The organism is Bacteroides sp. FSHCM14E1, from assembly GCF_019633785.1.
In the GTDB taxonomy this organism is placed as follows: domain Bacteria; phylum Bacteroidota; class Bacteroidia; order Bacteroidales; family Bacteroidaceae; genus Bacteroides; species Bacteroides hominis.
Map to the genome: position 1 here is coordinate 1 of NZ_JADKYL010000014.1, position 57,671 is coordinate 57,671.

Genomic DNA, 57,671 nt, shown 5'->3' on the forward strand with positions numbered 1-57,671 from the left:
TGTAATGAATTATATTACACACAGACAAAAGGAGCAGGAAATATTGAAAAATACAGGGAAGGGACTACATATTTAGGAAATAATACAACCCTAATAAGATGTTATACTTATTGAGCGTCCGCCCTGGCCTTAATACTTCAATCCATAGAAGCACATATTGTTTTCACCTATCTTATCTCCTCCCGTATAAGGCAATAAAACCAATGAATCCGTAAAAGCCAGATCCGGATAAATTTTTGAACCGGCAGGAATCACGTACTCTGCACTATTCATCAGGTCAGTAGATATACACATGATAGAAAAAGGCTTGCCTGCTACTCCATGCCCATCCAATGGTCCCTGCTGAACTCGCCAGAATACGTCATGGTACGCATCATAGCACAATGGGAAATAATAACCGGTTTTCAGACATCCGAAACCGGGTTCCTCTTCGTTCATATCCGGTAAACGGAAAAAAGAATCTGTAAAGGTAGAAGGGAAATCATATTCTTTACTCTTCTTTGCCGACAAATCGTAAACATAAACTTTGGAAGATGCCGGAAAATTATAAATCAGCCAGTCTCCGTGAGGAAGTACATTGATGCAACTCAATAATTGCATGTCTCCCTCCTTCTTTATGATATCAGGACAATCTATTTCCACTTCATTCCGTATAGTCCAATCATCACACGAAATGACCAATACTTTCTTAGGATATTCTCCTGTAGCATCTTTCTCATAAGAATAAAGAGGTAATGCCACTACCCCCTTACTGGCATCAAATCCAAAGAAACTATACACACTAAAATAAATAGAAAGACCGGGTACGGCTATGCCATATCCATCTTCCTTAACCTGAGGCAAATCATTCAGCAGTTTCTTAGACAATACTTTCCCGTCCTGACCAACGCGATACAAACCATTGGTAGTAAATATAATAAATGAATCCTTATAATAGCCAATCCCTTTGGGAGTAAGGATCTGGTCCGGCCCCTCCTTAGCCAAAATTACTTGCCGCAAAGGCTGACAATCGGTCAGATTCAAAATATCAACAGAGTGAAGTTTACCATTATAGACTACTAAACACTGTTTACCATCAATACGGGCTGATGTGGAATAACAAAAACTACCGGCGTAGCTCTGTAGATAATCGTCATTTACATCAAAAGCAAAAGCTTCCACCCTCTCAAGCGCGGACTTTACGGTTATTTTTTTCTCTCCACAAGCAGTGAAGCAAAGGATCAGCCCTAAAGTTAACACACTGATAAAAAAGTCTTTCTGCATCATATCGTTCGTTTTAGTCGTTATTATTTTAAAGTCGTTATGGATATCACCGGATTATCTCCCATACGTAATTGATTGACCAATGAATCCAATTCTTGCCTGCGGGATGGTAATAAAGCTTCCGGATAGCGTTCTGCCTTTTTTGCATAGGAAACAGCATGAGCGTTTATCAACTGATTACCAAAACCTATACCGGAGAAGATAAAATCAAAACCTCCGGATAAGTCATCCTTTACAATTACATTCGAAAACGTCCTTTGATCTTTATCATACAAACCTGTGAAATTATTATTCCTTAAAATATAGGAAACGAATAAGTAGTGATCCGATTCAAACACTTGCTGAACAGAAATAGCCTGATAACGATTCTTTGGATCAGCTTCATTGACAGAAACATTGATCTCATAACCTGAACAATCAAACTGCCAGGCAACCGTCTTTTCTCCCTGTCCATCTATCCTATAAATAAGATTCTCAAATGCAGGTTTAAAATAAACAGCTCCCTGATAATTGTACATCAAATCGCGAGTAGACATCAGAGCTTTATAAGACTTATATTTCTCAACATATCCTTGCCACACTTTTAACTCCTTACCGGTTTCGTCTGTCAGAAAGAGTTGTAACGGATTATCCCGGTCTATGTAAAACCGGCTATCACTATAAAGGATATGCCCTTTATCAAATACCGCACAGGCATCGCCATTAAGATGCGGAACCGGTATACGTTTTATAAATTTTCCATCCAGATCATAGCAGACCAGTGTTCTTATATCATGTACATATACTCTTTTCTCCGAATAATCATAAGAGAACGACAGTCCCACAAGATAATTCTCCGTCTTTTGACCATACTCACCAATCCGGTTGAGTAACTTCCCGTTCTTATCGAAACGAAAATAATTTCTCATCTGCCGGTCATATACCAGAATATCATCTCCAGTATAGATGATGCGATATTCATCGCACAAGAAAAAGTCATCCGTTGTTTCCAAAGAAATAAAGTGAATATCGGAAGCTATTTCGCTAAGCATTATTACCTTGGGTTCATGGGTAATGGCTTCCGAAAGATTCAGTACTACAGTGTCGGTCTGCTGGGCAAAGCCCGGCAATAATCCCCAAAGCGTCAAGAAAAGACATATATACTTTTTCATAATCCTGCCTGTTTATTAAATATAAGGTTCGGAATCGGTTCTTCAAAAATAGGGAATATATTTGAAAGGGACAAACTTTCGTACTAAAAAACACATGCATATATATTTGTTTATCAGGAATATACGAAACAATCGTAGCAAATTAGCTAATAATCAGACAAATGCCATAATATAGACAATATAAAAGCCAAATGCAGTGCAATGTGCAAAAATGCGCTGCATTAATTTCCATACGGATTTATACGCTTTATATTAAAACATACAATACTGACGGACATATCACCTGAAACTGCTTCTTTTTCATTATTTTTGCCCGTACAAAAACAATGAGAAGGATGGAACACCCACTTAACCAATTCAAATACTGTCCGAAATGTGGTTCAGCCCATTTTGAGATTCACAACGAGAAGTCTAAACAATGTACCGATTGCGGGTTCGTTTATTATTTCAACCCGTCATCGGCTACAGTGGCACTGATTCTGAATGAGCAAGACGAACTGTTGGTATGTCGTCGTGCCAAAGAACCGGCTAAAGACACACTGGACCTTCCGGGCGGTTTCATCGACATGAACGAAACGGGTGAAGAAGGAGTGGCTCGGGAAGTAGAAGAGGAAACCGGACTGAAAGTGAAAAAGGCAACCTACCTGTTTTCACTTCCGAACATTTATATCTATTCCGGGTTTCCTGTACATACGCTCGACATGTTTTTCCTTTGCCAAGTGGAAAACACAAGTCACTTTGAGGCAATGGATGATGTAGCAGACTCGTTTTTCGTCCCATTGAACCAAATTAATCCCGAAGAGTTCGGACTCGGCTCTATCAAAAAAGGGTTAAAAAGATTCCTGAAAGAGAGGTAAAATACATAAAAACAAGTACTTTTGTCAAAACTCTGAATTATGAAAAAAAAGATATCACGATTGATATGTGCCGTGGCATGTTGTGTGCCTGTCGCTCTGCAGGCACAAACCAGCGAGAAAATAACGTCTCCCGTAAATCTGTATAAAGAAGGGAAAGAGCTGTTTCTGCAAAAGAACTATGCAGCCGCTATGCCTCCCCTACGCACATTCGTCCGCCAGAAAGCGGATGTGAACCTGAAAGAAGAGGCTGAATACATGTTGGTATGCTCGGCATATGAATTGAAAGACCGCAATGCCATCGCACAACTGCGCAGCTATCTGGATACCTATCCGGACACTCCTCACGCCAACCGGATTTATGCACTGATAGCTTCCGCTTATTTTTACCAAGGGAACTATGACGAAGCACTTGCCCTGTTCAACTCTTCACGTCTCGACCTGCTGGGCAATGAAGAACGGGACGACATGACCTACCGGTTGGCTACCTGCTACCTGAAAGTAGGCAATGTCAAAGAAGCGGCCATCTGGTTCGAAACCCTGAAAGCAAGCAGTCCCAAGTATGCGAATGACTGCTCATACTATATCTCATACATCCGATACACGCAGAAACGGTACGATGAAGCACTGAAAGGCTTTCTCCCATTACAGGATGACGCTAAATACAAAGCCCTGGTACCCTATTACATTGCTGAAATCTATGCCATCAAGAAGAACTATGACAAGGCTCAGATCGTGGCCCAGAATTACCTGTCTGCCTATCCGCAAAACGAACACGCCGCTGAAATGTACCGGATTCTGGGAGATGCATATTATCATTTCGGAGATTATCACAAGGCGGTCACTTCTTTCCGAAATTATCTGGAAAAAGAAAATGCACCCCGAAGAGATGCACTCTATATGCTGGGCCTGTCTTATTTCCAGACCGGTGTTTTCTCTAAAGCTGCCGAAACACTTGGAGAAGTCACTACCGAAAACGACGCGTTGACACAGAATGCTTACTTGCACATGGGACTTGCCTATCTGCATCTGGCTGAAAAGAACAAAGCACGCATGGCATTCGAACAGGCTGCCGCTTCGAACGCAAATCCGAAGATTAAAGAACAAGCTGCCTACAATTATGCGTTATGTATCCACGAAACATCTTATTCGGCTTTCGGAGAATCGGTGACTGTCTTTGAAAAATTCCTCAATGAATTCCCCACCTCCGAATATGCCGAGATGGTAAGCAGCTATCTGGTAGAGGTATATATGAATACGCGGAGCTATGAAGCGGCACTGAAGTCAATCGACCGTATCGCCCACCCCGGCAAACGTATTCTGGAAGCCAAACAGCGTATCTTATTCCAACTGGGTACACAAGCGTTTGCCAACACGCAATTCGAACAGTCCATCGGCTACTTCGACCGCTCACTCGGACTCGGACAATACAACCGGCAGACCAAAGCAGACGCCCTCTACTGGAGGGGCGAAGCATACTATCGACTGAACCGGATGGAAGAAGCCAAACGCAACTTCACCGATTATCTGCAACTGACTCAACAGACCAATAACGAAATGTATGCCCTGGCACATTATAACTTAGGCTATATCGCATTTCATCAAAAAGATTATGTACAAGCACAAAACTGGTTCCGAAAATACATCAGCCTGGAGAAAGGAGAAAATAAAACGGCACTGGCCGATGCCTACAACCGCATCGGTGACTGCTACCTGGATGTGCGTAACTTCGATGAAGCCAAACACTATTATTCACAGGCAGAAGCAATGAATACTCCCTCGGGAGATTATTCATTCTACCAACTCGCACTGGTATCGGGACTGCAAAAAGACTATTCAGGCAAAATCACCTGGCTGAACCGCCTGGCAGGTAAATATCCCGCTTCACCCTATGCCATCAGTGCTCTGTACGAAAAAGGACGTTCTTATGTCCTGATGGATAATAACCAACAGGCCATCACCTCTTTCAAGGAGTTATTGGCCAAATACCCCGAAAGCCCCGTCAGCCGCAAGGCAGCAGCGGAAATCGGTTTGCTCTACTACCAGAATGAAGATTATAACCAGGCCATTGACGCTTATAAACAGGTAGTACAGAAATATCCGGGAAGCGACGAAGCCCGCCTGGCCATGCGCGACCTGAAGTCGATCTATGTAGACATGAACCGCATCGACGAATTTGCCGCACTGGCTTCGGCCATGCCGGGCAACATCCGCTTCGATGCCAGCGAACAGGATTCACTGACCTACATGGCAGCTGAGAAGATTTATATGCGCGGACGGGTGGAACAGGCTAAAGAAAGCTTCGGAAAGTATCTGCAGACTTTCCCGGACGGAGCATTCGGACTGAATGCCCACTATTATCTCTGCCTGATAGGTAAGGAACAGAAAAATTATGATATGATTCTGGAACACTCGGGCAAGTTGCTTGAATATCCGGACAATCCGTTCTCGGAAGAAGCACTGATTATGCGTGCGGAAGTTCAGTTCAACAAAGTGCAGTTTGCCGATGCATTGGCAAGTTACAAAATGCTGAAAGAGAAAGCAACCACTGCCGAACGAAGATTGCTGGCTGAAACGGGTATGCTCCGTGCAGCTTATTTGCTGAAAGACGATACGGAAACCATCCATGCGGCAACGGCCTTGCTATCTGAAGCCAAACTGAGTCCTGAACTCAAGAATGAAGCTTTGTATTATCGGGCAAAGGCTTACCTGAACCAGAAAGGAGATAAGGCAGCCATGGCAGATTTAAAAGAGTTGGCAAAAGATACACGCAACCTGTATGGCGCGGAAGCAAAATTCCTGGTTGCACAAGAGCTGTACAACACGCAGAATTATGCAGCCGCAGAGAAAGAGTTGCTGAACTTCATCGACCAAAGCACACCACATGCCTACTGGCTGGCACGCGGGTTCATCCTCCTGTCGGATGTATACGTAGCTATGGATAAAAAACTGGATGCCCGTCAGTACTTGCTGAGCCTGCAGCAGAATTACCATGCTGACGATGATATCGAGAATATGATTGAAAGCAGACTGAACAACCTTAATAAGTAACAGAGTATGAAATATAACAATTATATCCTTTTAGGAATTGCTTTTACCGCGCTGCCTGTTTCGATACTGGCTCAGACGCAACCCAAAGATACGACTGTAAACCGCACCGTAGTGGTAGAGCAGCAATATAACCCGGACATAATGGATGCTTCCAAAGTAAATGTCCTCCCTAAAGTAGAAGAGCCTACTGTCAGTAAAAAAGAGGTGGAATATGCTACATTCACTACGCCCGCCACTTCAATTCCGATAGGGGCAATAGGAGCTTACACCGGCAAGGAAATACAACCGGGCTTCATTCCGGGATACGTCCGTCTGGGATACGGTAATTATGGCAATCTGGATATTTTGGGCAATTACCTGTTCCGGCTCTCGGATCAGGACAAACTGAACGTAAACTTCAAGATGGACGGAATGGACGGAAAGTTAGATATGCCTTTCGGTGATACCCGAAAATGGAATGCCTTCTATTACCGCACAAGGGCAAACGTAGATTATGTTCATCAATTTGCCAAACTGGATTTGAACGTAGCCGGTAATTTCGGCCTGAGCAACTTCAATTACGAACCCTACGGATTCAAGAAGCAGAAGTTTACTTCCGGTGATGTGCACTTCGGAGTGAAATCGACTGACGAGACCCTACCGCTGCAATACCGGGCGGAGACCAACCTGATGTTATACGGACGCCAACAATGTCAGCTCTTCGGAGGAGTAAACGAAACGCTGATACGCACCTTGGCAACCGTAAGCGGTTCAATCAGCGACGAGCAGACAGTAGCTATCGGATTTGCCATGAACAATCTGATCTACGGGAACGAACTGAAAGAAAATAAAGACCGGATAAAGAATATTTTCAAGAGCCGTACAACGCTTGATCTGAATCCCTACTACGAATTGAATGATGACAGTTGGAGAGTACATGTCGGAGCCAACGTAGACCTCTCTTTCGGAAATGGAAAAGCAGTACGTGTCTCTCCGGACGTAAAAGCTCAATATGTGTTCTCCGACAGTTACGTACTATACGCCAAAGCAACCGGAGGCAGACAGTTGAATGATTTCCGCCGATTGGAGACCTACAATCCATACCTCGATCCGGGACAGGAAGTCAGAGACACTTATGAGCAACTGAATGCCGGATTAGGATTCAAAGCCAGTCCGACACCGGGCCTCTGGTTCGATATATTCGGCGGATACCAGAATCTGAAAGATGATTTGTACCAATCGGCAGACCAATGGATTGGTGGAAGCGGAGCAAATTATATCGCTTTGGGACAAACCAATACGGATAACTTTTACGCAGGCATCAAAGCCAGCTACGAATACAAGGACCTATTCGCCCTATCGGCAGGAGGAACCTATTATCACTGGAATACGGACAACAAAGGAACCGATTCGAAAGCGCTCAGCTACGATGAAGCATTGTTGATGAAACCGGAGTTTGATTTCGGTATTCATGCAGAAGTTCATCCGATACCCGCACTCTGGCTAAACGCAGGCTACCAATATACCCGCAGAGCCGAACGATACAGCGTAGCTTACGGGAAAAGTATTCCTGCCGTCAGCAATCTAAGCTTGGGAGCTACATATAAAATTTTCAAGGGAATCTCGGCATATGTAAAGGCTGACAATTTGCTGAATAAGAAATATCAGTACTACTTGTATTATCCGGTTGAGGGAATCAATTTTGTAGGAGGACTTAGCTTCCAGTTTTAAAAGATTCTTATAAAAAAGGTCTTTTTTTGCAAAAAATATCAGATTCTCTCTATATTATAAGGTAAAGAAAACGTTTTTTTCTACTTTTGCGGGCAATTTATATGTTTTAATATCACAGATATGCAGAAAAACCTTGTCATTGTCGAATCTCCAGCAAAAGCAAAAACGATTGAAAAGTTTCTTGGGAAAGATTTTAAAGTTCTCTCAAGTTACGGACATATTCGCGACCTGAAGAAAAAAGAATTTTCTATCGATATAGAAAAGAATTTCAAACCCAAATATGAAATACCGGAAGAGAAACAAGAGCTGGTCGATAAACTGAAAGAGGAAGCAAGCAAAGCGGAAACCGTATGGCTCGCATCCGATGAGGACCGTGAGGGAGAAGCTATTTCATGGCACCTTTACGAGGTACTGAAACTAAAACCTGAAAATACGAAGCGTATCGTTTTTCACGAAATCACCAAAACAGCCATACTGAAGGCTATCGAACAGCCGCGCGACATTGACATAAACCTGGTGAATGCTCAGCAGGCCCGCCGCATCTTAGACCGCATCGTAGGTTTCGAACTTTCACCTGTGCTGTGGAAGAAAGTGAAACCGGCGCTCTCTGCAGGCCGGGTACAATCGGTAGCAGTACGACTGATTGTAGAACGCGAACGCGAGATACAGGCTTTCAAAAGTGAAGCCTCATACCGTGTCACTGCGGTTTTCCTGGTACCGGATGCCGATGGTAAACAGGTAGAGATGAAAGCGGAACTGGCTCGTCGCCTGAAGACGAAAAAGGAAGCCCAAAAGTTCCTCGAGTCATGCAAAGCTGCCACATTCTCCATTGAAGATATCGTAACCCGCCCGGTAAAGAAAAGTCCGGCGGCTCCCTTCACGACTTCTACCTTGCAACAGGAAGCAGCCCGCAAACTCGGGTTCACTGTAGCACAGACCATGATGGTTGCCCAGAAACTTTATGAATCGGGATTGATCACTTATATGCGTACCGACTCGGTCAACCTGTCGGAATACGCCACAGAAGGCAGCAAGGCTGCCATCGCACAGATGATGGGTGAACAGTATGTGCATCCCCGCCACTTTGCTACAAAAACCAAGGGTGCCCAGGAAGCGCACGAAGCCATTCGTCCGACTTATATGGAAAACCAGACTGTCGAAGGATCGGCGCAGGAAAGAAAGCTATACGACCTGATCTGGAAGCGTACCATAGCCTCACAAATGGCAGACGCCGAATTGGAGAAAACAACGGCAACCATTGGTATCAGTAGCGGAAGCGACAAATTCACCGCTACCGGAGAAGTTATTAAATTCGATGGTTTTCTGCGCGTATACAAAGAGTCGTATGACGATGATAACGAACAGGAAGACGAGAGCCACCTGCTGCCTCCCCTGAAAAAAGGACAGATACTGGAACATCAGGGCATTGTAGCTACCGAACGCTTCACACAACGCCCCTCGCGTTACACTGAAGCCAGCCTGGTGCGCAAACTGGAAGAATTGGGAATCGGACGTCCGTCAACTTACGCACCGACTATCTCCACCATCCAACAACGCGAATATGTAGAGAAGGGCGATAAAACCGGAGAAGAACGTTCATTCGACATACTGACTCTGAAGGATGATCAAATTACAGATGTCAAACACACGGAAGTTGTCGGGGCGGAGAAATCGAAACTGTTGCCGACCGACATCGGTACTGTAGTAAATGACTTTCTTACCGAATATTTCCCCAACATCCTGGATTATAACTTCACAGCTAACGTAGAAAAGCAATTCGACGAAATAGCCGAAGGTGATAAAAAATGGACAAGCATCATGAAGGACTTCTACAAGGAGTTCCATCCGTCAGTGGAAACGACACTGGCTACTAAAACCGAACATAAGGTAGGCGAACGTATCTTGGGAGAAGAACCTAAAACCGGAAAAACCGTATCGGTAAAAATCGGACGCTTCGGTCCCGTTGTACAGATCGGCACAGCCGACGATACGGACAAACCCCGCTTCGCACAGATGAAGAAAGGGCAGTCCATGGAGACCATCACACTGGAAGAAGCACTGGATTTATTCAAATTGCCGCGCAAAGTAGGAGAATTTGAAGAAAAAACCGTAACCATCGGTACAGGACGTTTCGGACCTTATGTATACCATGACTCTAAATATGTGTCTTTGCCCAAAACCTACGATCCGCTGGAAGTTACACTGGACGAAGCTATCGAACTGATTCTGGCCAAGCGCGAAGCAGAAGCGAAAAAGCACATCAAAAAATTCGATGAAGATCCGGAAATGGAAATCCTTAACGGCAGGTATGGCCCATACATTACTTATAAAGGAAGTAACTATAAAATCCCGAAAGATGTAGTACCGGCCGACCTGAATTACAAGACTTGTCTGGAAATCATCAAACTGCAAAGCGAAAAGGCAGAAAGCGCTCCGAAACGCGGACGCTATGCCAAGAAGAAATAGCCATACTCAAGGCTCCCCGATTAAAAAGCACGGATGATACAGAATCTGCCAACTTCCCCGAGAAGTGTGCAGCATCTGTATCATTTGTGTTTTTTTTATTTTCCCAACTATTATTCAGCAAGTTATCACTTTTATTGCATATCTTTGCCGGACAAACAAAACAAACAATCTATGAAGAAAGTCATTTTAGCAGTTGCCTCTATTGCATTGTGGGCTTCCTGCATCGAAGACGAGAAAGATTATTCTCAGATTATTGAAACACGTGTGGCAAACTGCGAAACCTCTCAGGATTTCGACGTGCCTATCAAAGAAGGGTATACGACCTTTGTGACTTACGGAGAAGACACCATAGCCGTAGCCAATGAACCCATCACCATCCGTATACCTAAAAATACGGCAGTTTCGACCCGTGCGGGAGATGGGATCAACATTAGTTATGATGTTCTAAAAGAAGGTGCCGAGACCACTTACGCCAAGACCTGGCAGGCAGTCATGTTTGAAGATACGCAAAACGGTGATTATGATTATAATGACTTAATCATTCACGTACAAAACACTGCAAGCAATCACGCTTACCAACACCCTGACGAAACCTGGCAAAGCATAAAAATCCAACCGATTGCTTTAGGAAGTATTAAAACGATAAAATTGGGATGCATCTTGTCCGATGGTTCCGAACATATTATCAGTAATGACGTAAGGACTGATTTGTTTTCAGGAAAACAGGGATTCATCAATACGGTTGACGACAATACTCCCATACGTTATAGGCTCTCCTCAACCAATATACAAAACTATGCTTTCGCCAAAACAGAACAAAAAGCAGCATGGGTAGCCTGGTTTATCGAAGTAGACGGAAAACGGATGTACGCTGCCAGTTCAGATATCGATTACAAAGTATACGATATGGTAAATAAGGAGAATATGCCTTACGGCCTTGCCGTAGCGAGTGGTAACGGTACGTTCAGTTATCCGCAGGAAAAGAACAGTCTTTTTGAGACTTACCTCGGTTTTAGCGACTGGATAAACGGAAAAGCAAGTTCCATCGGCAGCTTCGAAAAGGAACTTGTTTACAAATATTGTTCCGGTGGCATCATAAGTGAAGATGGCAAGTCACATAAAATCTGGGACTATCAGGATCTGCAATAATTTCTCCGGAACTTATGAGGCAAATACGACTACGGGATTCCTTTAGCAGTTGTTCTGACTAAAGAAATCCCGTAGTTTCTATTTTTATTCAAAGAATATCTTACATTCTGTCCGGTACTTCAATGCCCAGCAATCCCATTCCCAAACGGACAACCTTGGCAATATTGGCAGACAGAGCGACACGGAACAGTTTCACGTCTTCATTCTCTTCACGCAGGATGCTGAAGTCATGATAGAACTGATTGTATTCTTTCACCAAATCGTAAACGTAGTTGGCGATACCTGACGGGCTATAGTCTTCACCGGCCTGACGCACTACTGCGGCAAAGTCGGCAACCATCTGAATCAATCCCTCCTCTTTCTCACTCAGCTCGATATTGGCCGGAAGCACTTGCGGAATCACAATGCCTGCTTCGGCTGCTTTACGCAGAACGGACTGGATACGTGCATAAGTATACTGGATAAAAGGACCTGTATTACCGTTAAAGTCAATAGATTCCTTCGGGTTGAAGGTCATGTTCTTACGGGCATCCACTTTAAGGATAAAGTATTTCAGTGCTCCCAGTCCGACGATACGTGCAATGTCGTCTGCCTCTTCCTGTGTCAGCCCGTCCAACTTGCCCAATTCCTGAGAAGTTTCCTTGGCTGTCGCAATCATTTCCGCCATCAGGTCGTCAGCATCTACCACCGTACCCTCACGCGACTTCATCTTGCCTTCAGGCAGTTCCACCATACCATAAGAGAAATGTACCAGGCTCTTGCCCCACTCAAATCCGAGCTTATCAAGCAAGATGGACAATACCTGAAAGTGATAGTTCTGTTCGTTTCCTACCACATAGATCATCTTATTAATAGGATAGTCGGCAAAACGCAATTTGGCCGTACCAATGTCCTGAGTCATGTATACTGAGGTTCCGTCTCCACGAAGCAGCAGTTTATGATCCAATCCTTCCGCCGTCAGGTCAGCCCAGACCGAGCCATCTTCTTTCTTAAAGAAGAAACCCTTTTCAAGACCTTCCATCACTTTCTCTTTGCCTTCCAGGTATGTATTGGATTCATAATAGATTTTATCGAAGCCCACTCCCATCTTACGGTAGGTTTCATCAAAGCCTTCGTATACCCAGTTATTCATCATCTGCCAGAGTGCACGCACTTCTGGATCACCCGCCTCCCATTTCACCAACATCTCACGCGCTTCATTCATCAGCGGAGAGGCTGCCTCGGCTTCTTCCTTGGTCATACCTTTCTCCATCAACTCCGCTACCTCAGCTTTATAGTGCTTGTCGAAAGCGACGTAATAATCGCCTACCAGATGGTCGCCTTTTTTACCCGACGACTCGGGTGTTTCACCATTGCCATACTTCTGCCATGCCAGCATCGACTTGCAGATATGGATACCACGGTCGTTGACGATATTGGTTTTGACTACCTTATTTCCGTTCGCCATGACGATATTGGCCAGTGCATTACCCAACAGGTTATTGCGCACATGGCCCAGATGAAGAGGTTTATTGGTATTGGGTGACGAATATTCAATCATTACCAGCGGAGCATTTTCATCCGCTGAGACAATGCCGTATTGTGCATCGGCATGAATCTCATTCAACAGTTCGATCCAGGCAGCCGACGCGATGGTCAGATTCAGGAAGCCCTTGATCACATTGAAAGCTGCTACAGCCGGTTCATTGGCTTTCAGATACTCACCGATTTCCTGTGCGGTTTGCTCCGGGCCCTTCTTCGACATTCTCAGGAAAGGGAATACCACAAGGGTGAGGTGTCCTTCAAACTCTTTCTTTGTCTTTTGCAACTGCACTTGCGCGGCAGGCACATCCTGTCCGTAAAGCGCTTTGAGTCCGCTGATTACGGACGCCACAAGTTTATCTTCTATCTTCATATCCAAGTTATTATTCTGCGCGCAAAGATACAAAAAAAGGAGACGCATCAGCGTCTCCTCTCTTAATTTCTTTTCAACTATAAATGCTTATTTTATAGCATCTGCCAGCTCAGCACCTGGCTTGAATTTAGCAACTTTCTTTGCGGGAATAATAATCGCTTTCTTTGTAGAAGGATTGATACCTGATCTTTCGGCTCTTTCAGCTACAGAAAATGTACCGAAACCAACCAAAGAGATTTTGTCACCAGCTGACAAAGCTTTTGTAACCGAAGAAAAGAAAGCTTCAAGTGCTTTCTTAGAATCCACTTTACTTAAACCGGATTCTGCTGCCATTGCATTAATAAGTTCAGCCTTATTCATAATACGTAAATGATTAATTAATATATGTTACACAAAAGATATCCTTAAAATCCTCACAAATATAGAGTAACAAAACAACATATCAAATAAAAACATCAAAAAAACACATCAAATTGTTGAAAAAGAACTAATAGTAGATTATTTTTCTGCTGTAGAACAGAATTTATTCGTATTTTTGCGTCTATTATCATGTGTAAAGGAGCTAATGCACACATTATCACATTAATTACATTAACAAATTAGAAGAATGCCAACTGTAACAAAAAACCTGATAATTATCAATGTTCTCCTATTCCTCGGTCAACTTGTAGCGCAAAGCTACGGGATTAACTTATCCGATTATCTGGGTCTCCACTTTTTCCTCGCCGACAACTTCAATCCGGCACAGCTATTCACTTATATGTTTATGCACGGAGGATTCAGCCACATCTTTTTCAATATGTTCGCAGTATGGATGTTCGGCCGGATTCTTGAACAAGTATGGGGACCGAAACGTTTTTTATTCTATTATATCCTCTGCGGCGTGGGCGCAGGCCTGCTTCAGGAGGTGGTGCAATACATACAATACGTGACCGAACTGTCGCAATATACCAGTGTAAACATCGGTACGGGCATTATCCCCATGAGTGAATACCTGAACATGATGACCACAGTGGGAGCTTCGGGATCCGTATATGCCATCTTGCTGGCTTTCGGAATGTTGTTCCCCAACCAGCAGTTGTTCATCTTCCCGCTGCCCTTCCCCATCAAGGCAAAGTTCTTCGTCATCGGATATGCCCTGATAGAGTTGTACGCAGGCTTTGCCAACAATCCGGGTGATAACGTGGCACACTTTGCACACCTCGGAGGAATGATATTCGGATTTATCCTGATCATGTACTGGAGAAAAAAGAACAGAAACAATGGGACATATTATAACTGACCTGAAAGAAGCGTTTCGCAGAGGAAACGTCTATATCCAACTGATATTCATCAACGTCGGTGTATTCGTTGTTACGACGCTGATCGGTATCCTGTTGCAGTTGTTCAACCGGAGCGCGGCAGGGATCTTTGAATTATTAGCTTTGCCGGCATCCTTCACACGGTTTGTGTGGCAACCATGGTCCATCTTTACTTATATGTTTATGCATGCAGGATTCCTGCACATCCTGTTCAACATGCTCTGGCTTTATTGGTTCGGTTCGCTGTTCCTGTATTTCTTCTCGGGCAAACACCTGAGAGGTCTTTATATTGTAGGCGGAATCTGTGGCGGGCTGCTGTATATGATCTCTTATAATGTCTTTCCGTATTTTCGCCCAATGACCGCCTACTCCACCATGGTAGGCGCATCGGCTTCGGTGCTGGCCATCGTAGTGGCAACCGCCTATCGGGAGCCCAATTATCCTGTACGCCTTCTCTTTTTCGGCAATGTGCGTCTGAAGTATCTGGCCCTGATCGTTGTGCTGACCGATTTGTTTTTTATCACCTCAAGCAATGCAGGCGGGCACATCGCCCACCTGGGCGGGGCACTGGCAGGACTCTGGTTTGCGGCCAGCCTGAACAAAGGGAAAGACATCACTTCATGGGTTAACAAAGCGCTCGACGCAATCGCCGCCCTGTTCAGCGCCAAAACCTGGAAACGGAAACCCAAAATGAAGGTGCATTACGGAAACAATACCCGTCAGAACGATTACGACTACAATGCCCGTAAAAAGGCACAGTCGGACGAGATAGACCGCATTCTCGACAAACTGAAGAAATCGGGTTACGAGAGCCTGACTACGGAAGAAAAAAAGAGCTTGTTCGACGCAAGCAAAAGATAACGCATGAAGCATATAGGCAGATTAGCCCTATTCCTGTTCCTGGCCGTCAACGCATTCTTCATCGGAATGTTGCTGCTGACGGCTTACAGTCCGTACATCAACCCTGAAGTACACCCGGTGCAGTCGTGTCTGGGACTGACATTCCCCATCTTTCTCGTCATCAATTTCTGCTTTCTGGTCTTTTGGCTTATCGTGCGCTACCGTCTCGCGTTGGTACCTCTTTTAGGATTCCTGCTTTGTTATCCGCAGATCAGGACGTATATGCCCTTCAACATGGGGCCGTCCGGACAGCCGGAGAACAGCATTAAACTCCTTTCGTACAACATCATGTCCTTCGGCAACATGAAGAAAGAGAATGGACAGAACCCTATTCTGAACTATATAAAGAACAGCAAAGCCGACATTGTCTGCATGCAGGAGTATGCGGGTTCCGAAACAGCCAAGATACACCTCAACAATAAAGAGATCAGGCAAGCCTTAAAAGACTACCCGTATCGTCACATCAAACAGGTGGGAAAGACGGGAGCCGGCAGCCAGATAGCCTGTTACTCCAAGTTCCCCATTCTTTCCGCCCGTATGCTCGACTATCAGAGCAACTACAACGGCAGCATGGTTTACGATATAAAAATAGGAAAAGACACCGTCTTGCTGATAAACAATCATCTTGAATCGAACAAGCTTACCCGCGAAGATAAAGTAGTATACGAAGACATGCTGAAAGACCCGAAAGCAGGAAAAGTGAAAAGCGGTATCCGGCAACTCGTCAATAAACTGGCTGAAGCTTCGGCTATCCGCTCGGCACAGGCACGCGCCATTGCTCAGGAAATAGCCCGTTCTCCCTACCCCTCGGTCATCGTTTGCGGCGACTTTAACGACTCTCCCATATCGTATGCCCACCGGGTTATTTCGCAAGATCTGGATGACGCATTCACCGAATCGGGACGGGGACTGGGTATCTCGTACAACCAGAATAAATTCTACTTCCGGATCGACAATATCCTGATCAGCAAGAATCTGAAAGCATCGGGATGTACGGTAGACAATTCGATCAAAGACTCAGACCATTACCCCATCTGGTGCTACATCACGCTCCCCGATTAATCGTAGGAAACAGTTCGTTCCTACAGCATCCACACAGCCCCGTACGCATCGGTACTGCCTTGGGGACACAACAAGCGGAATGTGCGCTTTTGTTTCCCGCCGATCCGATTCAGTAACAAAAAGACAGTAAAAAGCGCTATTCGCTAACCATACCCGGTGAAAAAAGTCTCAAACCAGGAGCCGGACAGAAGAAAAAACGGTGAATTGGAACCGGAAAGCCGGGGTTTACATCGACATGAGCCGGGGTTTAGGGCAAAAAGACCCTTTCTTTTCGGGAAAAGAAGTAAGCATTTACCCCAAAAGAAGTAAGCATTTTCCGAAAATGCTTACTTCTTTTCCCCCATATCTCTATATGTTATTCAAATTACATCTATTGTCCCGAAAAATAACACTTATCCGGACCTTATAATCTTCTAACAGCCTTCTCTCAACAGTCCTTATCGAAACATCAAAAAGACAGATTATCCTCCCCGGAAGACGTATCGGATACATTTACGTCCACACAGCTTTCTTTCTGAAAGAAAATGAAAGATAAAACCGAAAATGCGATAAACTCCGAAACGAAATAGAGCCGGTTTTCCGGGGCAACCTGTGCCAAGAAGCCGAAAAAATGAAATCTGAGAGCCTTCATTTGACATATTGCCAAAATGACAAACGATACTTCCAACAATATCCGCCAAAGCGTCTCAAAAATCCCCTTCACATTCAAATATTTGCCTCCTAATTACTTCTGAATGTGAAAAAAAAACTATATTTGCAGCCTTGTATGCGACAGAAATCAATTAAAATGTAATCATAATAAATTAAAAGTAAAATGCAAAACAAAGGATTTGTAAAGGTTTTTGCGGTATTACTCACGCTGGTATGCGTGTTCTACCTCTCTTTCTCCTTCGTGACTCGCCATTATACCAATAAGGCAAAAGAGTTTGCGAAAGGCGATGTGAAAGTAGAGCAGGACTACCTCGACTCTCTCTCCAACGAGAAAGTATGGTTGGGTAACTATACGCTGAAACAGTGTCGTGAAATGGAAATCAGTTTAGGTCTGGACCTTAAGGGAGGTATGAACGTTATCCTCGAAGTGTCTGTACCCGATGTTATCAAAGCATTGGCTGACAACAAGCCCGACGAAGCTTTCAACAAAGCACTGTCCGAAGCTGCCAAACAAGCTACTACCAGCCAGGACGACGTGATCACGCTGTTTATTAAAGAGTATCACAAGACTGCCCCGGGTGCCAAGCTTTCTGAACTCTTCGCAACACAACAGCTCAAAGACAAAGTAAACCAGAAATCATCTGACGCCGAAGTTGAAAAGGTGTTGAGAGAAGAAGTAAAAGCTGCCGTAACCAACTCCTACAACGTGCTTCGTACACGTATCGACCGCTTTGGTGTGGTTCAGCCCAACATCCAGAGCCTCGAGGACAAAATGGGACGTATCATGGTGGAACTTCCGGGTATCAAAGAACCCGAACGTGTAAGAAAGTTGCTCCAGGGATCGGCTAACCTTGAATTCTGGGAAACATACAACGCCAAAGAAGTAGCTCCTTACTTGCAGGCTGCCGACTCTAAACTCCGCGCAGTCCTGGCACACGAAACTACCGCCAACGATACTGTTGCCGCAGTAGATTCGACAGCCTTGGCTGCAACAGAAGCTACTCCCGATAAAGCAATCAGCGCCGCCGACAGCCTTGCTGCCGCACTGAAAGGTGGAGAAAAGAAACAGCAGGCTTCTTCTGCCGATCTGGAACAATTGAAAAAAGAACATCCGCTACTGGCCATCCTGAGTGTAAACCCCAACGGAGGTCCCGTAGTAGGTTACGCCAACTACAAAGATACAGCTACTGTCAATTCATACCTCGCTATGAAGGAAATAGCTGCCGAATTGCCGAAAGATCTCCGTTTAAAATGGGGTGTTTCTCCGTTCGAATACGATCCGAAAGGCCAGACTTTCGAATTGTATGCTATCAAATCGACCGAACGTAATGGCAAAGCACCGCTGGAAGGTGACGTTGTAACCGATGCCAAAGACGACTACGACCAATATGGCAAACCGTCTGTAAGCATGTCGATGAACTCTGACGGTGCACGCCGTTGGGCATTGCTGACCAAACAGAACATCAATAAGTCCATCGCCATCGTATTGGATAACTATGTATATTCCGCACCGAACGTAAGTAACGAAATCACAGGCGGTAACTCACAGATCACCGGCCACTTTACTCCGGAACAGGCAAAGGACTTGGCTAACGTATTGAAGTCCGGTAAGATGCCGGCTCCTGCACACATCGTTCAGGAAGACATCGTTGGTCCGTCATTAGGTCAGGAATCCATTAACGCAGGTATCTTCTCATTCGTTGTCGCTCTGATCCTGTTGATGATCTATATGTGCTCTATGTACGGATTCATCCCGGGTATGATTGCCAACGGCGCTTTGGTGCTGAACTTCTTCTTCACGCTGGGTATCCTTTCATCTTTCCAGGCCGCACTGACTATGTCAGGTATTGCCGGTATGGTGCTGTCACTCGGTATGGCGGTGGATGCGAACGTGTTGATCTACGAACGTACCAAAGAAGAGCTTCGTAGCGGTAAGGGCGTGAAGAAAGCATTGGCGGACGGTTATTCAAATGCCTTCTCTGCTATCTTCGACTCCAACTTGACTTCTATCATCACCGGTATCATCCTGTTCTACTTCGGTACAGGTCCGATCCGTGGTTTCGCCACAACCCTGATCATCGGTATCCTCTGTTCATTCTTCACAGCCGTGTTCATGACCCGTCTGGTTTACGAACACTTCATGAACAAAGACAAACTGCTGAATCTGACATTTACTTCACCTATCTCAAAGAAGATGCTGGTAAATACCCACTTCGACTTTATGGGTGGCAACAAGAAATGGTTGACTATCACAGGCGTGATCCTGCTGATCTGCATCGGTTCATTGGTAACCCGCGGTTTAAGCCAGAGTATCGACTTCACCGGTGGACGTAACTTCAAGGTTCAGTTCGAAAATCCGATTGAACCGGAACAGGTACGTGAGCTGATTTCTAACAAGTTCGGTGATGCCAACGTAAGTGTCATCTCTATCGGTACCGACAAGAAGACTGTACGTATCAGTACCAACTACCGCATTCAGGACGAAGGTAACAACGTGGACTCGGAAATCGAATCTTACCTGTACGAAGCATTGAAACCCATGCTGACTCAGAACATCACCCTGGCTACATTCATCGACCGTGACAACCACACAGGCGGCAGTATTATCAGTTCACAGAAAGTAGGTCCGAGTATCGCCGACGATATCAAGACTTCAGCTATCTGGTCGGTTGTATTCGCCCTGATCGCCATTGGTCTGTACATCCTGATCCGCTTCCGTAACATCGCTTATAGTGCGGGTTCCGTTGTAGCTCTGACCAGTGATACACTGATGATCTTAGGTGCATACTCCCTGTGCTGGGGCTGGATGCCGTTCTCTCTGGAAATTGACCAGACCTTCATCGGTGCCATCTTGACCGCTATCGGTTACTCAATCAACGATAAAGTGGTAATCTTCGACCGTGTTCGTGAGTTCTTCGGTCTGTATCCGAAACGCAATGTGAAACAGTTGTTCGACGACTCTCTGAACACAACTCTGGCACGTACCATCAATACCTCATTGAGTACGTTGATCGTATTGCTGTGTATCTTCATCCTGGGTGGTGATTCTATCCGCAGCTTTGCCTTCGCAATGATTCTGGGTGTTGTTATCGGTACACTGTCATCACTGTTCGTAGCTTCTCCGATTGCTTATATGATGCTGAAAAACAAAAAAGGTTCGGCACCGGCAACTACTACAGAAGAATAAAGCCTGATATATTATAAGGTAATAAAAAAGCCTCCTTCGCGATTATGCGAAGGAGGCTTTTTGTTTTATGGTAGCCCCGAGGAGAATCGAACCCCTATCTAAAGTTTAGGAAACTTCTATTCTATCCGTTGAACTACAGGGCCATGATAGATATCGACTGCAAAGATAACGCATTCTCCCGATTTGGCAAACCCCGAAGAATAGATTTATACAAGAAGAATATGCAAATACCTCCTATATCAATAAAGAATAGACGAGCGATCACAAGAATGAACTCAAAACACAAAAAACGAAAGAAAATTCAATTAAAATACAATCATATATCTACCTATCAAGCCGATTGAAGAGCAATTCGTCAGAAGAAGGGTGAAGAAGCAATATCAATCTGCTTGTCAGAATGCCTATATTCGGACAAAATGCAGACATTTTACTTACTCCGGAGAACAAAATAGCAGCAAAACGGGTATCTTTTAATAAAGCCCTACAGATAAATCAGAAAAGATTTTGTTAAGTCACTTAACTTTGCGAACTTTGCCTGCCACATATACAAGGAAGTGACAAACAAAAAAGACACGCTGGTGGTTAATATTCTAAGAACACACTAACACCGGTTAATGTTAATCCTAAATTTAAATATATAAATAGAATTATGGCAGACGAAATGATGGTTAAAGAATTGGAGGAAGTGGTTGTTCGCTTCTCCGGCGATTCCGGCGACGGTATGCAGTTGGCCGGCAACATCTTCTCGAACGTGTCGGCTACGGTTGGAAATGACATCTGTACATTTCCCGATTATCCGGCAGATATCCGTGCTCCGCAAGGGTCGCTGACAGGTGTGTCAGGTTTTCAGGTACACGTTGGCGCAAGTAAAATATTCACCCCCGGTGATCATTGCCACGTATTGGTAGCCATGAATCCCGCCGCACTGAAAACTCAAATTAAATTCTGTAAACCGCAGGGACTGGTCCTCACTGACTCCGACTCCTTCGGAGAAAAAGATCTGGAAAAAGCACAGTTTAAAACAGGCAACCCTTTTGAAGAGCTGGGAATCAAACAACAAGTGCTCGAAGTGCCCATCTCATCGATGTGCAAGGAGAGCCTCAAAGACTCCGGACTGGACAACAAAGCCATGCTGCGTTGCAAAAATATGTTCGCCCTCGGATTAGTATGCTGGTTGTTCAACCGTAACCTGTCCGCCGCAGAGAAAATGCTGAACGAGAAGTTCGCCAAGAAACCGGAAATTGCCGCTGCCAACATCAAAGTGCTGAACGACGGTTACAATTATGGAGCCAATACGCACGCTTCTACTTCCACTTACAAAATTGAAAGTAAAACTCCGAAAGCCGCAGGACTCTATACCGATATCAATGGTAACAAAGCTACATCGTACGGCCTGATCGCCGCTGCGGAAAAAGCCGGGTTGGAACTCTATTTAGGATCATATCCTATTACTCCCGCTACCGACATCCTGCACGAGCTTGCAAAACATAAATCAATGGGGGTGAAAACCGTTCAGTGTGAAGACGAAATTGCCGGATGTGCTTCGGCCGTTGGTGCGGCTTTTGCAGGCGATCTGGCTGTAACAACGACTTCGGGACCGGGTGTCTGCCTGAAAAGCGAAGCCATGAACCTGGCTGTTATTGCCGAACTGCCATTGGTCGTAATTAATGTACAGCGCGGGGGACCTTCTACCGGTATGCCAACCAAATCGGAACAAACCGACCTGTTGCAAGCCCTCTACGGACGCAATGGCGAAAGCCCGATGCCCGTCATTGCAGCCACTTCGCCCACTAACTGCTTTGATGCCGCCTATATGGCTGCCAAAATAGCTCTTGAGCACATGACTCCGGTAGTACTGCTGACCGATGCCTTCATCGCCAACGGTTCTGCGGCCTGGAAACTTCCTGACCTGGACGAATATCCGGCTATCAAACCGCCGTATGTGACACCGGAGATGGCCGAAACATGGACTCCGTTCCAACGTAACGAAAAGAGCGGCGCACGCTATTGGGCCGTTCCCGGAACAGAAGGATTCATGCACCGCATCGGCGGACTTGAAAAGAGTAATGAAACAGGTGTGATCTCTACAGAACCTGAGAACCACCAGAAAATGACGCTTCTACGCCAGGCTAAAATAGAAAAGATAGCCGACAGCATCCCCGAACTTGAAGTACAGGGCGATACTGATGCCGACCTGTTGGTAGTTGGCTGGGGCGGTACTTATGGACATCTCTATTCAGCTGTGGAACATATGCGCAAAAACGGAAAGAAAGTGGGACTTGCCCATTTCCAATATATCAATCCGCTGCCTAAGAACACCGCTGAAGTACTGAAGAAATACAAAAAGATCGTGGTGGCCGAACAGAACCTGGGACAGTTTGCAGGATATCTGCGCATGAAAGTGCCCGGATTGAATATCAGCCAGTTCAACCAAGTAAAGGGCCAGCCGTTCGTAACGAGAGAACTTGTAGAAGCATTTACTAAATTATTGGAGGAATAAGAGATGAGCGAAACAGTATATACAGCAAAAGATTATAAATCAGGCCAGCCTCGTTGGTGCCCGGGATGTGGTGACCACGCTTTCCTGAACTCTCTGCACAAGGCCATGGCCGAACTGGGAGTAGCTCCACACAACATTGCCGTAATCTCCGGTATCGGTTGTTCTTCCCGTTTGCCTTATTACGTCAACACTTACGGTTTCCATACCATTCATGGACGTGCAGCTGCTGTCGCAACAGGCGCCAAAGTAGCTAATCCGAATTTAACCATCTGGCAGATTTCCGGTGACGGTGACGGGCTGGCCATTGGCGGCAATCACTTCATCCATGCGGTACGTCGCAATATCGACCTGAATATGATTTTGTTGAACAACCGTATCTACGGTCTGACTAAAGGTCAATATTCTCCGACTTCCGACCGTGGTTTCGTCAGCAAATCGTCTCCTTACGGAACCGTAGAAGACCCGTTCCATCCGGCAGAGCTCTGCTTCGGAGCGCGCGGACGTTTCTTTGCGCGTTGTGTAGCAGTAGACGGACCGGCATCTGTCGAAGTCCTGAAAGCTGCCGCCAACCATAAAGGGGCATCAGTCGTAGAAGTTTTGCAAAACTGTGTCATCTTCAACGACGGCACACACGAATCGGTAGCAACCAAAGAGGGACGTTCTAAGAATGCAATCTATCTGGAGCATGGCAAACCGATGCTCTTCGGTGAGAACAAAGAATTCGGACTGATGCAGGAAGGTTTCGGACTGAAAGTGGTGAAAGTAGGCGAAAACGGCATTACGGAAAAAGACATCCTGGTTCACGATGCCCACAGCCAAGACAACACTTTGCAACTGAAGTTAGCACTGATGGAAGGACCGGATTTCCCGATTGCACTCGGTGTGATTCGTGACGTGGAAGCTCCAACCTATAACGATGCAATCGTTGAACAGATCGACGAAGTGAAAGGCAAAAAGAAGTATCACAACTTCAAGGAGTTACTGATGACCAATGAAACATGGGAAGTAAAATAAAACACCCTTCCCGTTAATTCATATGATCTAAAAATAAGGGGTATCGTTGAACGATACCCCTTATTTTTAGATCATATCTGTCCCCGCATCGTTTCACTCCTTCCATGTATGCTCTGGTCTGTATTTCTTCACAAACAATTCCGGTCTGTCCGTAGCCAACACATCCACTCCAAGTTCAATAGCTTTCCGGTCGGACTCTTCCACATTGTCGGTGCCCAATGCTAACGCAAGCACTCTCAACCCTTTTTTATGGCAACGCTCCACCAAATGCTCATCCAATGAATCGATCCGGATAACTGCAATATTAGGGTTTATTTCCGCTATAACCTTATCAAGTTCGGCACCACCTCCCACATACGCTTGCAAAGTCCGTACTTCAGGAGCCGCCTCACGAAATGCTTTTGCTTGTTTGTCCGACCAAAAAGTGAATGTACAATTTTCCAGCATTCCTTCTCTGCGCACCAGACTGAGCAATTGCCCGAAGTCCCCCGAACGATAATCGAGGGTCAGTTTTAATCCGTTCTGTTTGGCCTTGCGCAACAAAACCTCCAACCGGGGTACGCGCTGCCCCTTGAACTCTTCTCCGAACCACGAACCTGCGTCCAGCGTATCAATATCCGCCGAAAGCCATCCGGCAATCGGTCCTGTTCCATTCGTCGTACGGTCTAAAGTAGAGTCGTGTAACAAATAAAACACACTGTCCTTGCTGATACAGACATCACACTCCATAAAGTCAATCTTATACTTTATACAAGAATCCGCTGAAGCCAACGTATTTTCCGGCGCGATGCAATCGGCTCCCCGGTGCCCGCTCAGTTCCGGCAGCCGGACGGGATCACTCTTACAAGCCCCGACCGATAAAGCAAAAGACGTATAAACAGCTATTGAGAATATTTTAGAAAATTTATTTTTCACTTTAATTATATCTTTCCACGTTTCATTATAGTGGTGACAAAGATACATAAATCTCTTCTTTCTTGCTTGCCATCAGAAACCATTTTATAAAAAAACAGCCTGCCTTCTTCTCCCCGATCCATAATCAGAGAGCAAGAAGGCAGGCTGTCCGGTCATCACCTTTTCTATCTTTTTTACTCTTTCTCACCGAAAGCAAGATCGCCCGCATCGCCCAAACCGGGAACAATATACGAATGCTCATTAATCTCAGGATCGATAGCGGCACACCAGATCGTAGTTTTATCTTCTGGCAGAATAGAGGCTATATGGTCTACAGCCCTCTGGCTGGCAATAATCGAAGCGACATGAATCTCAGAAGGATGCCCCTTGGTCAGCATAGCCTGATAACTCAGCTCCATACTGCCACCTGTGGCAAGCATCGGGTCTGTAATGATAAGAGTTTTTCCGTCAATACGCGGTGAAGCGATATATTCAATATGTATGTCAAATTTCAGCGTATCTTTGTACTTGCGATAAGCTGAAACGAACGCATTCTCAGCATAATCGAAGTAACTCAGGAAACCCTGGTGGAAAGGCAGGCCGGCACGAAGTATCGTACTGATAACTAACTGATTGTCCGGTGTACTGACAGGTGCTATTCCCAACGGGGTCTGTATCTCCTTTACCGAATAAGCGAACGTCTTGCTCATTTCATAAGCCATTACCTCGCCGATACGTTCAATATTACGGCGAAAACGCAAGCGGTCGTTTTGAACCTCAACGTTCCTTATCTCTGATACATACTGATTCAATATTGAGTTTGTCTCACTTAAATTAATAATCTTCATCTTTTCAACTGCGTTTTAATATTCAGATTTTATACGGTGCAAAGTAAGTGATAATCTTTCAATTTGCAACGTTCAGTTTGCAGATATTGTTACGTAAATATAAAACGGTTTCTATTAAAGAAAAATTTCTCTAATATATTCTTTGTTTCCAAAGAAAGCATTACTTTTGTAGTCGATTTACAAGGGTATGTTTAAAAACATTCCTCTCCAAATGCCAGAAAGAGATAATAAACAATATACCAATTTTAATTAATTCAAAAGAAAATGGCAAATTTAGATTTAAGCAAGTACGGTATTACAGGTGTTACTGAAATTGTGCACAACCCGTCTTACGATGTATTGTTCGCTGAAGAAACCAAACCGGGTTTGGAAGGTTTTGAAAAAGGTCAAGTAACAAACATGGGCGCTGTAAACGTTATGACTGGCGTTTATACAGGACGTTCTCCTAAAGATAAATTCTTCGTTAAAGATGCTACCAGCGAAAACACAGTATGGTGGACTTCTGAAGAATACAAAAACGACAACAAACCGGTAGACCAGAAATGCTGGAACGCCGTTAAAGATTTGGCAACTAAAGAACTTTCTAACAAAAGACTGTACGTTGTTGACGCATTCTGTGGTGCTAACGAAAATACTCGCCTGAAACTGCGCTTCATCATGGAAGTAGCTTGGCAGGCTCACTTCGTAACAAACATGTTCATCCGTCCGACAGCTGAAGAACTGGCTAACTTCGGTGAACCTGATTTCGTTATCATGAACGCTTCTAAAGCTAAAGTTGAAAACTACAAAGAATTGGGTCTGAACTCAGAAACTGCTGTTGTATTCAACTTGACTGAGAAGATCCAGGTTATCCTGAACACTTGGTATGGTGGTGAAATGAAGAAAGGTATGTTCTCTTACATGAACTACTTACTGCCATTGAAAGGCATGGCTTCTATGCACTGCTCTGCTAACACAGATAAAGAAGGTAAGAGCTCAGCTATTTTCTTCGGTCTGTCCGGTACAGGTAAAACAACTTTGTCTACTGACCCGAAACGTCTGTTGATTGGTGACGACGAACACGGATGGGACGATGAAGGTGTATTCAACTTCGAAGGTGGTTGCTATGCTAAGGTTATCAACCTTGACAAAGAAAGCGAACCGGATATCTGGAACGCTATCAAACGCGACGCTCTGTTGGAGAACTGTACTGTAAACGCTGAAGGTGAAATCAACTTCGCTGACAAATCAGTAACAGAAAACACTCGTGTTTCTTATCCTATCTACCACATCGAAAACATCGTTAAACCGGTGTCTAAAGGTCCTCACGCAAAACAAGTTATCTTCTTGTCAGCTGACGCATTCGGTGTATTGCCTCCGGTATCTATCCTGAATCCGGAACAGACTCAGTACTACTTCCTGTCTGGATTTACAGCTAAATTGGCTGGTACAGAACGTGGTATCACTGAACCGACTCCGACATTCTCTGCTTGCTTCGGTGCTGCTTTCTTGTCACTGCACCCGACTAAATACGGAGAAGAACTGGTTAAGAAGATGCAGAAGACCGGTGCAAAAGCATATTTGGTTAACACAGGCTGGAACGGTACCGGCAAACGTATCTCTATCAAAGATACTCGTGGTATCATTGACGCTATCCTTGACGGTTCTATCGACAAAGCTCCTACTAAGGTTATCCCTTACTTCGACTTTGTTGTTCCGACAGAACTTCCGGGTGTTGATCCGAAGATCCTTGATCCTCGCGATACTTATGCTGATCCTGCACAGTGGGACGAAAAAGCAAAAGATCTTGCAGGTCGTTTCATCAAGAACTTTGCTAAGTTCACTGGAAACGAAGCTGGTAAGAAGTTGGTTGCTGCTGGTCCGAAACTCTAATCAGACAAAGTTAACAACTTTAAATAACCGAAAGGCGACTCCGCAAGGAGCCGCCTTTCTTTTTATCCTATATTGCATAAACCCCATCGATCCCCCCCTCTCAATCAAACCTTGTTTATGTCATTTTCATATTATTCTTCCTCTATATATAAAAAACGACAATCGCCAGAAGCATTAATAAACACACTCACCACGCAATTAAATTCCCAATCCCGGGAGCCTTCGGACAAAACTCATCCCATCCTTCAGAAAAACCATCTTCTTCACACAATCTTTTTCATCTTAGGGGCTAAGATGTACATCTTCAGTGCCACGATGTTCATCTTAGCCGCCAAGATACACATCGTGCCTGTGAAGATGAACTTAAAATGCCTTCCCTTACAGGTTTTCTATTGATGCTTTAACAGTTTAGAACGGATAAAATCTTATTTAAGAATTTGCTCCTTTGTATTCTCCTGACTTTCCTATAACAATCGAGCCCTTTGGAAAACAAGTGGAAAACAAGTGAAGAAAATTGAAACAGTTGCTTAGAATAACAGAATAATCACATGCACAGAACAACAACACATAGGAAGAAACTATTTAATGACCTCAAATATGGAACTTCGGACGTAATAACAAAATGGATAACTTAATAAACGAGAAAATAAAAATAGAAGAGTAGAAATCTTAAAAGAAATACTAAGTTCTTTCAGTACTTAGAAATCACACTAACAAACAACAAATAGCCCTTAAATCCAGTTAACCATTGCATTTGCAATTATTAGTATTTATTATGGGCTCAAAGATAATAAGAAGTTAATACTCTTGCAACTTTTTACTATATTTTTTATCGAAACACAATTTATGTAATATATACTTAATAAAACTAAGGACCTTACCCTATTCAGATACTATTTAAATAACACAAGTATGTTATAAATAGTGTTTATAATACGTTCTGAAAACATTAGTCATTTGTATTTCAATCATTTAAATACATTATCAGTAGAATATTGGTATTATGCATAACCCACATACATATCAAAATGCCTAATAAAGTTCATTTATTTCTTTCGATCAGTCTACTATAAACCTTATAATAAATTAATTACATGTGTATAAAGTACTGAAAGAACCTATCTTAATTTAGCTCTGTTTTTCAGCCAACAATCAGCATAGTTCAGCAAAGTTACCGAACAGACTTAATATTATAAACCAAATGCTAATGCCTATGAGAACCTAAAAGAATCTTTTCGCACTGATATATATTAGACAATCTAATCTATATCTCCCCAAATCACATTTTTATGTTTAACCGAATAATTTAATGTATGACAAAAAGAACTAACCTGTTTCCGAAGCTCACATGCCCTCGAGAAATGCACTTTTTGAAAATAGCAGGCATCAGTCTCCTGTTATTCTGCACGACATCACAAGTTGCCGTAGCAGACACTTATGAAACATATGCTGTCACAGCCACACAGCAGAGTAAAACGGAGAAACTCACAGGTAAAATAGTCGATGAAAACGGAGAAGCCATTATCGGTGCCTCTGTAAAAGTACAAGGAAGCACTATCGGCACCATTACCAACCTGGAAGGAGAATTCACTCTGTCCAATGCCCCTCGCAAGGCCGTACTTGAAATCAGCTACATCGGATACAAACCGTTGGAAATCGCTATTGGAAAGTCCAGAGATTTGCGTATCACCATGGAAGAAGACACCAAGACACTGGATGAAGTCATCGTGGTAGGTTATGGCACGACTTCCAAACGTAAAACCACTGCTGCCATTGCCAGTGTCAACACCGAAGACATCGTTAAAGCGCCAACGGCAAACATCACCCAAAGCCTGGCAGGACGTGCACCGGGTCTGTTGGTTACAACCAGCGGTGGCGGTCTGAACAATTTCTCCAGTATCTCTATCCGTGGTGGCGGTACTCCTCTTTATGTAATCGACGATGTTATCTCGGAAGAGCGCGATTTCCGCAACCTGAATGCTGAAGATATCGAACAAATCACGATTTTGAAAGATGCTGCCTCTACTGCTGTTTACGGTGCACGTGCCGCCGACGGTATTGTTATGGTAGTCACCAAACAAGGTAAAGCAGGAAAAATGAGTATCAACTACAACTTCAACTATAACTGGAGTCAGCCTGCCAATATGCCCAATAAGCTGGATGCTCACGATGCAGCCTTCTACAAGAACATGAGTATGACCAATGACGGATTGGCACCGGCTTATACGGATGCCGAACTGGAGTTGTTCCGCAACGGGTCAGATCCACGTAAATATCCCAATACCGACTGGCAGAAACTCTGCTTGAAGAACTTCGCACCAGAAATGCAGCATACCCTGACCGTTACCGGTGGTAGTGAAAAGATAAAAGCATACACTTCACTGGGATTCTACGATCAGAAGTCACTCTATAAGTTCGACGTAAACAGCTTCAAACGCTATAACTTCCGCACAAACATTGTAGCGGACTTCAAAGAAATAGGCTTGAAAGTCACTTCCAGCATCGAAGCTTATAAGACGGACTTAAGATCGCCCAATGCCAAATCAGGAGACAGCTATTATCACACCTGGGGACATATCCAGAATAAAGCTCCCTGGGAAATAGCTTATAACCCGAACGGACAGATATTCAATACGCCGGACAACCCATTGATGGAAATCTCCCCCGAAGCCGGATACACTAAGAACGAAAACCTCAGTGCCATAGCCAACCTCGCACTGGAATGGAGCGTACCTTATGTACCGGGCCTTCGATTGAAAGCACTGGGTAACTACCGCATTAACAATGACAAGTCAAAGAGCTGGAAAAAATCACCTTTAGCATATGACTGGGACGGCAATCCCAACGATCCGGGCAAACCTTCACTGAGTAAGTCTTACTCAAACTGGTCATCGTACACCGTACAAGGCTTCGCCAATTACGATCGCACATTTAATAAGGTACATACCATCAGCGCCACTGCCGGTATCGAAGCTTACAAGCTCTTCACTGACGACTCATCATTATCCCGCGAAGAGTATTTGCTGGATGTAGACCAAATTAACGCAGGCCCTGTATCCACCGCTAAAAACAGTTCATCGGAAAGTGAACAAGCACGTGCCGGTGTAGTAGCCCGACTGAAATACGACTATGCCAGCAAATATGTGGCCGAAGTTAGCCTCCGTTATGATGGTAGCGACAGATTCCCACGCGGCAAACGCTGGGGAACATTCTATGCTGGCTCTCTTGCATGGGTCATCTCGGAAGAAAGTTTCTGGAAAACAATAAAGGACCGGCATATCTTCGACCAGTTCAAGGTGAGAACTTCTTATGGAGAGATCGGTTCAGACGCCATCGGACGCTATGCCTACCTGCAATCATATACTCCGAACGATCGTGGTTATCTGCTGAACGGAAGCTGGTATCCGGGATTTTCCGAAGGCGCTCTGGTCAGCAAAGATATTACGTGGTACACCACCCGTGACTTCAATATCGGTTTCGACTTCGGATCGCTCAACAACCGTCTTTCTGGTTCTGTAGACTATTTCCGCAAAAGTACCAAAGGTTATTTGACCTCTCCGTCAGCAGTAGCTTATACCGACCCGTTGGGTATCGCATTACCCAAAGTAAAGTCAAACGGTGAATTCATCCGCCAGGGTGCTGAGTTTATTCTGCAATGGAAAGAGAAGAGAGGTGATTTCGAATACACTCTTTCGGGTAACTTTACTTACTTCGATCAATACTGGAATATCAATCCGAATGAAGCGGAGACAGATACCAAAAACCCATACAAACGCACGACTCAAGCCAAAGGATATTGGGGTATCGGATACGACTGTCTGGGCTATTACCAGAATCAGGAAGATATAATGAACTCACCTAAAAGACAGAGTTCCACCAACCTGGGTGCAGGAGACCTGAAATACAATGACTTCAACGGTGACGGTATCATTGATGGCTCCGACCAACACCGTATCGGTAAAAACAGTATGCCTCGCGGTCAATATGGTTTCAGTGCCGACTTAAACTATAAGGGTTGGTTCATGAACATGCTGTGGCAGGGAGCCACTCCCGCCGATCTCTACATGGGTGGTATGATCCAGGGAAGCCAAAGCGGCAGCGGCTATCCCCCTGTTATCTATGACTTCCAGACCGATGTATGGACTCCGAATAATACGGGAGCCCGCTATCCACGTTTGAGAAGTACGGCAAGCTACAATGGCAGTAACAACTACGGCAGTTCGGACTTCTGGCTGATCAACACAGGGTATCTTCGTCTGAAGACACTATCCATCGGTTACGATTTCAAACATAAATTACTGAAAAGAGTAGCATGGATGAATAAATGCAACGTTTCTCTGAATGGTTATAACTTATTGACTTTCAGCAAAGCGAATAAGTTCGATATCGACCCGGAAATCGGTGACGGAAACCTTTATACCTATCCGGTTTCAAGAGTATACTCCATCAGTGTCAATGTAGGATTCTAATAATATGAACTTAAAAAGAAGACAATATATGAAATTCATAAAATACATCACTCCCGCGCTCTTTTGCGCAGCACTGACACTCCAGAGCTGTGAACACTTCCTGGATACGAAGCCTATGGAATCTTATTCGGAAGACCTTGTCTGGAGTCTGAAATCAACAGCGGACGCTTTTGTATTGCAAACTTACAACAACGTCCTGCCATTCTACCACGATATCCGTACCGAAGAGCAATGGACTCTAAACTCGGTCATGCGGCAAAATTGCCCGAATGAAGCCAGAGACCTTATGAACCGCGACTGGGGATGGGGATTCAACCAGTTCGGTACCATCCGCCGATGTAATCTGATCATCGAAAAATCGCAAGCGTCTACAGGCCTGTCCGATGCTGATAAAAAAGCACTGGTAGCCGAAGGAAAAATGCTGCGTGCCATGACCTATTATTACATTGCCAAACATTGCGGACGCGTAATCTGGGTTGACCATGTACTGGCAGAAACCGATGAATTCAATCTGCCTCTTACAGAATCTATCGACAAAACATACGATTTGATTCTGAAAGATATAGACGATGCCATCGCAGGATTGCCCGAATCATCCTTGCAGGGACGTATCAATGCCAATGCCGCACGTGCGTTGAAATCAGAAGTCTGTTTAACGGCTGCTGCCTACAGCACAGACGACACACGTAAAAAGTCACTCTTTGAGCAAACTGTAGCTGCTGTAGACGGTATACAAGGATACACACTGGACAGCAATTATGGCAGCATGTTCAATCAGGATGGCGCCAAAACTTCTCCCGAAATCATCCTGGCACGATATTATAGCAAAGATAACACAAATGGTGCAGGAACACTTATGCAGGAGATGCTGCCTAACCAAAGCAACAAGCGCTTGGAGGACTACGGAGGACGTCCGTTCTTTAATCAGGATCTGGTGTTTGAATGCTGGCTGGAACACTCGCCTTCTCAAAACCTGGTAGACGATTATTTAGTGATTGACCAGACCACCAACCAAGGTGTGAAATGGAACAAGTCGACACAGTTTCTAAACAATACAACCACGTTATCCAATGCCGATGTAGCCGACATGGCCGTAGATTCCAAAGAACTGGACGCCAGCAGTCTGGCATACAGGACAAACAGCAGTGATCCCAATGTACAGATCAACGATTTTATCTACAAAAATCGTGACCAACGCTTCTACCACTCCATCCAGTATGATTCATGTATGTTCTACAATGAACTGATCACCCTTCACAAGGGAGGAAACCTACACAGAACAGCTGTAGACGGTAAAACACCGGGTAACGGATATATCCCTATAACAAACTACATCTGGCGCAAATATATCTATATCAATGCCGAACGTATTTTCTGGAACAATCCGACCGACTTCCATTATGTAATCTTCCGTTATGGCCGCGCGTTGCTGAATAAAGCCGAAGCGTTGCTCGGACTGGCCAAATACGATGCATCGAAAGTGAGCAGTGCGGTAGCCACATTCAACCAGACACGCACCACCCATGGCAACCTTCCTCCTTCTATTGCCACTTCACTGGCTGACGCATGGAACGATTACAAGATTGAACGTCATGTAGACTTAGCTTTGGAGGGTGATTATTACTGGAGCTTGTTGCGTTGGGGCATGTACGGAGGAGAGGCCAACCACGGAAAACCTGCAGGAGACATCATTCCGGAACTGAGTTCACCGGCAACTTTTATTGAAATCAGCCAGGACAGACACCGCATGTTTGTAGGTACCGTAGGTTACACCAACGCCGACCGTACATTCTCTAAGAAGCGTTACCTGTTCCCGATTACACAAAGCATTATCAATGCCAACTCTGCCATCAATGACAGTGACCAGAACCCGGGATGGTAAACGTAGTATTTCATTAATAAACTAAAGAAAAGTAATATGAAGAGAATCAAATTATCTGATACGAAATGGCTCATGTTGCTGTTGATGTGTATGCCACTCATCGCTTCATGCAGTAAAGAAGACCTGCCCGCCTACGAAGAGGCGGAAATAACCAAAGTAGGCGCTTACCACCGCTTCTACTCCGGTGATAAGGATGCCCTCACCGGAGAAAACATTGTGGCTGAAAAGGAATTGGACCGTACAAACGACATTGACTCCGACAACGGAATTGCTACAGCCGTATTTACAATTCCTGCCGCAGGAGGCAAATTTACAGAGGCTGAACGCTCCAAGGTATCATTGAATAACCTCGTGGTTTACGTCAATATATCTACTGCTGCACGTGTCACCCCATTGGACGGTTCACCTAAATTCGGTGTACCTGCCGATTGGACCCAAGAGCATAAATATAGCGTAATGGCTGCTGACGGTACAAAAAAAATCTGGACCATAAAAGTTAGTCTTAATAAATAGCCCGCATGATTATGGCTTATAAAAGTCACAGATTTCAATAGGTAAGTATTGCTTAATTATTAAATGTTTTTTAAAGCCGTTGGTGAACGCATTTATGAGAATAAATCGTGATCCAACGGCTTTTTCAATAAGAAAAACATAATTTACATATGAAAATAGGAATCATCTACATTGTCACAGGCCCCTACATTAAATTCTGGAATGAATTTTATTCATCCAGCCAACTTTATTTTTGTGTAGAGGCAGAAAAAAACTATGAGGTATTTACCGATTCTTCGGAATTAGCCTCACAACGACTTCCTAATGTCCATATGCACCTAATTGAAGACAAAGGCTGGATTGTCAACGTATCTTCTAAATCAAAATTCATCTGCGAGATACGAAATCAATTGACTTCTTATGACTACATATTCTATCTAAATGGCAATTTCAAATTCATATCTCCCATTTATTGTGATGAAATACTACCACAAGCTGAACACAACTATCTGACAGCACTCTCATTCAGCCATTATTTAACTATCCATCCCGATCATTATCCCTATGACCGAAATAAAAACTGTAATGCATTCATACCTTACGGGCAAGGAAAATATTACTTTCAGGGAGGTTTCTACGGTGGACGTACCCAAGAAGTACTGTCCTTATCAGAATGGTGTCGTGATGCCATAGAAGCAGATTTTAACAAGAAAGTCATCGCCCGCTTCCATGACGAGTCATATATCAATCGCTATCTACTAACCCAGCATCCCAAAGTCCTAAATGACAAATATGCCTTTCAAGACATATGGCCATATGAAGGTGAATATAAAGCTATTGTGTTAAATAAAGAAGAAGTACCGGAAGACAATAACCTACAGGAAATGAAACAGAACTATATAGATCCGTCTCTTTCATTTTTATTGAATGACGAATTAAAGTTCATCCCCATCAGTATTGTACAACTCTACGGTGGATTAGGAAATCAAATGTTCGGATATGCCTTTTATCTTTATATCCGCCATATATCAACACAAGAACGAAAGCTGTTGATAGATCCTGCCCCATGCAAACGTTACGGAAATCACAATGGATATGAACTGCCTTCCATTTTCAGCAAGATATGCCAAGACATACACATCTCGGACGAGACGAAGAATAACATCCGAAAACTACGTAAAGGAACAAGTCTTTCCATAGAGGAGGTACGTGCCTCAATGCCCCAATCTTTCAAAGAAAAGAAACAGCCAATCATCTTTTATTCAGGTTGCTGGCAATGTGTAACCTATGTAGAGACCGTTAAAGACGAAATTAAAAAGGATTTCATTTTTGATGAATCAAAACTTAATGAGCCTTCTGCCCAAATGCTCCGTATCATACGTCGCAGTAATTCAGTCAGTGTCCACATTCGTCGCAATGATTACCTTATTGGGAATAATGAATTCCTGTATGGAGGTATCTGTACAAAATCTTATTACGAGAAAGCCATCAGCCAGATGTATACATTACTTAAAGATGAGCCTATCTTTATTTATTTCACGGACGATCCTGAATGGGTAAGGAGTAATTTTGCTTTGGACAAAAGCTATTTAGTGGATTGGAATAAAAACAAAGATAATTGGCAGGATATGTATCTGATGTCAGCCTGTCGTCATCACATCATAGCTAATAGCAGTTTCAGTTGGTGGGCCGCCTGGTTGGGAGGCTTTCCTGAGAAGAAAGTAATAGTTCCCTCCACTTGGCTAAACGGTATGCAAACTCCGGATATCCTCCCGACAGAATGGATAAAAATACCCATAACTCCGGATAAGAAGATATTGGACCGAATTTGTAATCATTTGATACTACATAGCAGTTATATGAAACAGCTGGGACTGAATTCCGGCAAAATGGGCGTCGTAATATTCTTCTTTCATTATGCACGATATACCCAGAACCCTCTTTACGAAAATTATGCGGGAGACCTGTTTGATGAACTGTATGAAGAAATTCACAAAGGAATATCTTTCAGCTTTTTGGACGGCCTTTGCGGTATTGCCTGGGCAGTGGAATATTTGGTACACGAACAATTTATTGAAGGTAACACAGACGATTCATTAGCAGAAATAGACTTTAAGGTTATGCAAATTGACCCCCGACGGTTTACTGATTATAGCTTTGAAACCGGACTGGAAGGAATCGCATGCTATGTACTGAGTCGCTTGCTCTCTCCCCGAGTTTGCAGTTCATCACTTACTTTAGACTCCGTCTATCTGAAGGACTTAACAGAGGCATGCCGGAAAGTTCCGGTTGATAAGGCAAACTATACACGTCTATTTTTGAACTATATAGAGTCGAAAGAAGTGGGTTATTCCTTCAAGGATGTGCTAATGCAAGTTCTAAACCATTCGGAGAAAGCATTCGGATCAGATGGTCTGACGTGGCAAACCGGACTAACAATGATTATGCGATGAGACATATTTATATTTTCAACAATGCAACACGTGCTGCCGAATATGGTATAGGTACGTACATTAATCAAATGCTTTGTGCCCTCAGAGAAGTGCCCCAGCTGTATATCACCTTGATTAACCTGAATACTGAGAAAACAGAATTAACAGTAGAACAAGAAAGCATAAGAATCATCCAAATCCCAGTCATAAAATACCCAAGTACAGATGCCAACTACTACAGATATTACAGAAATCTGCTATATGCATTAATTCCTCATATACGTATCGAAGATGAAAACATATTCCATCTGAACTATTTACATAATCGTCCTATCGCATCATTGCTGAAACAACAATACCCCGATTGCCGGATATTACTCACTATACACTATATGGACTGGTGTTTTACCCTGAAAGGTAATACTTCGCTCTTCAAACGGATACTGGCTAAAACAGAAGGTACCAAGAATAATCAAGAGGAAGAGATATATCAAGACTTCCAGAATGACAGCAGGCTTTTTAAAGAAGTCGACCGGATTATATGCCTATCGAAGTACACCAGCCAATTGCTCTACACTACATATAATATTCCGATAGAGAAAATAACATTGATTTATAATGGTTTGGAAGACAAAGCTATTTTCTTGACCAAGGCCGAGAAAAAGCAGAAGAAACAATCGCTACTGTTCGATAAAGAAGATAAAATAATACTTTTTGTAGGACGACTGGATGAAATCAAAGGGCTGGACGTTTTGATAAAAGCCTTTCGAGAGGTGTTGCACAAAGAACCGAAAGCCCGACTATTAATAGTAGGTGATGGAAATTTCAAAACTTATATGGAAGAAGCCACTGATTTAGCTGGCAGGATAACATATACGGGAAAAGTAAACAAAGAACAACTATATGAATATTATCAAATAGCAACAGTAGGCGTAATGCCTTCTTTTCACGAGCAATGTAGCTATGTTGGAATAGAGATGATGATGCACGGCATCCCACTTATAGGAACCGACTCTACCGGATTAAGTGAAATGGTCGAAGAAGAATGCCGGCTACACATTGATGAAAACAATAAATCATTGATTGTCCTGGAAGAGCTAAGCGGTTTATTGTCAACCATATTAAGTAACTCCCCCAATAACGACCTGAGAACAAAATATCGAAAACGATACGAAAATAATTATTCATTATCCGCCATGAAAACAAAGTTCCTGCATCTGCTGAATACTTGAGATAATCACAAATTATTAATCACTTAAAAAAACAAAACGATGAAAACATTGAAAAAAGTAACACTAAAAGATTGTCCGGATCATTCATTATTAAGCGATGAAGAACAAAAATTTGTTCTCGGAGGAATGACTACTGCAAGGAAATGTAATGTCAGCACTACTTGTGACGACGGTACTGAACTTGAAATAACAGACTGCATAGGCAACTGCTATTCAGAGTCGGGGATATCCGTATCATGTGTCGGCGCAACACAGACCTTAACAAAGTCTTGTACCATTGAGTAAATACACCTCTAAAAACTATAATATGAATACATCTCTCCCATTTCTAACAGCTATATGCTGTACACTCTTCTCCTGCACTGCCACTGTAGCAGTGCAGGAAAAAGACGTACCTATAAGTTTAGCTTATCATGAAGCCAAAGAAGAACAGGCTCCTTTGCTCTCTACACTCGTTTCTAATATAGACTACATAGCATTAGAAACGATAGATGCAACATTAGGAGACTATTTTTACTTAACCTTATTAGACGAGTACATCATAGCAGATACAAGCACAGGATGCCATCTCTTTAACCTCAAAAATGGAAAGTATATCCGTACAATTGGAATGATAGGAGACCAGAGCCCCATGGGGTATTCTACATGCACAGACCCTCCCTATGCTGTTAAAAACGAAATACTACTAAAAGGATTTGATAAAAAGTTTAAGGTTTTCTCTATAAATGAAGGCAAACTGCTAAAAACTCTTCCGGGTGAAGAAGATTTGAAATCAGATCTTATGTATGATGTAATCTTTCCGCTTAATGACTCTACGATGTTACTTTATTCTAACAATTTGTTGGGAGTCAATAAATATAACCTACAAGTTCGAACCTACGAAGGGCACATACTTAAAGAATTCCCTTCAACAAACTGTTTTCAAAAAAAACAGAATATACTGTGCAAGATGGCAAATGAAGGAGAATTTTATTCCTATAACAATGACGTATATATGCATGAGTTTACCAGCGATACAATCTTTCAAATAGATAAAGAACTAAACTTACATCCCTACTATATACTCGACTTAAAAGGAGCTTTACCGGCTCCAGATTGTCGGGAAATGAATAACTGGAAAAGTCATTATGTAATGTTTGGAGATATTGTAGAGACTGATCGGTACTTGATATTAGAAAGAAGCTCCTTCTACTCTTATGGATGTATATATGATAAAATGCTAAAGAAAACAATACGAATAAACAGAGAAAAAGAGAATAATGGTTTTATAAATGACATTGACGGAGTTTTCCCATTCTGGCCACAAAGCAGGGGTAGAGGAACATCATCGAACAAAGTATGGCAAATGGTATCGGCCGAATCCTTCTTGAAATATGCTAATTCAAAAAACAGAAAGTTATTTCAGAAAACAATCCACGAAGAAGATAATCCAGTTGTCATAATCGGCACAGTTAAAACAGAGAAGTAAGCCTAAGAATAAAAAGCATAAATCCCTAATATTAAGTCTATAGCGTCATATGACACCAGAATAATATTTAATTATTAACTATTTAAAACCAAGAAAAGATGAAAACATTAAAGAAAGTTACATTAAAAGATGCACCCAAAGAAATGATATTGAGTGCTGGAGAACAAAAACTGGTAATTGGAGGTGCAGTAAGATCAACAGATTGCAGCACGACTTGCAAAAATGGTACAACTTTAGAAATCACTAACTGTAATGGAGATTGTAGCTCAAAAAACAATTATTCAGTAACATGTACAGGAGAGACACAGACACTGACTAAAACATGTAAAGACAATTAGTGTCGATAGTTACAACAGAGTTGAGACTATTAAATTACAAAAAAATAGTCTCAACTCTTAAACAAAATTGAAGTATGAGAAAATACATCTTACCATATATAGCGATCATAATGATTCTGGGTTCGTTGTTTTCATGTGCCTATTTTAATGATTCAGAGAACAAAGTGATACAACTTGCATGTGACACTACTAATGAGCATCCGGCCCCCTTACTTTCTACACTTATCTCTAAAATTGAGTATATTCCTCTTGAGACAAATGATACGACTTTGGGAGATTATTGGGATGCAGTGGTTACAGATAAATATATAGTCACAGCTACCAGTACAGGTTGCCATGTGTTCTCGCGGAAAAATGGTGCATTTATTCGGACTATCGGAATGATAGGTGATCAGGGGGCACTCGGCTATTCTTCGTTTACGTCCCCTCTATATGTTATTAATAATAGGGTTCTTCTTAAAAGGAATAAAGAACTTATACTTTTTTCTGTGGAAGACGGTACTTTGCTCAGAAAGATCACAATGGAGGAGGAAGAAGGACAGACCTATGACGATATGGTACCATTAAATGATACGACAATGATTATATATTCTCACAACCAAACAGGAGAAAACGAATATAACCTACAAATACGTACTTTCTCCGGAGAAGTATTGAAAACAGTTCCGGCCTCCAATCGATTTGAGAGAATAGACAAAACAGCAAGAGTCAGTTTTAATAACGAATGTGTTTTCTATAATTATGGCTCCAATATCTACATGCGTGAATTTACCTGCGATACCATATATAAGATAGATACAAGCATGAATTTTATTCCATATTGCTCTTTAGAATTAGGAGACAAATTACCCCCGGCAAATAGCAGAGAAGAGTGGAAAAGTTACTATCTCAGATTTGGAAAGATCATTGAGACCAAGCGCTATTTGATTCTGTCAGAAACCGGAGTAACGAGCTCAGATGCTCGATTTGGTTTTATTTATGATAAAACTTCCGGAAGAACAATACATCTCAATCACATAGATGACGGTAACGGATTTAGAAATGATTTAGATGGCTTCATTAACTTCTGGCCCATAAAGTCAAGAGGAAATGAAACGCAGGAAATATGGCAAATAATCCAAGCAGAAGACTTATTGAAGCAAGCGAGTTACAAGCAAAAGAAATATCCATTTTTAAGAACCATTCACGAAGAAGATAATCCAATTGTCATCATAGGGACCACAATATAAATAAAGTCGGACAGCTAATAGAGAATGCCTTGGAAGTTACCAAGATTCTTTAAAATAATCCCTTATTATTAACCATTTAAATTCAAAAAAATGAAAACATTAAAGAAAATGATCTTAAATGACGAACAAGAAGTAGACGTTTTAAAGAACGAAGAAATGAAACAAGTACTTGGTGGGTTCGGATGGGATCCAAGGTGCACGGTCGACTGTAAACAAAGTGGTATCAGCCCTTTACCGCCTCCCGTTTCCATTACGGACTGCAGAGGTAATTGCTATGTAAGTTCGAACGAAGTCAGATGTTTCGAAGCAGAAGTAAGAGTTGCCATATGCGGTGATAGATCTTAAACTGTCATTCTGAGTTCTCTAAGTAAAAAATGGAAGGGTATGACCAGCATACCCTCCTATTTTTCTATAAATCACTATATCAAATTAAGCATGAGGAACAATATACTATCGCTCTTTCTAAAAGAGCTAAAGGTCAAAAACACAAACTCCTTCTCTGAGACTCTTTTTGAGGAGCACCCTTATAAATATAGTTTATATGGATTATCCAAGATGTTATCAGTTTACCAGATACCTAATGCCGGGTTTAAACTCAGGGAGAAAAATATAAGCCGACTGACTCCTCCCTTTATTGCACACATAGGCAGTGACTTTGTGATTGTCCGAAAAATAGACTCAAAATCGATAGACTATATATGGAAGGGAGAACAAAGCCATTCCCCTATAGAAACATTCAATGAAGTATGGTCAGGAGTCGTTTTAGTGGCAGAACCAGATGAGCAATCAACAGAGCCAGATTACAAAAGACATCGGACAAAAGAAATTTTACGTATCATACAAAGAAACATTCTATGGTTACTCTTGTCAGCAGGAGTATTACTACTATGCATTCATCAGAATATCACTCATTCATTCGGGCTATGTGCCCTGTTTGTTACTAATTTAGCAGGTCTATACATCAGTTATCTATTACTACTTAAACAAAGCCACACCGAAAGTGAATATGCTGACAAAATCTGCTCTTTATTCCATCAAACAGATTGTAACAATATACTGGAGTCCGATGCTGCCAAAATCGGAGGTGTGCTTAGCTGGAGTGAAGTTGGATTAGGATACTTTATTTCTAATATAACTCTTCTAATATGTTATCCGAGTTTGATCTCCTACTTGAGCATTATCAACATTTGTGCACTTCCTTATACTTTATGGAGTGTATGGTATCAATATAAAATAGCCAAACAGTGGTGTGTACTATGTCTATTAGTACAATTATTGCTTTGGGTCCTGTTCACCATTAACATAAGTACAGGGCTAATTCAACAACCGGATTTTTTAATATCTCACTTGTTTGCGGTCTGTATCATCTATGCATGCCCTCCGTTATTAATCAATTTATTAACAAGCACGATTACAAAAGCAAACAAACTACAGTCTGTAACCCAGGAATTGAATAGTATAAAAAATACAGACGAAGTGTTTTTAGCGATATTGAAAAAACAGCCTTATCATACGGTAGACCACTCAACCTCTCAAATTATATTTGGAAACCGCAAAGCGCGGTTAGGCATCACAATATTAACCAATCCACATTGTGAACCTTGTGCTAAGATGCATAAAAGAGTAAATAAATTATTGGAAACTGCCGGAGATAAATTGTACGTCCAGTATGTCTTTACTTCATTCAACGATAGTTTACAAGACAGCAATCGCTTTTTGATTGGTACTTATCTGCATAGTGGTGAAAAGGCAGCAATGAAGATTTACGATGACTGGTTCGAAAAAAACAAGTATAAATCGAAAGAAGTGTTTGAGAAAGCGGAGTTCGAATTGAATGCAACAGATATAAATGCTGAAACAGAAGAACATAAGAAATGGAAAACAGAGAATCATTTGACAGCAACCCCTACCATCCTAATAAATGGCTATCAGCTGTCTGATAAATATAAGATTGAGGATCTGGTATCTTTTACAGATATAGATATTCACTAATCCTACCTGCACAACCCAAAAGAGAACTATAACAGTAGATTTCATTTAGTAAACAAATTATTAACAATTAAAAAAAGAAATTATGAAAGCATTAAAGAGATTCGTTCTTAAAGAAGAACAAGAATTGAACGAGTATGAAATGAAAATGATTACCGGAGGTACAGCTTACACTGACTGTAAACTAAACGAAGGGGAAAAAGCATGTGTTAAAGAGAACGCAACATGCTTGACTAAACTTTTAGGAATTGCAGTTACCGGAGAATGCCGTTTTCACGGAAGCAACTTATTAGGCTCAAAGCCAGACTGTACATGCATTGCAGGCATTGATTAAATCAACAATGACTAACTTAACATATTATTCTTGTACGGTTTGTTAACTGGCAATTAATAAACCATACAAGAATAATAAAAAAACATCCCACAGATTATGACCAGAATTTATCTTTTATTTTACTGCATTTTCATCTGCTTGCAAAGTAATATGGGCCAAGACTCTATTTATAGAATAAAAGGAGTGATCGATCCCCTATATGATCATAGAAAAGTTACTTTAATCGTTCCTATAGATGGAAAAGCAACAAACATTGATTCTACCTTTATAAAGAATGGGACATTCTATTTCGAAGGTAAAGAACGTAGAGAGAAACCGTTGACCGAAATAGTGATTGACTCTTATTTTTCAGCTGATTCCGGTAGAGAAATCAACCTCTTTCTGGAGCAAGGGACTATTGACCTCAAAGTAGACCCGACTTATAATTGGTTAGGCTATCAGGTTCAAGGTACCCCACTAAATGATCTATACCAGATATACCAGGACTCTTCAGCCTATTACATTCAAAAAACAGTCGATATGTACAAACGAAAGGAAGGAGGAAGTCGCACCGAAACCGGACTTAACATAATACCGGGAGGGGCTCTGGAAGCAGTCTACCGACAGTGGGGAGTATTCACCATGGACTTTAAAAGAAAAAACATACATAATCCCGTAGGAGAAGCTGTTTTTAAAGAAGAACTGAGGGAATTCAGAATGTATGAAAGAATCTGGGACCATTACACAGACAGTTCCTTCAATATATTATATGAACAATGCCGGCAAGAAGTGAGAGAATCCCCGGAGGTCCTAAAATATATCAAAAGGCGTGATAAAGACAGAGAACTGGAAAGAATACAGCTTAATACACTCGGCAAAAAGATGGAGGATGCCGTCCTCTGTGATACCTTGGGAAACGATATTCATTTACTTGACATTGTTGGTAAAGAAGAAGCTGTACTGATCGACTTATGGGCTTCCTGGTGCCATCCTTGCATGACATATATTCCCGTACTAAAAGCAATCCATGAATTTGGGAAAAACAATCATCTGAAAGTAATAGGAATCTCTTTGGATGACAATATTCAAAATTGGATGCACGCGATACACAAAAAAGAGATTCCCTGGCAGAATTTCAGGATGAAAGATGGAGAGACCTTTAAAGCATTCGCCAAGAAATATGGAGTTTATGGCATTCCTTATTTCATATTACTCGACAAAAAGGGAAGAATACGAACCATTCCCAATCTTCCCACCGAAGAAGAGTTGAAAAATTTAGAATAACAAATAGTGAGAGTCAGTTACCGGTACAGATATTGTATTTATCGGGAAAAATTATATACCTTTAGATCCCTCAATAGTTTCCGTCACTGATCTTATTAAATAATATATAAAAACGAGAGATTAAATACCATGAAAAAGTATCTGCACATCTTATCCGCATTTTCTTTGCTTTGCGCTACCGCCTATGCGCAACAGAAAGATACCATCTACATCACCGATTTCGGAGCAACCCCGTACTCGTACGAAAACTGCGTTACGCAAATACAGGCAGCTATTGATGAATGTAAACGTACAGGAGCCAAGGTGCTTTCACTCCCCAACGGACGCTATGACATCTGGCCCGAAGGAGCTACCCGCAAAGAATACTTCATTTCAAATACATCGACAGAACAGGAATGCCCTTCGAAAGTAAAGACTGTGGGACTGATGCTGGACAAAATCAATGACCTGACCATCGAAGGAAACGGAGCCACACTAATGTATCATGGAAAGATGACAACCCTTGCTCTGGAGCATTGTAACCACATAAGAATCAACAACCTGCATATCGACTTTGAACGGCCGGCAGGTTCTGAGGTTCAATATAAGAAAGTGACCGAAGGAGAAACAGAAGTATCCGTACACCCCGACACACGCTATGAAATCGTAAATGGAAAAATCAACCTGTATGGCGAAGGATGGCGTTCAAACAAGAATCATTGCATCGAATACGACCCGGATACGGAATCTTTCACATACAGCCAAGGATGGAATATACTGGCAAACTCTGCCGCCCAAGAGATTTCTCCCGGAATCATTCGTTTTACAACCCCGGCAGGATTCACGCCTAAAGTGGGAAATACGCTGACCATTCGTGATATAATCCGTGACCAGGTAGGGCTTTTCATACTCGAAAGCAAAGACATTACACTAAGCAGAGTGCAAATGCATTATATGCATGGGTTAGGCATCGTCAGCCAGTATACCGAGAATGTAACGATGGACAGAGTCAGGTGTGCCCCCCGCCCGGGAAGCGGCAGGCTACTGGCAGCCTCAGCAGACATGATGCACTTTTCAGGATGCAAGGGAAAAATTCTTATCGATAGCTGTTATTTTGCCGGAGCGCAAGACGATCCGGTAAATGTGCACGGGACCAATCTGAGAGCCATTGAAAAAGTAGATGCGCAAACACTCAGATTACGATTTATGCACGGACAAAGCTATGGGTTCAACGCTTATTTCAAGGGAGACACAGTGGCTTTTGTCAGGGCGGCTACCATGGAACGCTTTGCCCGGGCAACAGTCCGGAATGTAGCACGAATATCAGACAGGATATTGGAAGTTCGCTTTGACCGGGATATACCGACAAGTATGGAACTCAACCATGATTGTATAGAAAACATGACTTGCACGCCGGAAGTGGAGATACGTAACAGTTACTTTACACGAACCAGTACAAGAGGTACTTTGGTTACTACTCCAAGAAAAGTAGTGATAGAGAACAATACGTACTACAAAACAGGAATGAGTGCTATCCTGATCGAAGCTGATGCCGAGGGATGGTATGAATCGGGACCGGTAAAAGATGTATGGATCAAAGGGAATACTTTCATAGACTGTGCCTACAACGGAGGTCCGGGGCATGCCGTCATCGCCATACATCCTTCCAACAAAATCGTTGATGCCTCGCATCCGGTTCATCAGAACATCCGTATCGAGAACAATACTTTCAAGACATTCGATTGTCCGGTACTCTATGCCAAAAGTACGGCAGGACTCTTATTCAGGAATAACACCATTACCCGTACACGAACCTTCCCCGCCACATCCGGCAACCCGTATACCTTCTATCTGAACGGCTGCAAAAATGCAGTGATAGAAAGCACCGTGTTCGAAGGAGAAGTGTTGGGGCGGAACATAAAAACAGAAAACATGAAAAGAAACCATCTGAAAACAACGCTTAAATAACCCACCCGACTTATGAACAAACCTTTATCGAACACCCCGTCCCGCTTGGCGTCACTGGACATTCTGCGAGGATTCGACCTCTTTCTACTCGTCTTTTTCCAACCGGTGTTATGGGCATTGGCACACCAACTCAACACTCCCTGGCTGAACAGTATCCTTTCTCAGTTCGATCATGAAGTGTGGGAAGGGTTCCGCTTCTGGGATCTGGTGATGCCCCTTTTCCTCTTCATGACAGGAGCTTCCATGCCCTTCTCTTTCTCGAAGTTTAAAGACGATCCGGATAAGGGTCCCATCTACCGTAAAATCATCAGGCGTTTCATCCTGTTGTTTATTTTCGGAATGATTGTACAAGGCAATCTGTTGGGCCTCAACCCCAAATACTTGTATCTATATTCCAATACCCTGCAAGCCATTGCCACAGGCTATCTGATTGCAGCCATCATCCTGTTGCATTGCAGCTTCCGCCGGCAACTGATCGTTACTGCCCTGCTATTATTAATCTACTGGGCCCCAATGACCTTGCTGGGGGACTTTACACCGGAAGGAAACTTTGCCGAAAAGATAGACAAGCTGGTATTGGGACGTTTCCGTGACGGGGTATATTGGAATGAAGACGGTACCTGGAACTTCTCTCCGCATTATAACTACACCTGGATATGGAGCAGCCTCACCTTCGGAGCTACCGTAATGCTGGGTACTTTTGCCGGAAAGATAATGAAAGCCGGTAAAGATAACCGCCGGAAAGTAGTACGGACATTGCTGGTGGTCGGCATAGCCCTGGTGGCTTTCTCGCTGGTATGGAGTCTGCAAATGCCGATCATCAAACGGCTGTGGACAAGCAGCATGACACTTTTCTCAGGAGGACTTTGCTTTCTGCTGATGGGTGCCTTCTATTACTGGATAGACTATAAAGGACACAGCCGCGGACTGAACTGGCTGAAAATATATGGAATGAACTCAATCACAGCCTATGTTTTAGGGGAGGTGGTCAACTTCCGCTGCATAGCAGCATCTGTCAGTTACGGATTAGAGCAATACCTGGGCGGTTATTATCCGGTATGGCTCAGCTTTGCCAATTATCTGATTGTATTTCTTATTCTGAGGATCATGTATAAACAGAAGATATTCCTGAAGATCTAATCACATACAAGCAGACAGAGCGTTTAACAAACAATCTTTATAAGTATGAAAAGACATGTACTATCACTCGCACTCCTGCTGCTTATGGCAGGAGGCACAGGGCTGATAAAAGCCCAAAAATCGCAGAACTATCTGTACGAAGTTCCTTCCCGCCCGTGGGAAGAGTCCTTCGGAAATCACCGGGCCGTACTGCAAATAGAAAAACCGGCACAAGTCGTGACTCTCGACTTTGAATGGCGGCGTCCGGATAAGGATGTGGACAACAAGCGGTTCCTGATTATCCATGCAGCAACCGGAGATACCGTCCGCAACATCCGCCGGATGGAAGTGAACAATGAACACTGCCGTCTGCAATTCGGTCCGGTAGAGAAAGAAGGTACTTACTACTTCTATTACTTGCCCTACCGGGTACAAACAGGATATGGGTTCTATGGCGGCGGATACCTTCCGAAAGAGAGTACACCGGACACAACCTGGCTGATCCAAGCCCAAACGACCCGGAGAAACCCGCAAGCCACAGTGGTAAAAGTTGAGGCACGACAGGCTTTCGACAGTTTTTACCCGATGGAAATAGCCTCCACGGCAAAAGAGAAAGAGAACTACATCAATCGGAACAAAGCTGCACTCTATCTGTTTGCAGAGGACCGCAGATATCCCATCCGGATGCGCAACGACCTCCCCACTAAATGGTTGACACATAAACAGGGGGAGCTGTTTCGAGGAGAAGCAGCTCCCAATGAATACTATACTTTCCAAATCGGAGTATGGGCTGCCGGAAACAAGGCCGACCGGATCGGTTATCAGGCTTCTTCCCTCCGGTGTGGCGAAGAAATAATTCCGGCAACCGCCATCACTTGTTTTAATGTGGAAGGTACAGACCCTTACGGAAAGACCTTCAAGAAAGAAGTAAACGTAGCCGAAGGAAAAGTGCAGGCCCTTTGGTTTGGAATAGATATTCCCGGAGGACAGAAAGAAGGCGTTTACACGGGCACTATCACTATCAGCAATGCCGCCGGAGCGCAAGGTACAATCCCCGTAAGCATACGGATCACGGGGAATCCACTGCCCGACAGAGGGGACAGTGAATTGTGGAGATACAGCCGCCTGAGATGGTTGAATTCAACCTTGGGCATTACCGACACCCCCACTGCTCCTTACACAGCTATGACGATGGAAGAAAACCGTATCGGATGTCTGGGACGCACCATAACGGTGGACGAAACCACAGGATTACCGGCACAAATACGTTCGTGGAATAACGATGTGCTGAGTAGTCCCGTACAGTTTGTGATACAAACGGACAGCGGAGTGAAAGAACTGAAAGCAGGCCCCCAACTGACGGAACAGACAGCAGGCCATGTCGCAGGAAGTTGGAGAGCCGAAGATGAAGATGTAGCCGTAGACTGCAAAGCAATCATGGAGTTCGACGGATGGATGAATTATATATATACCATTACCCCTAAAAAGCGAATAGAGGTGAAAGATATCCGTTTGGTATTGCCGGTCAGAAATGAAATAGGAACTTACTTCCTGGGCATGGGTCTTCCGGGACAAGCCACTCCTCAACAGTATGACGGAAAATGGGATGCCCCCGAGAAAACGGTGAATAATTTCGGAGTGTCTATCCCCACATCCAAAGAACAACAATGGTTATGGCCATTCGACAGTTTCTGGATCGGAAACGAACATGCAGGTATCCACTGTGAATTCAGAGGCAGCACCTACAGCGGTCCGCTGTTGAATCTGTATCGTCCGGCCTATCCGGAAAGCTGGTTTAACGGCGGTAAGGGCGGCTTCTCTATACGGAAAGAGGCTGATGGAGTGAAAGCCGTGGCATATAGCGGAGCACGTACGCTGGAAACCGACCAATCCATTACCTTCGACTTTGCCATGATTGTCACCCCGGTAAAACCACTGAATATGAAAAGTCAGTTCACGGACCGCTATTATCACAATGGCCCCAAACCCACACCGACACAGGCGGACATCGACGCAGGAGTACGCATCATCAACGTCCATCAGGGAAACGGCTACAACCCGTTTATCAACTATCCCTTCCTGACAGTCGATAAGATAAAAGAATTCACCAAAGAGTGGCATGCCCAGGGATGCAAAGTAAAGATATACTATACGCTGCGCGAACTAAGCAACGCTACCGCCGAGATATGGGCCATCCGCAGCTTGGGACATGAAATACTGAGAGGCGGAGACGGCGGAGGATTCCCTTGGTGCCGCGAACACTTCGTAACGGATTATACGCCGCAGTGGTACGAACACTTTGACTATACCAACGAACAGGGTATCACGGCCGATGCATCCATACTAACAGCGGAAGGAGACTCCCGATGGTACAACTACTATATAGAAGGACTACGTTGGATGGTACAGAACCTGGATATCGACGGTATCTATCTGGATGACGTTTCCTTCGACCGCCGTATCCTGAAACGAATGCGCCGGGCAATGGAAAGCGTAAAACAGGGATGCCTGATCGACTTGCATTCGAATACTGGATTTTCCAGGGGACCTGCCAATCAATATACGGAGTTCTTCCCGTATGTAGACAAACTATGGTTCGGCGAGAGCTTCCTTTATGATAAAATGACTCCGGCCAACTGGCTCGTAGAGTCATCAGGTATTCCGTTCGGACTAACAGGCGACATGCTGTACAGAGGAGGTAACGCATGGTTGGGAATGCAATATGGAATGACCGTTCGTTATCCATGGTATACGGAAGGAGTCAACTGCGATCCGCGACAGGTATGGAAGGTATGGGATTCATTCGGCATTGCAGATGCCGCCATGCTCGGATTCTGGGAAGAACACCCGGCCGTCTCCACATCCGACGAAGCTGTCAAAGTCACTGCCTACCGCAAGCCGGGAAAAGTCCTGTTATCCTTAGGTAATTATTCGGATGAAGTGAAGACCGTAAAGCTGAACATAGACTGGGAACAGACAGGGCTGGATCCACAACAGGTGAAACTCATGGCACCCGGGATTCCGGACATGCAACAAGCCACTGAATGGGACATTAACGCTCCGATTGTGACAGCTCCCCGAAAAGGTTGGCTGATCTATATAATCCCAAAGTAAACATTTTATAGTCTGCACAAGATTCAAGGTTTTTCTTTATCTTTGTGCAGACTATGATCAACCAATACTAACTAATCCTAATAACACCAAAAACATGAAGAAACTTTACTCACTTCTCTTCACTGCCTTGTTTGCCCTGCCGGCTGCACATGTCCATGCTACCGATTACACACAAGGGCTCTCCATCTGGTTCGACACACCGAACACACTGCAAGGAAGAGCTATCTGGTACGGAAGCCGTCCCGACCTTTGGAAAGGCGAGAGCAAACCGGAAAGTGCAGGAGACACAGCCAGAAACCCGGATGCCAACTGGGAGTCACAATCTTTACCGATAGGAAACGGAAGCATCGGTGCCAACATCATGGGCTCGATAGAGGCAGAGCGCATCACTTTCAATGAGAAAACTCTCTGGAGAGGGGGACCTAACACCTCAAAAGGAGCAGAAGCCTACTGGAATGTGAACAAGCAATCGGCACACGTACTGGACGAAATACGCCAGGCCTTCAGCGAAGGAGACCAGAAGAAGGCTGCAATGCTGACACGTAAAAATTTCAATAGCGAAGTGCCTTACGAATCGAATCGTGAAAAGCCTTTCCGCTTTGGCAACTTTACCACTATGGGAGAATTTTACGTAGAAACCGGGCTGAGTGCTGTGAACATGAGCGGTTACAAACGTATTCTCTCACTGGACTCGGCACTGGCCGTAGTGCAATTCAAGAAAGATGACGTAGCCTACGAGCGCAGTTACTTCATTTCCTATCCGGCCAATGTGATGGCAATCCGTTTCAAGGCAGACCGTCCGGGCAAGCAAAACCTGACTTTCAGCTATGCTCCCAATCCGGTGTCAATGGGAAGTATGACAACCGATGGCAATAACGGACTCACATACACTGCCCACCTCGACAATAACGGTATGCAGTATGTTGTACGCATCCATGCCACCACTAAAGGCGGAACATTGTCAAACGCAGACGGAAAAATAACCGTAAAGGACGCGGACGAAGCAGTATTCCTCGTCACTGCGGATACGGACTATAAAATAAACTTTGATCCGGACTTCAAGAATCCCAAAACATATGTAGGAGTAAACCCTGCCGAAACCACCCGCCAATGGATGGACAATGCCGTAAGCATGGGATATGATGTATTGTTCAAGCAACATTATGATGACTACGCTACCTTGTTCAACCGGGTGAAGTTGCAGTTGAATCCGGATCAGCAAAGTGCCAATCTGCCTACAGCCAAGCGTTTGCAAAACTACCGGAAAGGACAACCGGACTTTTATCTGGAAGAACTCTATTATCAGTTCGGACGCTACCTGCTTATCGCCAGTTCGAGACCGGGTAACATGCCTGCCAACCTGCAAGGTATCTGGCACAATAACGTAGATGGACCATGGAGAGTGGACTACCACAACAACATCAATATACAGATGAACTACTGGCCGGCTTGCCCGACTAACCTCAATGAATGTACACTTCCGTTGGTGGACTTTATCCGTACACTGGTAAAACCGGGACAGAAAACAGCACAGGCTTACTTCGGAACAAGAGGATGGACCGCATCCATTTCAGCCAATATCTTCGGATTTACCGCCCCGCTCGAAAGCGAAGATATGTCGTGGAACTTTAATCCGATGGCCGGTCCCTGGCTGGCAACACACATCTGGGAATATTATGATTATACCCGTGACAAGAAATTCTTAAAAGAAACCGGATACGATTTGATTAAGAGCAGTGCTCAGTTTGCTACTGATTTCTTATGGCGTAAACCGGACGGAACCTATACGGCAGCTCCTTCCACTTCGCCCGAACACGGACCGATTGACGAAGGGACTACCTTTGTGCATGCCGTGATCCGCGAGATTTTGCTGGACGCCATCGAGGCAAGCAAAGTACTCGGAGTAGACAGCAAAGAACGCAAACAGTGGCAAGAGGTACTGGCACATCTGGCTCCATACAAGGTAGGACGTTACGGGCAGCTGATGGAATGGTCGAAAGACATCGATGATCCCAAAGACGAGCATCGTCATGTAAACCATCTCTTCGGACTGCATCCGGGACATACCCTCTCGCCTATCACCACTCCCGACTTGGCTAAAGCCGCAAGAGTGGTACTTGAACATCGCGGTGACGGAGCAACCGGATGGAGCATGGGATGGAAACTCAATCAATGGGCACGTCTGCAAGATGGCAACCATGCTTACAAGCTTTTCGGTAACCTGCTGAAAAACGGTACACTGGATAATCTGTGGGATACTCACCCGCCTTTCCAAATCGACGGGAACTTCGGAGGTACCGCAGGTATCACAGAAATGCTGTTGCAGAGTCACATGGGATTCATCCAATTACTCCCTGCATTACCGGACGCTTGGAAGGACGGAAGTATAAGCGGAATTTGTGCAAAAGGGAACTTTGAGGTGGATATGTCATGGAAAAACGGACAACTTGCAGAAGCCACCGTTTTCTCGAAAGCCGGTGAACCATGTACAGTAAGATATGGCGATAAAACTCTTTCTTTCAAAACAAGCAAAGGCAAAGTTTATAAATTGGCAGTAGAAGCCGATCGCCTGATCGTCAAATAATACTTCATAGTAGGATGATAAAATAATATCCCCGGAGGAAAAATATTTTTCCTCCGGGGATATTATTATTTCGTCACATCGTTATTCCTACTTATAAAAGAAAGTCTTCACACAGTCCCCCATACACACATGCCATTCAGGCTGTATCCAACTATTACTGTTGTTCTACCATATTTTTATAAGATCTACAAAGTATCAAATTTAACATTTCCATTTTAGGGAGGGGTATCATTCCAATATAGAAACGAACAATGCCAAACAAGACAGAAAATCGGAAGAAAAATAAAATCTCAATAAAAAGAATCAAGTAAACAAAAGAAAGTTTCTATAATTAAGAGAATCTCATTGCTAAAATAAAAAAAGAGAAGAAATTTAGTTCTCACGGAACTTATCACATTTAGATCTTTTCTTCAAGTATGCTTTAATCTTCGCCCTATTCCCATTTAATATTTTTCGTTAACACAGGTTATCATGTGTTTATAAACTCACAGTATCTTTTGGCAAAGATGCGATAAGTTTTAATAATACGCAAGAAAACATAATAATATTTTTCATTATCTCTTTTTATAGTACTGCCAATCTATTAAAAACAGATTAGCAATAAATAAAATATATCATCCTATAAGAAGACGGTAGAAAAGAAACTACTTTTTATTTGCGCAATATTCATCATCAGAATAGCATAATTATGTAACCATTTAACATAATCAACTATCTGAACCCTCTGTAACCACTAATACAGGCCCCAACAATAAAGAAAAATAACGAAAGACAAACACAAAAGATAGCTGATGGCAAACTTATTACCTTTTTCCAAGTTCCGTGAGAACTTAACACAAAAAACAAACAGTTAAATCAATAGGGCAACATCGTTCTGAAAGGAATAGGAAAGAAATGACATACATACATTAACCTCTAATAATTGCGCTTATGAAGTAGAAAAAACGAATCCTTTACAAACCTATTCCGGAAATACAATCGAATCCGGAATCCTAAAACAAACTATCAAATTAATGTTTAACCGAACAATTTAGTGTATGACAGAAAAAACTAACCTGTTTCCGAACCTAATCCGGTTTCGAGAAACAAATCGCCTGAAAATGGCAATCGCTGCTTCTATCATGCTATGGTGTGCAACACCTCAGCAAGCGGCAGCCGATACTTACGAAAAACACGAAATCACCACTGTACAACAGCAAAAAGTAAAAGCTACCGGTACCGTGGTAGATCAAAATGGGGAAGCTATGATTGGTGTATCCGTCAAAGTGAAAGACAATGCCACCATGGGAACTATCACCGACCTGAATGGTAAATTCTCTTTTGACGTACCTAAAGGCGCTACACTTGAAATTTCTTACATCGGCTACAAAACCGTAACTGTCAAGGCAGAAGGTACAGTCCTCAACATTACGATGAAAGAAGATGCAGAGGTATTGGATGAAGTCGTTATTGTGGGCTATGGTTCACAAAAGAAAGTGAACGTGACCGGTGCCGTCGGCATGGTCAGCTCCGACGTACTTGAAGCCCGACCGGTACAAAACGTATCGCAGGCTTTGCAAGGTGTAGTCCCAGGTCTGAACCTCTCGGTTGGCAACTCCGGAGGTGCACTGGACAGCTCGATGAGTATCAATATCCGTGGTGCCGGTACTATTGGTGATGGTTCAGGTTCTTCTCCTCTTATTTTGATCGATGGCATTGAAGGCGACCTGAACTCAGTTAACCCGAACGACATCGAAAATGTATCTGTACTGAAAGATGCAGCTTCTGCCTCTATCTATGGTGCCCGCGCTGCATTCGGTGTAATCCTCGTTACAACCAAGAGTGGTAAAAGCGGTAAAGCAAGGGTCAGCTATAACGGTAACGTACGTTTCTCTGACGCACTCTGTGTACCGGAAATGATGGACTCTTATCAATTCGCACAATACTTCAACCGTGCAGCCGAAAATGCCGGTGACTCAGGTCCATTCAGCCAAGAAGCACTCGACCGTATTCTTGCCTACCAAGCCGGAACCCTGAAAGAGACAATGACCATGAACGAACAAACCCGTAAATGGCAGGCTTATGGCGGTGCTAATGCCAATACCGACTGGTTCAAGGAATTCTATAATGACTGGGTTCCGTCACAAGAACACAGCCTGAGTATCAGCGGAGGTACAGAAAAGACACAATATACTATCAGCGGAAGCTTCCTCGACCAAAATGGTCTGCTTCGTCATGGTAGCGATAATTTCCAACGCTATACGATGAACGGTAAAATCACAAGCCAGATTGCTGACTGGTTCACTGTCACTTACTCAACCAAATGGACACGCGAAGACTTTGACCGCCCGTCATATCTGACAGGTCTCTTCTTCCACAACATCGCCCGCCGCTGGCCGACTAACCCGGCTTACGACCCGAACGGACATCCGGTAGACGGCATGGAAATCGAACAGTTGGAAAACGGTGGAAAACAGATCAACCAAAAAGACCTGAACACCCAACAGCTACAGTTCATTTTCGAACCCATCAAAAACTGGAGAATCAACGTGGAAGGTAGTTTACGCACAACGAACACGAACGAACACTGGGATGTATTGCCGGTGTATGCATACAACGCAGATAACGAACCGTACCTGATTTCATGGAACGGCGGTGCACTCGGCCTCTCTCAGGTAAACGAGTATTCATATAAAGAAAACTACTACACGACCAACATCTATTCGGACTACTTTAAACAGTTTGACAGCGGACACTACTTCAAAGTTATGGCCGGTTTCAACAGTGAGCTTTATAAAACCCGTTATGTCCAGGCTCAAAAGAGTACACTGATTTCAAGTTCAGTGCCTACCATCAATACAGCCACTGAAGACCCGAAAGCATGGGGAGGATATGCCCACAATGCCGTAGCCGGTTTCTTTGGACGTATTAACTACAATTATAAAGACCGATACATGGTGGAAGCTAACGGACGTTACGACGGTTCGTCACGTTTCATAGGTGACAAACGTTGGGGATTCTTCCCTTCATTCTCTGCCGGATGGAACGTTGCACAAGAACCATTCTTTGAAAGAATCGCCGAAAAATGCAGCATCAGTACATTGAAACTCCGTGCTTCTTGGGGACAATTAGGTAATACAGATACCAAAGACGCATGGTATCCTTTCTATCAGACTATGCCTACAGGCTCCAATTATGGTTGGTTACTGAACGGTGCATTACCTAACTACGCCAACAATCCGGGCATTGTCAGCATGAAGAAAACATGGGAAACCATCGAAACATGGGATGTCGGTTTAGATTGGGGATTGTTTAACAACCGTTTGACCGGTTCGTTCGACTACTTCGTTCGTTATACTTACGATATGATCGGTCCGGCTCCCGAATTGGCTGCATCTTTAGGTACAGGAGTGCCAAAGATCAATAATGCGGATATGAAGTCCTACGGTTTTGAACTTGAACTGGGTTGGAGAGACCGTATCCAGGATTTCTCTTATGGCGTGAAATTCGTTCTGTCTGATTCTCAGCAGAAAATCCTGAAATATCCGAATGAAGACTACAACATCGGTACTTATTACAAAGGCCAGAAACTCAATAATATCTGGGGATACAAGACAATCGGTATCGCACAAAGCCAGGAAGAAATGGACGCCCATCTGGCAAAAGTAGACCAATCGGCCTTGGGTAGTAAATGGGGAGCAGGCGACATCATGTATGCCGACCTCGACGGTGATGGCAAGATCAGCACAGGAAGCAATAAACTGGGAGATACAGGCGACCGCGTAATCTTGGGTAACAGTACTCCACGCTTTAACTACGGTCTGACTATCGATGCAAGCTGGAAAGGAATTGACTTCCGCGCGTTCTTCCAGGGCATCGGCAAACGTGACTATTGGCTGCAGGGCCCGTACTTCTGGGGATCAACCGGCCTTGGACAATGGCAGGCTGCCGGCTTCAAGGAACATTGGGATTTCTGGCGTCCGGAAGGTGACCCTCTGGGAGCAAACACCAACGCTTACTACCCACGTGTAGC

Annotated in this window: 36 protein-coding genes and 1 tRNA gene (1 of these 37 running past the window's edge); 30 read left to right on the forward strand and 7 right to left on the reverse strand. The window is 43.6% G+C overall.

Annotated elements, in window-relative coordinates:
- Positions 1-129: 129 nt before the first annotated feature.
- Positions 130-1,266, reverse strand: a complete 1,137-nt coding sequence (locus ISX59_RS17820; RefSeq protein WP_220576121.1) for a DUF4221 family protein — start codon at positions 1,264-1,266, stop codon at positions 130-132.
- Between the two features lie 20 nt (positions 1,267-1,286).
- Positions 1,287-2,414, reverse strand: a complete 1,128-nt coding sequence (locus tag ISX59_RS17825) for a 6-bladed beta-propeller (RefSeq protein ID WP_005822362.1) — start codon at positions 2,412-2,414, stop codon at positions 1,287-1,289.
- A gap of 335 nt (positions 2,415-2,749) precedes the next feature.
- Between ISX59_RS17825 and ISX59_RS17830 the strand changes: the two genes are divergently transcribed.
- The 5 genes from ISX59_RS17830 (at position 2,750) to ISX59_RS17850 (ending at position 11,644) form a co-directional block, all read left to right on the forward strand.
- Positions 2,750-3,271, forward strand: coding sequence for an NUDIX domain-containing protein (locus ISX59_RS17830; RefSeq protein ID WP_005822363.1), 522 nt, complete (start codon positions 2,750-2,752; stop codon positions 3,269-3,271).
- A gap of 39 nt (positions 3,272-3,310) precedes the next feature.
- Positions 3,311-6,319, forward strand: coding sequence for a tetratricopeptide repeat protein (locus ISX59_RS17835; RefSeq protein WP_005781828.1), 3,009 nt, complete (start codon positions 3,311-3,313; stop codon positions 6,317-6,319).
- Between the two features lie 6 nt (positions 6,320-6,325).
- The gene (locus ISX59_RS17840; protein ID WP_005822364.1) at positions 6,326-8,029 is read left to right on the forward strand and encodes a TonB-dependent receptor; all 1,704 of its coding nucleotides are present in this window, start codon (positions 6,326-6,328) and stop codon (positions 8,027-8,029) included.
- Between the two features lie 120 nt (positions 8,030-8,149).
- Positions 8,150-10,495, forward strand: a complete 2,346-nt coding sequence (gene topA, locus ISX59_RS17845; protein WP_005811721.1) for a type I DNA topoisomerase — start codon at positions 8,150-8,152, stop codon at positions 10,493-10,495.
- 171 nt (positions 10,496-10,666) lie between these two features.
- Positions 10,667-11,644 carry a DUF4842 domain-containing protein gene (locus ISX59_RS17850; RefSeq protein WP_032537714.1) on the forward strand — a complete coding sequence of 326 codons (978 nt, stop codon included), beginning with the start codon at positions 10,667-10,669 and terminating at the stop codon, positions 11,642-11,644.
- A 100-nt stretch (positions 11,645-11,744) separates the two neighbouring features.
- Here the strand turns inward: ISX59_RS17850 and argS are convergent, their stop codons facing one another.
- Both argS and ISX59_RS17860 read right to left on the reverse strand, forming a co-directional pair.
- Complete coding sequence (argS, locus tag ISX59_RS17855) at positions 11,745-13,538, reverse strand: arginine--tRNA ligase (RefSeq protein ID WP_032530971.1); 1,794 nt, start codon at positions 13,536-13,538, stop codon at positions 11,745-11,747.
- Between the two features lie 87 nt (positions 13,539-13,625).
- Entirely contained in the window at positions 13,626-13,898 is a 273-nt protein-coding gene (locus ISX59_RS17860) for an HU family DNA-binding protein (protein ID WP_005781816.1), read from the reverse strand.
- A 247-nt stretch (positions 13,899-14,145) separates the two neighbouring features.
- Between ISX59_RS17860 and ISX59_RS17865 the strand changes: the two genes are divergently transcribed.
- From ISX59_RS17865 to secDF, 4 genes are all read left to right on the forward strand, one after another.
- On the forward strand, positions 14,146-14,820 hold the full coding sequence (locus tag ISX59_RS17865; RefSeq protein ID WP_005781814.1) for a rhomboid family intramembrane serine protease: 675 nt from the start codon (positions 14,146-14,148) through the stop codon (positions 14,818-14,820).
- Positions 14,801-15,700, forward strand: a complete 900-nt coding sequence (locus ISX59_RS17870; protein WP_005781812.1) for a rhomboid family intramembrane serine protease — start codon at positions 14,801-14,803, stop codon at positions 15,698-15,700. Before ISX59_RS17865 ends, ISX59_RS17870 begins: the two co-directional genes overlap by 20 nt.
- A 3-nt stretch (positions 15,701-15,703) precedes the next feature.
- Positions 15,704-16,801 carry an endonuclease/exonuclease/phosphatase family protein gene (locus tag ISX59_RS17875; RefSeq protein ID WP_005781809.1) on the forward strand — a complete coding sequence of 366 codons (1,098 nt, stop codon included), beginning with the start codon at positions 15,704-15,706 and terminating at the stop codon, positions 16,799-16,801.
- 814 nt (positions 16,802-17,615) lie between these two features.
- Complete coding sequence (gene secDF, locus ISX59_RS17880) at positions 17,616-20,639, forward strand: protein translocase subunit SecDF (RefSeq protein ID WP_005811728.1); 3,024 nt, start codon at positions 17,616-17,618, stop codon at positions 20,637-20,639.
- 68 nt (positions 20,640-20,707) lie between these two features.
- Here secDF and ISX59_RS17885 read toward each other — a convergent pair.
- Positions 20,708-20,782, reverse strand: a tRNA-Arg gene (locus ISX59_RS17885).
- A gap of 506 nt (positions 20,783-21,288) precedes the next feature.
- Here ISX59_RS17885 and ISX59_RS17890 point away from each other — a divergent pair.
- On the forward strand, positions 21,289-23,139 hold the full coding sequence (locus ISX59_RS17890; protein WP_005811730.1) for a 2-oxoacid:acceptor oxidoreductase subunit alpha: 1,851 nt from the start codon (positions 21,289-21,291) through the stop codon (positions 23,137-23,139).
- 3 nt (positions 23,140-23,142) lie between these two features.
- Positions 23,143-24,153 (forward strand): 2-oxoacid:ferredoxin oxidoreductase subunit beta, encoded by a 1,011-nt coding sequence (locus ISX59_RS17895; protein ID WP_005781799.1) that lies wholly within the window; start codon positions 23,143-23,145, stop codon positions 24,151-24,153.
- A gap of 93 nt (positions 24,154-24,246) precedes the next feature.
- On the opposite strand, the gene ISX59_RS17900 is transcribed toward ISX59_RS17895, so the two are convergent.
- Both ISX59_RS17900 and upp read right to left on the reverse strand, forming a co-directional pair.
- Positions 24,247-25,116 carry a glycerophosphodiester phosphodiesterase family protein gene (locus tag ISX59_RS17900; RefSeq protein WP_005822372.1) on the reverse strand — a complete coding sequence of 290 codons (870 nt, stop codon included), beginning with the start codon at positions 25,114-25,116 and terminating at the stop codon, positions 24,247-24,249.
- A gap of 125 nt (positions 25,117-25,241) precedes the next feature.
- Positions 25,242-25,895: a uracil phosphoribosyltransferase gene (gene upp, locus ISX59_RS17905; protein ID WP_005811733.1), complete on the reverse strand. Its 654-nt coding sequence runs from the start codon at positions 25,893-25,895 to the stop codon at positions 25,242-25,244.
- 264 nt (positions 25,896-26,159) lie between these two features.
- On the opposite strand from upp, the gene pckA reads away from it, so the two are divergent.
- The 19 genes from pckA to ISX59_RS18000 all read left to right on the forward strand — a co-directional run.
- Complete coding sequence (pckA, locus tag ISX59_RS17910; RefSeq protein WP_005781794.1) at positions 26,160-27,767, forward strand: phosphoenolpyruvate carboxykinase (ATP); 1,608 nt, start codon at positions 26,160-26,162, stop codon at positions 27,765-27,767.
- A 1,313-nt stretch (positions 27,768-29,080) separates the two neighbouring features.
- Positions 29,081-32,236, forward strand: coding sequence for a TonB-dependent receptor (locus ISX59_RS17915; RefSeq protein WP_220576122.1), 3,156 nt, complete (start codon positions 29,081-29,083; stop codon positions 32,234-32,236).
- Between the two features lie 28 nt (positions 32,237-32,264).
- Positions 32,265-34,118, forward strand: a complete 1,854-nt coding sequence (locus ISX59_RS17920) for a RagB/SusD family nutrient uptake outer membrane protein (RefSeq protein WP_220576123.1) — start codon at positions 32,265-32,267, stop codon at positions 34,116-34,118.
- Between the two features lie 36 nt (positions 34,119-34,154).
- Complete coding sequence (locus tag ISX59_RS17925) at positions 34,155-34,631, forward strand: hypothetical protein (RefSeq protein ID WP_220576124.1); 477 nt, start codon at positions 34,155-34,157, stop codon at positions 34,629-34,631.
- Positions 34,632-34,780: 149 nt separating this feature from the next.
- Complete coding sequence (locus tag ISX59_RS17930; RefSeq protein ID WP_220576125.1) at positions 34,781-37,063, forward strand: alpha-1,2-fucosyltransferase; 2,283 nt, start codon at positions 34,781-34,783, stop codon at positions 37,061-37,063.
- Positions 37,060-38,274 (forward strand): TIGR04157 family glycosyltransferase, encoded by a 1,215-nt coding sequence (locus tag ISX59_RS17935; RefSeq protein WP_188521026.1) that lies wholly within the window; start codon positions 37,060-37,062, stop codon positions 38,272-38,274. The genes ISX59_RS17930 and ISX59_RS17935 overlap by 4 nt, the downstream gene beginning before the upstream one ends.
- A 39-nt stretch (positions 38,275-38,313) precedes the next feature.
- Entirely contained in the window at positions 38,314-38,559 is a 246-nt protein-coding gene (locus tag ISX59_RS17940; protein WP_005822378.1) for a hypothetical protein, read from the forward strand.
- A gap of 22 nt (positions 38,560-38,581) precedes the next feature.
- Complete coding sequence (locus tag ISX59_RS17945) at positions 38,582-39,742, forward strand: DUF4934 domain-containing protein (protein WP_188521027.1); 1,161 nt, start codon at positions 38,582-38,584, stop codon at positions 39,740-39,742.
- A gap of 98 nt (positions 39,743-39,840) precedes the next feature.
- Positions 39,841-40,080: a hypothetical protein gene (locus ISX59_RS17950; RefSeq protein WP_188521028.1), complete on the forward strand. Its 240-nt coding sequence runs from the start codon at positions 39,841-39,843 to the stop codon at positions 40,078-40,080.
- Between the two features lie 74 nt (positions 40,081-40,154).
- Positions 40,155-41,309 (forward strand): 6-bladed beta-propeller, encoded by a 1,155-nt coding sequence (locus tag ISX59_RS17955; RefSeq protein WP_220576126.1) that lies wholly within the window; start codon positions 40,155-40,157, stop codon positions 41,307-41,309.
- A 90-nt stretch (positions 41,310-41,399) separates the two neighbouring features.
- Positions 41,400-41,654 (forward strand): TIGR04149 family rSAM-modified RiPP, encoded by a 255-nt coding sequence (locus tag ISX59_RS21470; RefSeq protein WP_188521030.1) that lies wholly within the window; start codon positions 41,400-41,402, stop codon positions 41,652-41,654.
- A 39-nt stretch (positions 41,655-41,693) separates the two neighbouring features.
- Positions 41,694-43,301 carry a thioredoxin domain-containing protein gene (locus ISX59_RS17965; protein WP_188521031.1) on the forward strand — a complete coding sequence of 536 codons (1,608 nt, stop codon included), beginning with the start codon at positions 41,694-41,696 and terminating at the stop codon, positions 43,299-43,301.
- A gap of 82 nt (positions 43,302-43,383) precedes the next feature.
- Positions 43,384-43,632 carry a hypothetical protein gene (locus tag ISX59_RS17970; protein ID WP_122130695.1) on the forward strand — a complete coding sequence of 83 codons (249 nt, stop codon included), beginning with the start codon at positions 43,384-43,386 and terminating at the stop codon, positions 43,630-43,632.
- 96 nt (positions 43,633-43,728) lie between these two features.
- Positions 43,729-44,895, forward strand: coding sequence for a thioredoxin-like domain-containing protein (locus tag ISX59_RS17975; RefSeq protein ID WP_220576127.1), 1,167 nt, complete (start codon positions 43,729-43,731; stop codon positions 44,893-44,895).
- Positions 44,896-45,024: 129 nt separating this feature from the next.
- Positions 45,025-46,842 (forward strand): right-handed parallel beta-helix repeat-containing protein, encoded by a 1,818-nt coding sequence (locus ISX59_RS17980; protein ID WP_220576128.1) that lies wholly within the window; start codon positions 45,025-45,027, stop codon positions 46,840-46,842.
- Between the two features lie 12 nt (positions 46,843-46,854).
- Entirely contained in the window at positions 46,855-47,982 is a 1,128-nt protein-coding gene (locus tag ISX59_RS17985; protein WP_220576129.1) for an acyltransferase family protein, read from the forward strand.
- A 45-nt stretch (positions 47,983-48,027) separates the two neighbouring features.
- A complete protein-coding gene (locus ISX59_RS17990) occupies positions 48,028-51,075 on the forward strand; it encodes a glycoside hydrolase domain-containing protein (protein ID WP_220576130.1) in 3,048 nt (1,015 codons plus the stop codon).
- 94 nt (positions 51,076-51,169) lie between these two features.
- A complete protein-coding gene (locus tag ISX59_RS17995; protein WP_220576131.1) occupies positions 51,170-53,659 on the forward strand; it encodes a glycoside hydrolase N-terminal domain-containing protein in 2,490 nt (829 codons plus the stop codon).
- Positions 53,660-54,696: 1,037 nt separating this feature from the next.
- Positions 54,697-57,671: the 5' portion of a TonB-dependent receptor gene (locus ISX59_RS18000; protein ID WP_220576132.1), read on the forward strand. Its footprint extends 286 nt past the window's final position; the window shows 2,975 of its 3,261 coding nt (coding positions 1-2,975); the start codon lies at positions 54,697-54,699; its stop codon lies beyond the right edge, outside the window.

Coding starts and splice junctions, on each gene's coding strand:
- ISX59_RS17875 (WP_005781809.1), top strand. CDS start 15,704: ATGAAGCATATAGGCAGATTAGCCCTATTCCTGTTCCTGGCCGTCAAC.
- ISX59_RS17860 (WP_005781816.1), bottom strand. CDS start 13,898: ATGAATAAGGCTGAACTTATTAATGCAATGGCAGCAGAATCCGGTTTA.
- ISX59_RS21470 (WP_188521030.1), top strand. CDS start 41,400: ATGAAAACATTAAAGAAAATGATCTTAAATGACGAACAAGAAGTAGAC.
- ISX59_RS17850 (WP_032537714.1), top strand. CDS start 10,667: ATGAAGAAAGTCATTTTAGCAGTTGCCTCTATTGCATTGTGGGCTTCC.
- ISX59_RS17835 (WP_005781828.1), top strand. CDS start 3,311: ATGAAAAAAAAGATATCACGATTGATATGTGCCGTGGCATGTTGTGTG.
- ISX59_RS17900 (WP_005822372.1), bottom strand. CDS start 25,116: ATGTATCTTTGTCACCACTATAATGAAACGTGGAAAGATATAATTAAA.
- ISX59_RS17825 (WP_005822362.1), bottom strand. CDS start 2,414: ATGAAAAAGTATATATGTCTTTTCTTGACGCTTTGGGGATTATTGCCG.
- topA (WP_005811721.1), top strand. CDS start 8,150: ATGCAGAAAAACCTTGTCATTGTCGAATCTCCAGCAAAAGCAAAAACG.
- ISX59_RS17870 (WP_005781812.1), top strand. CDS start 14,801: ATGGGACATATTATAACTGACCTGAAAGAAGCGTTTCGCAGAGGAAAC.
- ISX59_RS17955 (WP_220576126.1), top strand. CDS start 40,155: ATGAGAAAATACATCTTACCATATATAGCGATCATAATGATTCTGGGT.
- ISX59_RS17970 (WP_122130695.1), top strand. CDS start 43,384: ATGAAAGCATTAAAGAGATTCGTTCTTAAAGAAGAACAAGAATTGAAC.
- ISX59_RS17930 (WP_220576125.1), top strand. CDS start 34,781: ATGAAAATAGGAATCATCTACATTGTCACAGGCCCCTACATTAAATTC.
- ISX59_RS17820 (WP_220576121.1), bottom strand. CDS start 1,266: ATGATGCAGAAAGACTTTTTTATCAGTGTGTTAACTTTAGGGCTGATC.
- ISX59_RS17975 (WP_220576127.1), top strand. CDS start 43,729: ATGACCAGAATTTATCTTTTATTTTACTGCATTTTCATCTGCTTGCAA.
- ISX59_RS17830 (WP_005822363.1), top strand. CDS start 2,750: ATGGAACACCCACTTAACCAATTCAAATACTGTCCGAAATGTGGTTCA.
- ISX59_RS17940 (WP_005822378.1), top strand. CDS start 38,314: ATGAAAACATTGAAAAAAGTAACACTAAAAGATTGTCCGGATCATTCA.
- ISX59_RS17945 (WP_188521027.1), top strand. CDS start 38,582: ATGAATACATCTCTCCCATTTCTAACAGCTATATGCTGTACACTCTTC.
- ISX59_RS17890 (WP_005811730.1), top strand. CDS start 21,289: ATGGCAGACGAAATGATGGTTAAAGAATTGGAGGAAGTGGTTGTTCGC.
- ISX59_RS17990 (WP_220576130.1), top strand. CDS start 48,028: ATGAAAAGACATGTACTATCACTCGCACTCCTGCTGCTTATGGCAGGA.
- ISX59_RS17980 (WP_220576128.1), top strand. CDS start 45,025: ATGAAAAAGTATCTGCACATCTTATCCGCATTTTCTTTGCTTTGCGCT.
- ISX59_RS17915 (WP_220576122.1), top strand. CDS start 29,081: ATGACAAAAAGAACTAACCTGTTTCCGAAGCTCACATGCCCTCGAGAA.
- ISX59_RS17865 (WP_005781814.1), top strand. CDS start 14,146: ATGCCAACTGTAACAAAAAACCTGATAATTATCAATGTTCTCCTATTC.
- ISX59_RS17840 (WP_005822364.1), top strand. CDS start 6,326: ATGAAATATAACAATTATATCCTTTTAGGAATTGCTTTTACCGCGCTG.
- upp (WP_005811733.1), bottom strand. CDS start 25,895: ATGAAGATTATTAATTTAAGTGAGACAAACTCAATATTGAATCAGTAT.
- ISX59_RS17920 (WP_220576123.1), top strand. CDS start 32,265: ATGAAATTCATAAAATACATCACTCCCGCGCTCTTTTGCGCAGCACTG.
- ISX59_RS17965 (WP_188521031.1), top strand. CDS start 41,694: ATGACCAGCATACCCTCCTATTTTTCTATAAATCACTATATCAAATTA.
- ISX59_RS17985 (WP_220576129.1), top strand. CDS start 46,855: ATGAACAAACCTTTATCGAACACCCCGTCCCGCTTGGCGTCACTGGAC.
- ISX59_RS17895 (WP_005781799.1), top strand. CDS start 23,143: ATGAGCGAAACAGTATATACAGCAAAAGATTATAAATCAGGCCAGCCT.
- ISX59_RS17935 (WP_188521026.1), top strand. CDS start 37,060: ATGAGACATATTTATATTTTCAACAATGCAACACGTGCTGCCGAATAT.
- pckA (WP_005781794.1), top strand. CDS start 26,160: ATGGCAAATTTAGATTTAAGCAAGTACGGTATTACAGGTGTTACTGAA.
- ISX59_RS17925 (WP_220576124.1), top strand. CDS start 34,155: ATGAAGAGAATCAAATTATCTGATACGAAATGGCTCATGTTGCTGTTG.
- argS (WP_032530971.1), bottom strand. CDS start 13,538: ATGAAGATAGAAGATAAACTTGTGGCGTCCGTAATCAGCGGACTCAAA.
- ISX59_RS17995 (WP_220576131.1), top strand. CDS start 51,170: ATGAAGAAACTTTACTCACTTCTCTTCACTGCCTTGTTTGCCCTGCCG.
- secDF (WP_005811728.1), top strand. CDS start 17,616: ATGCAAAACAAAGGATTTGTAAAGGTTTTTGCGGTATTACTCACGCTG.
- ISX59_RS17950 (WP_188521028.1), top strand. CDS start 39,841: ATGAAAACATTAAAGAAAGTTACATTAAAAGATGCACCCAAAGAAATG.